Origin of the sequence: Micromonospora sp. C51 (assembly GCF_018070435.1) — a bacterium.
In the GTDB taxonomy this organism is placed as follows: domain Bacteria; phylum Actinomycetota; class Actinomycetes; order Mycobacteriales; family Micromonosporaceae; genus Micromonospora; species Micromonospora sediminimaris.
Genome location: NZ_JAGPXQ010000021.1, coordinates 1 through 57,671 on the forward strand (window position 1 = coordinate 1; position 57,671 = coordinate 57,671).

40 protein-coding genes and 1 tRNA gene (1 of these 41 running past the window's edge) are annotated in these 57,671 nt (G+C 68.3%); 15 read left to right on the plus strand and 26 right to left on the minus strand.

The annotated features are described in order from the left end of the window. The 3 genes from KBX50_RS20160 to KBX50_RS20170 form a co-directional block, all read right to left on the minus strand. Positions 1-2,197 (minus strand): AAA family ATPase (locus KBX50_RS20160; RefSeq protein WP_210938918.1); only part of this gene is annotated, 2,197 nt, incomplete at its 3' end. A 160-nt stretch (positions 2,198-2,357) separates the two neighbouring features. Next, positions 2,358-4,088 carry a tetratricopeptide repeat protein gene (locus KBX50_RS20165; protein WP_210938839.1) on the minus strand — a complete coding sequence of 577 codons (1,731 nt, stop codon included), beginning with the start codon at positions 4,086-4,088 and terminating at the stop codon, positions 2,358-2,360. Between the two features lie 74 nt (positions 4,089-4,162). Then, a complete protein-coding gene (locus KBX50_RS20170; RefSeq protein WP_210938920.1) occupies positions 4,163-4,618 on the minus strand; it encodes a MarR family winged helix-turn-helix transcriptional regulator in 456 nt (151 codons plus the stop codon). A gap of 48 nt (positions 4,619-4,666) precedes the next feature. Between KBX50_RS20170 and KBX50_RS20175 the strand changes: the two genes are divergently transcribed. Further along, positions 4,667-5,188, plus strand: a complete 522-nt coding sequence (locus KBX50_RS20175; protein WP_210938841.1) for a VOC family protein — start codon at positions 4,667-4,669, stop codon at positions 5,186-5,188. 48 nt (positions 5,189-5,236) lie between these two features. Continuing rightward, positions 5,237-6,091, plus strand: coding sequence for a hypothetical protein (locus KBX50_RS20180; RefSeq protein WP_210938843.1), 855 nt, complete (start codon positions 5,237-5,239; stop codon positions 6,089-6,091). 69 nt (positions 6,092-6,160) lie between these two features. On the opposite strand, the gene KBX50_RS20185 is transcribed toward KBX50_RS20180, so the two are convergent. The 3 genes from KBX50_RS20185 to KBX50_RS20195 all read right to left on the minus strand — a co-directional run bounded on the left by KBX50_RS20185 (position 6,161) and on the right by KBX50_RS20195 (position 7,899). After that, a complete protein-coding gene (locus KBX50_RS20185) occupies positions 6,161-6,334 on the minus strand; it encodes a DUF4236 domain-containing protein (protein WP_093402924.1) in 174 nt (57 codons plus the stop codon). Between the two features lie 130 nt (positions 6,335-6,464). Further along, positions 6,465-6,920 carry an Rrf2 family transcriptional regulator gene (locus KBX50_RS20190; protein ID WP_210938844.1) on the minus strand — a complete coding sequence of 152 codons (456 nt, stop codon included), beginning with the start codon at positions 6,918-6,920 and terminating at the stop codon, positions 6,465-6,467. 67 nt (positions 6,921-6,987) lie between these two features. Next, the gene (locus KBX50_RS20195) at positions 6,988-7,899 is read right to left on the minus strand and encodes an AraC family transcriptional regulator (protein ID WP_210938845.1); all 912 of its coding nucleotides are present in this window, start codon (positions 7,897-7,899) and stop codon (positions 6,988-6,990) included. Positions 7,900-8,123: 224 nt separating this feature from the next. Here KBX50_RS20195 and KBX50_RS20200 point away from each other — a divergent pair, with 224 nt between their 5' ends. After that, positions 8,124-8,900 (plus strand): glucose 1-dehydrogenase, encoded by a 777-nt coding sequence (locus KBX50_RS20200; RefSeq protein WP_210938846.1) that lies wholly within the window; start codon positions 8,124-8,126, stop codon positions 8,898-8,900. A 212-nt stretch (positions 8,901-9,112) separates the two neighbouring features. Here the strand turns inward: KBX50_RS20200 and KBX50_RS20205 are convergent, their stop codons facing one another. Further along, the gene (locus KBX50_RS20205; RefSeq protein ID WP_007457244.1) at positions 9,113-9,544 is read right to left on the minus strand and encodes an SsgA family sporulation/cell division regulator; all 432 of its coding nucleotides are present in this window, start codon (positions 9,542-9,544) and stop codon (positions 9,113-9,115) included. A gap of 297 nt (positions 9,545-9,841) precedes the next feature. On the opposite strand from KBX50_RS20205, the gene KBX50_RS20210 reads away from it, so the two are divergent. The 3 genes from KBX50_RS20210 (at position 9,842) to KBX50_RS20220 (ending at position 11,412) form a co-directional block, all read left to right on the plus strand. Beyond that, a complete protein-coding gene (locus KBX50_RS20210) occupies positions 9,842-10,519 on the plus strand; it encodes a TIGR02611 family protein (RefSeq protein WP_210938847.1) in 678 nt (225 codons plus the stop codon). Between the two features lie 50 nt (positions 10,520-10,569). Next, positions 10,570-10,644, plus strand: a tRNA-Val gene (locus KBX50_RS20215). 447 nt (positions 10,645-11,091) lie between these two features. After that, positions 11,092-11,412 carry a hypothetical protein gene (locus KBX50_RS20220; protein WP_210938848.1) on the plus strand — a complete coding sequence of 107 codons (321 nt, stop codon included), beginning with the start codon at positions 11,092-11,094 and terminating at the stop codon, positions 11,410-11,412. Positions 11,413-11,580: 168 nt separating this feature from the next. On the opposite strand, the gene KBX50_RS20225 is transcribed toward KBX50_RS20220, so the two are convergent. The 3 genes from KBX50_RS20225 to KBX50_RS20235 form a co-directional block, all read right to left on the minus strand. Further along, entirely contained in the window at positions 11,581-12,030 is a 450-nt protein-coding gene (locus KBX50_RS20225; protein WP_210938849.1) for a SitI3 family protein, read from the minus strand. Positions 12,031-12,045: 15 nt separating this feature from the next. Further along, complete coding sequence (locus tag KBX50_RS20230) at positions 12,046-12,444, minus strand: hypothetical protein (RefSeq protein ID WP_210938851.1); 399 nt, start codon at positions 12,442-12,444, stop codon at positions 12,046-12,048. Positions 12,445-12,638: 194 nt separating this feature from the next. Next, on the minus strand, positions 12,639-13,166 hold the full coding sequence (locus tag KBX50_RS20235) for a DUF6244 family protein (RefSeq protein WP_210938853.1): 528 nt from the start codon (positions 13,164-13,166) through the stop codon (positions 12,639-12,641). Positions 13,167-13,371: 205 nt separating this feature from the next. On the opposite strand from KBX50_RS20235, the gene gltX reads away from it, so the two are divergent. Further along, entirely contained in the window at positions 13,372-14,775 is a 1,404-nt protein-coding gene (gltX, locus tag KBX50_RS20240) for a glutamate--tRNA ligase (protein ID WP_210938855.1), read from the plus strand. Positions 14,776-14,904: 129 nt separating this feature from the next. Here the strand turns inward: gltX and KBX50_RS20245 are convergent, their stop codons facing one another. Genes KBX50_RS20245 through KBX50_RS20275 form a run of 7 tightly spaced genes read right to left on the minus strand, consistent with a single transcriptional unit; the run spans position 14,905 to position 21,623 of the window. Then, positions 14,905-16,311: a hypothetical protein gene (locus tag KBX50_RS20245; protein ID WP_247674081.1), complete on the minus strand. Its 1,407-nt coding sequence runs from the start codon at positions 16,309-16,311 to the stop codon at positions 14,905-14,907. Then, positions 16,308-16,940, minus strand: coding sequence for an FkbM family methyltransferase (locus KBX50_RS20250; protein WP_281601710.1), 633 nt, complete (start codon positions 16,938-16,940; stop codon positions 16,308-16,310). Before KBX50_RS20250 ends, KBX50_RS20245 begins: the two co-directional genes overlap by 4 nt. Continuing rightward, entirely contained in the window at positions 16,937-17,923 is a 987-nt protein-coding gene (locus KBX50_RS20255) for an NAD-dependent epimerase/dehydratase family protein (RefSeq protein ID WP_210938857.1), read from the minus strand. Before KBX50_RS20255 ends, KBX50_RS20250 begins: the two co-directional genes overlap by 4 nt. Beyond that, entirely contained in the window at positions 17,920-18,675 is a 756-nt protein-coding gene (locus KBX50_RS20260) for a phytanoyl-CoA dioxygenase family protein (protein WP_210938860.1), read from the minus strand. The genes KBX50_RS20255 and KBX50_RS20260 overlap by 4 nt, the downstream gene beginning before the upstream one ends. Then, a complete protein-coding gene (locus KBX50_RS20265) occupies positions 18,672-19,325 on the minus strand; it encodes a class I SAM-dependent methyltransferase (protein ID WP_210938862.1) in 654 nt (217 codons plus the stop codon). The genes KBX50_RS20260 and KBX50_RS20265 overlap by 4 nt, the downstream gene beginning before the upstream one ends. Further along, complete coding sequence (locus tag KBX50_RS20270) at positions 19,322-20,572, minus strand: methionine adenosyltransferase (RefSeq protein WP_210938863.1); 1,251 nt, start codon at positions 20,570-20,572, stop codon at positions 19,322-19,324. The genes KBX50_RS20265 and KBX50_RS20270 overlap by 4 nt, the downstream gene beginning before the upstream one ends. Before the next feature lie 19 nt (positions 20,573-20,591). After that, entirely contained in the window at positions 20,592-21,623 is a 1,032-nt protein-coding gene (locus KBX50_RS20275; RefSeq protein WP_374224677.1) for a radical SAM protein, read from the minus strand. Positions 21,624-21,700: 77 nt separating this feature from the next. Between KBX50_RS20275 and KBX50_RS20280 the strand changes: the two genes are divergently transcribed. Both KBX50_RS20280 and KBX50_RS20285 read left to right on the plus strand, forming a co-directional pair. After that, positions 21,701-23,122, plus strand: coding sequence for a carph-isopro domain-containing protein (locus KBX50_RS20280; protein WP_210938864.1), 1,422 nt, complete (start codon positions 21,701-21,703; stop codon positions 23,120-23,122). Positions 23,123-23,137: 15 nt separating this feature from the next. After that, positions 23,138-24,088, plus strand: a complete 951-nt coding sequence (locus tag KBX50_RS20285) for an FAD-dependent oxidoreductase (protein ID WP_210938865.1) — start codon at positions 23,138-23,140, stop codon at positions 24,086-24,088. A 696-nt stretch (positions 24,089-24,784) separates the two neighbouring features. On the opposite strand, the gene KBX50_RS20290 is transcribed toward KBX50_RS20285, so the two are convergent. The 5 genes from KBX50_RS20290 to KBX50_RS20310 all read right to left on the minus strand — a co-directional run bounded on the left by KBX50_RS20290 (position 24,785) and on the right by KBX50_RS20310 (position 43,549). Further along, complete coding sequence (locus tag KBX50_RS20290) at positions 24,785-26,659, minus strand: magnesium transporter MgtE N-terminal domain-containing protein (RefSeq protein ID WP_210938866.1); 1,875 nt, start codon at positions 26,657-26,659, stop codon at positions 24,785-24,787. 891 nt (positions 26,660-27,550) lie between these two features. Further along, complete coding sequence (locus tag KBX50_RS20295; protein ID WP_210938867.1) at positions 27,551-29,686, minus strand: UvrD-helicase domain-containing protein; 2,136 nt, start codon at positions 29,684-29,686, stop codon at positions 27,551-27,553. Beyond that, positions 29,686-36,012, minus strand: a complete 6,327-nt coding sequence (locus tag KBX50_RS20300; RefSeq protein ID WP_210938868.1) for a DEAD/DEAH box helicase — start codon at positions 36,010-36,012, stop codon at positions 29,686-29,688. Before KBX50_RS20300 ends, KBX50_RS20295 begins: the two co-directional genes overlap by 1 nt. After that, a complete protein-coding gene (locus tag KBX50_RS20305) occupies positions 36,009-40,706 on the minus strand; it encodes a class I SAM-dependent DNA methyltransferase (RefSeq protein ID WP_210938870.1) in 4,698 nt (1,565 codons plus the stop codon). The genes KBX50_RS20300 and KBX50_RS20305 overlap by 4 nt, the downstream gene beginning before the upstream one ends. Beyond that, entirely contained in the window at positions 40,703-43,549 is a 2,847-nt protein-coding gene (locus KBX50_RS20310; RefSeq protein WP_210938926.1) for a helicase-related protein, read from the minus strand. The genes KBX50_RS20305 and KBX50_RS20310 overlap by 4 nt, the downstream gene beginning before the upstream one ends. A 161-nt stretch (positions 43,550-43,710) precedes the next feature. Between KBX50_RS20310 and KBX50_RS20315 the strand changes: the two genes are divergently transcribed. After that, the gene (locus tag KBX50_RS20315; RefSeq protein WP_210938872.1) at positions 43,711-44,190 is read left to right on the plus strand and encodes a very short patch repair endonuclease; all 480 of its coding nucleotides are present in this window, start codon (positions 43,711-43,713) and stop codon (positions 44,188-44,190) included. Here the strand turns inward: KBX50_RS20315 and KBX50_RS20320 are convergent. From KBX50_RS20320 to KBX50_RS20330, 3 genes are read right to left on the minus strand one after another with little or no spacing between them, the layout of a single operon-like run. After that, positions 44,126-45,865: a hypothetical protein gene (locus KBX50_RS20320; protein WP_210938873.1), complete on the minus strand. Its 1,740-nt coding sequence runs from the start codon at positions 45,863-45,865 to the stop codon at positions 44,126-44,128. The two genes, KBX50_RS20315 and KBX50_RS20320, sit on opposite strands and share 65 nt — an antisense overlap. A gap of 11 nt (positions 45,866-45,876) precedes the next feature. Continuing rightward, positions 45,877-48,954, minus strand: coding sequence for a helicase-related protein (locus KBX50_RS20325; protein ID WP_210938874.1), 3,078 nt, complete (start codon positions 48,952-48,954; stop codon positions 45,877-45,879). Continuing rightward, positions 48,951-50,453: an RNA polymerase sigma factor RpoD/SigA gene (locus tag KBX50_RS20330; RefSeq protein WP_210938928.1), complete on the minus strand. Its 1,503-nt coding sequence runs from the start codon at positions 50,451-50,453 to the stop codon at positions 48,951-48,953. The genes KBX50_RS20325 and KBX50_RS20330 overlap by 4 nt, the downstream gene beginning before the upstream one ends. Positions 50,454-50,777: 324 nt before the next feature. Between KBX50_RS20330 and KBX50_RS20335 the strand changes: the two genes are divergently transcribed. Continuing rightward, positions 50,778-51,911 (plus strand): DNA cytosine methyltransferase, encoded by a 1,134-nt coding sequence (locus tag KBX50_RS20335; RefSeq protein ID WP_210938875.1) that lies wholly within the window; start codon positions 50,778-50,780, stop codon positions 51,909-51,911. A 51-nt stretch (positions 51,912-51,962) separates the two neighbouring features. Here KBX50_RS20335 and KBX50_RS20340 read toward each other — a convergent pair whose 3' ends face one another. After that, the gene (locus tag KBX50_RS20340) at positions 51,963-52,943 is read right to left on the minus strand and encodes an HNH endonuclease (RefSeq protein WP_210938876.1); all 981 of its coding nucleotides are present in this window, start codon (positions 52,941-52,943) and stop codon (positions 51,963-51,965) included. 338 nt (positions 52,944-53,281) lie between these two features. Between KBX50_RS20340 and KBX50_RS20345 the strand changes: the two genes are divergently transcribed. The 4 genes from KBX50_RS20345 to KBX50_RS20360 all read left to right on the plus strand — a co-directional run. After that, on the plus strand, positions 53,282-53,812 hold the full coding sequence (locus tag KBX50_RS20345) for a DUF6244 family protein (RefSeq protein ID WP_210938877.1): 531 nt from the start codon (positions 53,282-53,284) through the stop codon (positions 53,810-53,812). Positions 53,813-54,009: 197 nt separating this feature from the next. Further along, the gene (locus KBX50_RS20350; protein ID WP_210938878.1) at positions 54,010-54,390 is read left to right on the plus strand and encodes a hypothetical protein; all 381 of its coding nucleotides are present in this window, start codon (positions 54,010-54,012) and stop codon (positions 54,388-54,390) included. A gap of 13 nt (positions 54,391-54,403) precedes the next feature. Continuing rightward, complete coding sequence (locus tag KBX50_RS20355; RefSeq protein WP_210938879.1) at positions 54,404-54,856, plus strand: SitI3 family protein; 453 nt, start codon at positions 54,404-54,406, stop codon at positions 54,854-54,856. Positions 54,857-55,010: 154 nt separating this feature from the next. Continuing rightward, on the plus strand, positions 55,011-57,671 hold the 5' portion of the coding sequence (locus KBX50_RS20360; protein WP_210938881.1) for a DUF3320 domain-containing protein. It continues 2,808 nt past the right edge of the window; only the first 2,661 of its 5,469 coding nucleotides appear in the window; the start codon lies at positions 55,011-55,013; its stop codon lies beyond the right edge, outside the window.

Sequence of the window (57,671 nt, forward strand, 5' to 3'; positions counted from 1 at the left end):
GGTTTTGGGTGGCTCGGGTTAGGGCTACGTAGAGGTCGCTGGGGCCCCGGGGGGACTCGGCGATGATGCGGTCGGGGTCGGCCACGATGACCGAGTCGAATTCCAGGCCCTTGGCCTCGGCGACGGTCAGCACCACCACCCGGCTCTCCAGCTCCGGTTGCTCGCCGACGGCCGCCTCAGGCAGCGCCGCCGTCAGCGCGGCACCGAGGTCGTCGAGCCGGCCGGCCGGGACGATCACCCCGAGCCGCCCGTCGGTCAGCCCGGCTGCCTCGGCGGTGGCGACCGCCACCAGCTCCGCGCCGAGCGACTCCGCCGGCACCGCCCGCTGCTGCGGCGCGAAGCCGCTGGAGCGTACGGCGCGGGGCGGGCGCAGCGCCGGATCGATCTCGTGCAGTACCTCCGCAGCCACCTCCATGATCTCGGCCGGGGTGCGGTAGCTGACGGTCAGCTCGGTCAGCCGCCACCGGTCCGCCACGTACGGGGCCAACGCCTCCGCCCACGACGGTGTGCCGGCCAGCGCACCGGTCTGCGCCACGTCACCCACGATGGTCATCGAACGGCTCGGGCAGCGGCGCATCAGCAGCCGCCACGCCATCGGCGACAACTCCTGCGCCTCGTCGACGATGACGTGACCGAACGCCCACCCTCGGTCGGCCGCCGCGCGCTGGGCGGTGGTGAGCCGGTCCGCCTCCTCCTGCCGTTCCAGCAGCCGGTCGGCGTCGAGCAGGTCGGTCACGCCGAGGATCTCGCCGCCCTCGGCCTCGTCCTCCACGTCGATCGAGCGGGACCCTCTGGCGATCTCCAGCACACCCTCGGCGTACTCGCGTTGCAGGGCCCGGATCCGGTCCCGGCGGGCAGCGGCGGCCCGGTCGTCCTCGCCGAGCAGCTCCGCCGCTTCGTCCAGCAGGGGCACGTCCGCCGGTGTCCAGCCGCCCGGCTCGCGGTGCAACGCGGCCCGCTCCGCGTCGGTGAGCATGGGCGCGGCGGTGTCGATGCGCTCGGGTGCGACGTACAGGTCGGCGAGCAGGCGTTGTGGCGTGAGCACCGGCCACAGCTCGTCCAAGGCGGCCCGGACCTCCGGCTCCTCGCGCAGCTCCCGGCGGATCTCGGCGCGGTCGGCCTCTTCGAGCAGGTTCTCCCCGCCCAACGGGTCGGCACCGATGCGTTCGGCCACCTGGTCGGCGAGCGCGTGGATGACCTCGATGTCGAAGACCGCGCGGGCCAGGTTGTGCGGCCGACCGCTGCGCCGGGCCCGGTCACGCGCCGCACGCACGGTGGCCGGGTCGAGGACGAGGACCTCCCGCTGCGGCAGCTCGATCTCCACCGGCTCGTCGGGCACCCGCTGCCGATCGCGTACGGCGTTGGCCAGCACCTCGACCATCGCCAGGCGGCCCTTCAAGGCGGCGGTGGTGGCCGGCTCGGCCCGGTGGGCGCTGACGCCCGGGAAAAGGTCGCCCTGGGTACGCAGCAGCACGCCCGTCTCGGCCAGCGCGGGCAGCACCTGCGAGATGTAGCGCAGGAACGTCACGTTCGGGCCGACCAGCAGGACGCCCCTGGTCGACAGTTCCCGCCGGTGGGTGTAGAGCAGGTACGCGGCCCGGTGCAGCGCCACAGCGGTCTTGCCGGTGCCCGGCCCGCCCTGCACCACCAGCACGCCCGGCAGGTCGGCCCGGATGATCCGGTCCTGTTCGGCCTGGATGGTCTCCACGATGTCCCGCATCCGGCCGGTACGGCCGGCGTTCAGCGCCGCCAGCAGCGAGGCCTCGCCGGTCACCTCCTCGTGAGCGGTGGGGGAGGCGGTGGCCAGGTCGAGCACCTCGTCGTTGAGGCCGACCACCTTCCGTTGCCGGGTACGCAGGTGCCGACGTCGCCGGACGCCCTGCGGGTTGGCGGCGGTGGCGAGGTAGAAGGCGCGGGCGGCCGGGGCACGCCAGTCCATCAGCAGCGGCTCGTAGTCACCTTCGGTGTCGAAGATGCCGATTCGGCCGATGTAGTGGCGCTGGTCGCTGTCGGTGTCCAACCGGCCGAAACAGAGGCCATTCTCCACCGCCGAGAACTGCTCGACCTGGTCGGCGTACATGCGTACCGAGCTGTCGCGCTGTGAGCGGGCCTGCAACGTGCCGCCGGTGGACCGCAGTTGCTCGGTCAACCGCGTCGCCGCCTGGTCACGTAGGTCGTCGAGGCGGTGGTAGAGCATCGAGACGTACTCCTGCTCGCGGCCGATCTCGTCGTCGGACGGCGAACCGCCGGAGTGCCTTGACAATCCGTCTCCCGATTAGCTAGAATTCGCATTCAGAACGGCTTTCGAGCCGTTCCTTTTTTATGCCTGAACTGCCAAAGATAGCGCGCTCCGACGGTCAGCGGCGCTCGGTGCAGACCTCGTCGGAGCGGGCCACGGTGTCGGTGGACCAGGCGACCGCGACCGTGAAGCAGTAGTCGAGACTGCGGTTGAGTCCGTAGACCACGAAGCTGTCGCTGCCGGCGGGCAGATCCGCGAAGGGGTTCTGCGGCTGGCCGTTCCGGCCGCCCGAAACGATCACCGGCCCCTCCGCTCCGGCCGGGTAGGTCCACCGCAACGTCACACTGTCCCGGTTGTCCCGCAGCGACAGCCCGCTCGGCGGGGCACCGGGGGAGGCGGGGGGAGCATCGCCGGCCGTGGCGGTGGCTGCCGGGGTTGCCGCGCCGCTCGGGTTACCGCTGGCCGCCGGCGGCGTCGGATCGCCGCCGCCGACCCGGGACACCCCGGCGATGACCGCCGCGGCACCGAGCAGCACCACCACGACCCCGGCCGCGACGATCAGCACCAGCCGGTTCGGCCGGGCCTCCGACGTCGGTACGGCGGTACGGCGTACCGGCACCGGCAGCAGGCGCGACGGCGGCCCGGGGCGTTCCGGCTCGACCCGGCGCAGCCGGTACACCCCGGGCGCCTGCGGCGTACCGGTCAGCCCGACCACGTTCGGCGGTACGGCACCGCCCGCCGGTGGTGGCGGCTCGGGATACGGGTTCGGACCGGGCTGCTCCGCCGCCGGCCCGACCCACCAGTCCTCGGGTGGCCCGGCCGGGCCGTCGACCGGCTGCCGGGGCGTGGGTACGGCGGAGGCGGCGCCGCTCGCCGAAGGATCAGCCGACGGGTACCCGTGGCTGGGGTGGTAGCCCTCCGCCGGGTGCTCCTCCCGGGCGGTGTGGTGCGCCGCCTGCCACGGCTGCTCGTCCTCCTCCGTGGCCCAGGACGGCGCGGCAGCGGTCCCGGCGGGCTGGTCCGGCGGTGGTTCCTCCGATGTCACCGCCCAGGACGGGGGCCAGGTGTCGGTCGGCGCGGGTGGGATGTCGTCGGCCGGCGGGGTACGGGCGGACGGTACGACCGGTTCCTCCACGCTGACCGGTGGGTTGTCGGCGCAGACGTGGTCCGGATTGGCCGCCGCCCGGGCCAGCGTGGCCACCTGGGCGGCCAGCGGGTCGTCGGCGGTCAGATGCTGGCGGGCCAGTTCACGGGCCAGGGCCAGATTGTCCTGCGCCTCGGCGAACTGGCCACAGTCGCGCTGCATCGAGCCGAGCCGGGCCAGCATCTTGATCCCGCTCGGGTGCCCGTCGCCGTAGACCTCGCGGTGCAGCTCCCACGCGTCCTGGAGCCGGTCGCGGGCGACCTGGCACTGACCCCGGGCGTACTCCACGGTGGCCAGATCGGCGTGCGCGGCGAGCACCCGCAGCGACTCCGGTCCGTCCGACGCGGTCAGCTCGATGATCACTTCCTGGTACAGCCGCGCCGCCCGCGACCAGCTGCCCACCCGGTGCAGCACCGCCGCCAGGGTGGCCGCGGCGGCCACCGTACGCGGATCGGAGCGGCCGTAGAGCCGGGAGCTGGCGGCGTACGCGTAGGCGGCCCAACCCCGTGCCGAGTGCGGCTCGCCGAGCGCGATCAGCACCCGCGCGTGCAGGCTGGCCGCCTCGGCCAACTCGGACGTGGCGTTGGCCGGGCGCGGGTCGGCGCCGGTCAGCGCGTCGGCGAGCAGCCGTTGGGCGCCGGCGAGATCGCCGGCGGAGACCAGGTCGTGCGCCTGATCAGTCAGTTCACCGAAGCCGGAGGGCACGCCCCATCGTGCTCATTCAGCGACGTTTAGTACAAGACCCGCGCCGGAGTGGTTCGGTCAGGATCCGGTCACGCTCACCTCAGACGTTCGGCCAGCACCTCGCTGATCCGGCGCAACTGCTCCACCTGCGCCGGGCTGAGAGGGTCGAACAGGTGCCGGCGTACCCCCTCGACGTGGCCGGGCGCGGCGGCGGCCAGCTTCGCGAATCCCTCGTCGGTGAGGTGGGCGATCTGGCCGCGCCGGTCGGTGGGGCAGTCCTCGCGACGCACCCAGCCGGCGGTCTCCAGGCGAGCCACCGCATGCGACAGACGACTGCGCGAGGAGCCGCTGGACTCGGCCAACTCGCTCATCCGCAGCCGCCGTTCGGGTGCCTCGGAGAGCCGTACCAGGATCTCGTAGTAGGCGTGCGGCATCCCGGCGTCGCGTTGCAACTCGCGGTCGAGCGTGTCCATCAGCGCCCGGGAGGCGGTCAGGAACGCCCGCCAGGTGCGCTGTTCGTCCGGGTCCAGCCAGCGGGTCATGACCAGCATCATAGCGTGATAGTTGAACACTCAACTAAAGCGGGCTAGCCTTGGCGCATGGGAATCCATCGCCTCAACCACGCCGTCCTCTACGTCAGCGACCTCGACCGCAGCGTCGCCTTCTACCGCGACGTGCTGGGCTTCCGCCGGGTACCGATGACCCCCGAGGGTTTCCGGGGTGCCGCCTTCCTCCAGGCGCCGGGCTCCACCAACGACCACGACCTCGGCCTGTTCGAGATCGGTGCGGGCGCCGGTCGGTCGACCGCCGGCCGGGCCACCGTCGGCCTCTACCACCTGGCCTGGGAGGTGGACACCCTCGACGAGCTGGCCACCACCGCCCGGCGGCTGACCGAGGCGGGCGCGCTGGTCGGGACCTCCGACCACGGCACCACCAAGAGCCTCTACGGTCAGGACCCGGACGGGCTGGAGTTCGAGGTGGTCTGGCTGGTGCCCGCCGACCAGCTCGACGACGCCGCCCTCGCCGCCCGGACCAGGATCGGACGCCTCAACCTGACCGCCGAGATCCAGCGTTACGGCGGAGACACCCGGGGTGGCGTCGGCATCTCGGTCCCCGTGTGACACGCCGTCGAGGCGGGCCGGCGTGACGGGTTGCGGTAGAACGGCAGGATGCCGACCGAAGCCGTAGGGCACGCGCCGTTCCTCCGACACCTGGACAGGTGGCTCCCGGCCGCGCTGCGCCGCGCCCGGCGAGCCACCATCGCCCTCGGGTACGACGGCAGCGCCCCGGACCTGGCCGAGCAGACCGTACGCCTGGCCGGCGAGCACGCCGCGCGGCTGCGCGGCTGCCGGCTGACCGTCCTCGTGCTCGCCGAGGGCACCGAGGAACTACCCCCCCGACTCGGTGCCGCCGAGGCCGGACTGCCGGCCGAGGTCGCCGTACACCTGATGCCCGGCCCGCCGACCCGGCTGCCGGTGGCGCTGCGGGCAGCCGGCGCTGCGGGCGCGCCGGTGCTGTCCTACCTGGAGGCGGATGATCCGGTGGCGCTGACCGCCGCCGCGACCGGGCGGGGCGCCGAGGCGTTCGTGGTCGCGGGGGCGACGGCCGCCCTGCGGGCGGGGCTGATCGACGCCGGATTCACACTGGCCACCGAGGTCGAGCTGGTCGACGCCGACCGGCGGCTCGGCTTCGGCACCGGCTCGGATCGCAGCCTGGAGGAGTTGAAGGAAGCCCTGTGGGCGAGCGGGTTGCGGTTCCGCGACCCGGACGGTGAGCCGCTGTCGCCGGCACTTCCGGTGGACCCGGCGCCACTGGGCCGTGCCCTGCTGGCCGAGCTGACCCGGCACGGCCCGCGCACGGTCACCGAGCTGCGCCGGTACGCGGTGACGGAGACCGCCTACCGGGCGGTTGACGCGGTGCGGGCGCTGACCGACCTGCTCGACAGCGGCCAAGCGACCCGGACCCCGCCGGACGGCCGGCTCGGCGGCGACGTGCTCATCACACCCGTGCGGTCAGGCGTCTGATTGTCAGCGAGTAGCCGGAGACAGCGCCGGGGCGCCGGGAATGCCGGCGCCCCGCTGAACGTCGGGATATCAGGACTTGTCCTGCTTCCAGTGCAGCGGCCCCGGCAGGTCGACGCGGTGCGCCTTGGCCCGCGAGTTCCAGGACCACCGACCGAGCTTGATGCTCCAGGACGAGAAGCCGTTCTGCGTGAAGTGCAGGATCAGCGGCCCGAACTTCTTGCGCTTACGCAACATCACACCCATTGTGGGGCTCCCTTCGAGACTTCCCGTACGGGCTCGAAGATGCCCGTTGCGTCGATTCGCCAAACCAGGCCGAATCCGCAGTGGAGTCAGTCGCTCGGCTGATCGACGAACAACCGGGTGGGGGTGGGCATCAGCGGGGTTCCCAGGCGTCCGGCTGCGTGGTCAGGCGGCGGACGTGGGGCGGTAGCCGACCGTCGAGCAGGTCGGCCAGGCTCACCTCGTCGACGACCCGGCGCAGTGCCGCGCGGACCGCGACCCAGAACTCGGGCAGGTGCGCTGCCACTCCTTCGTACCGTGTCTCCTCTGGACGCCGGCCGCGTACGCCGGCCAACGGGCCCTCCGCCGCGCGCAACACCGCGCCGACGGTGACCTCGCCGGGCGGTCGGGCCAGGGTGTAGCCGCCTTCCGCGCCGCGCTGGGCCCGGACGATGCCGGCCCGGCGCAGGTCGGCCAGGACCGCCTCCAGGAACTTGCGGGGCATGTCCTGCTCCGCGGCGATGACCTGGGTGGACAGCAACGCCGGGTACGTGGCGGCGAGGCTCAGTGTCGCCCGTACCGCGTAGTCGCCACGCGCGGAGATCTGCACTCCGCCATCATGCCGAATGCGCGGCGGCCGGTGCCGCGCCGAGCCGGCCGGATCGCCCAATGGCGCGTCAGGTGCGCTGTCCTGCCTGGTGGACGTCGATTCGGCCGTCGACGGGTGGGCGGGGGCGCACCATCGGTGCCGGCGCGGGCCGCTCCCGGGCGGCCCGGAACGCGCCCGGGCTCATGCCGACCTCGCGGGTGAAGAACCGGCCGAAGTTTGTCGGTTCGGTGAAGCCGAGCTGCCGGCCGATCCGGGCGATCGGCTCGTCGGTGGCCGCCAGCAACCGGCTGGCCTGGAGCGCGACCCGCTCGTCCACCACCTGTTTCGCGCTGCGCCCGGTGATCGCCAGGCAGGCCCGGGTGAGGGTACGCACCGAGCAGCCCAGCCGGTCGGCGTAGTCCTCGACCCGGCGACTGGCCTGGTAACCCTGCTCCACCTCGCGGCACAGCCGCCGGAAGGTCTCCTCCTCCGGGCGCGACGTCCGCCCCGCTCCGGAGGGCAGCATGCTCAACCGCAGCAACAGCACGCTCAGTTGATGACGCAACAGGCTGCGGGCGGTCCGGGTGTCCCGGTGCCGGCTGGCGTCCACGGTCAACTGGCTGACCTCGTTGATGATCGCGTCCTCGTCCTCACCGGCGAGCTGAAACCAGATCGGCACCTCGTCGGCATCGACGTCGAGCCCGTCCAGTGCCTCCGGATGCCAGCGAACCACCGTGGCGTCCAGCCGGGGCAGGGCGCAGCGCAGCACCTGGCCGGGACGGATCCGCAGCAACGTGCCGGGCCGGCACGGCAGGGCACGAAAATCCACCTCGGCGAGCCCGTGACCACTGGTGGTCAGCACGATCAGCTCGCGGTCCAGCAGCACCGGCCGTCGCCACCCGGAGTCGGGTGCGAGATCACCGAGGGTGATCGTGTCGATCTCGGCCGAGCTGGCGGCAGCATCGGACAGCGCCGTGACTAGGTGACCGGAAGGGACCATCACCTGCGACGTTAGCCCGAGCCCGGCCCGTACGCATCCCTCGCCACCCCGGTATCGCGGAGGCGCGGTGTCGGTGGGCGGACGCCCGGACCCACAGGGTTGTCCCGATCCGGCAGGACGGTTAGGTTACTGATCGGTAGTGATCTGGTCGTCGTGGCGCCCGCGCGGTCCGTGACGGCGGCCCCGACACCGGCTGCCCCAGGCCGGAAACGCAAGGGGATGGCATGAAGGATCTGTTCTCCGTCGAGGGCAAGACCGTCCTGGTCACCGGCGGCTCCCGGGGCATCGGCCTGATGATCGCCCGGGGCTTTGTCGCCGCCGGGGCGCACGTCATCATCTCCTCCCGCAAGGCCGACGTCTGCGAGGCGGTGGCCAAGGAACTGTCCGCGCACGGTCGCTGCGAGGCGATCCCCGCCGACCTGGGCCGCGACGAGGGCGTGCAGCACCTGGCCGCCGCCGTTCAGGATCGGGTCGACAAGCTGGACGTGCTGGTCAACAATGCCGGCGCCACCTGGGGCGCGCCGTTGGAGGACTATCCGGAGAGCGCGTTCGACAAGCTGTGGGCGGTGAATGTCAAGTCCGTCTTCCGGCTGACCACCGCACTGTTGCCGGCCCTGCGCGCGGCGGCAGGCCCCGAAGACCCGGCACGGGTGATCAACATCGGCTCCATCGACGGCATTCGGGTGCCGCTCATGGAGGTGTACGCGTACTCGGCCACCAAGGCGGCGGTGCACATGCTGACCCGCAGCCTGGCCCACCAGCTGGCCGGCGAACAGATCACCGTCAACGCGATCGCCCCGGGACCGTTCGAGAGCAAGATGATGGCGTTCGCGCTCGACGACCCCGGCTCGCGGTCCGCCATCGAGGCCCAGGTCCCGCTCGGCCGTATCGGCCGCCCCGAGGACATGGCCGGCACGGCGATCTACCTCGCCTCCCGGGCCGGCGCCTACCTCACCGGCGCGGTGATCCCGGTAGACGGCGGCCTGACCACCCACGGCTGACCGTTCCCGCCCTCGCCTTCCCGCGTGTTTCGTCGCTCGTATCCCCGCGTGTTTCGTCGATCATGCAGTAGAGGTACTAGCCATAACGGGCAAAGGTGCGGATACCACGTGCCACAACTGCATGATCGACGAGGCGGTGGTGGTAGCGAGACGGAGGATAGGCGGGGGCCGCGCGAACTCGGCAGATTCGCGCGGCCCCGGTTGTCGGTCTGTCAGCGACCGGCGAGCAGTCGGTTCACCGCGGTGTCGACGTCCAGGTGCTCGGCCTCCCGGCCACGCGGAACGACGACGTAGGTCCGCCGCAGGAAGCGCACCAGCACGCTGCGGGGAACCTCGAACAGGGCGTTGCCGTCCGGCGACGACAGCGCCAGCGCGACGAAGTCGCCGCGCGGGGTGGCCCAGGGCCAGACCCGTACGTCCCCGATGCCCGCCGGCTCGTCCAGGCCGGTGACCAGCAGTTCGCGGGCGAAGGACCAACTCACCGCCTCGCCGCCAGCCGATTCGGCATGGAACAGGACATGGACCGCATACGGGTCCGCAGGGTCGTAGCGCAGACTGGCGCGCACCGGCAAGGCGGTGGCGTCAGGTGCGACGAGCCTTAGCGACGTCTCGACCTCTACGGTCGTCGGTCGGATGACACTCATGAACGTTCTCCCCCCGGCACCGCTGCGGAACGCGCGTGTCCCGCTTTTCCCATACTCAGCCGCTACTCCTGGCTACGCTCCGCCATGCGCTGACTTCACCCAGTGGTGGGAAGGGGGTCGGAAGGGCCTCGTGAACGTGAAAGTTCATGTAGGATTTCCGATTCTGCCCAGTGGGTTCATCCTGCCCGGCATCGGGTTTGTTGAGTCGTCGACTTACTCCGGTAACGTCCAGTCGGCGGTTGCAGTGACGGGCCCGCGCCACACTGGGGCGTGAAATGGTCGCGGACGCCATCCTCAGTGGATGCGCCGACCCGGCGAGACCCGTCGAACGTCGCGGTCCGCACAGCCGAACAGCGGGGGTACGGGGTGCCGAAGAAGCGGAGAAGCCGGCACGGTCGGTCAGTGATCGACCGCGGTCGGGTAGGTGAGCGCGGCGCGGCGGCCGTCCGGGTGCGCAACGGACGTGGCTACCCGGGGGGAAGTCGGGATAGATCGACCGGGAAGGGGCATCGTGGGGAGATGACCGGTGGTGCGCAGCGCAAGGGGGGTGGTGTCGCCGTGTCCGAGCGACGCGACCCACCAGCGTGGCGGCAACGGATAACCACCACCCTCGCCCTGATCCGCGCCAACCCCACCGGCCGAATCGCACTGAAGATCATCTTCGGGGTGCTCGGTGCCCTTGTGGTCACCATCGGCATCGCACTCATTCCGCTGCCCGGCCCCGGCTGGCTGCTGGTGATCGCCGGCCTCGGCATCTGGGCCGTGGAGTTCCACTGGGCCAAGCGGCTGCTCGCCTTCACCCGCCGCCACGTCCACGGCTGGACAGCCTGGGTGAAGAGACAATCACTGCCCGTACGCCTGGTGATCGGCTCGGTCGGCCTCGTCTTCGTCGGCGCCGTCGCGCTGATGTCGATCAAGTACAGCCTCGGCATCGACGTGATCGCCCAGGTGCTGCACTACCTCGCGACCCACTGACCCCGGGTTCGCGGTCCACGAGCCGGATCGGGTAGAGTCATCCGCGCTGAGGGCGATTAGCTCAGCGGGAGAGCGCTTCGTTCACACCGAAGAGGTCACTGGTTCGATCCCAGTATCGCCCACCATCGATATGTGCAGGTCAGAAGCTCGTTGCCGGAAGGGTCGGTAACGAGCTTCTTCGCTGTCTCCCCTTAAATTGGGAGCAGTTTGGGAGCAGGCTGGCGATGACGCGGGCCGGGCCTCCCCGCCCGCCATTCCGGCGGCCGACGACCGCGTGGTCGCTGTCGAGATCGTCAGAGCAGGATCGGGAATCTCGAAGCCCGGTCGGGTAGGTTCTTGGGCCGGTGGGCGTCGCGGAGATTCTTCTGCCGGCCATTGACCTGCGGGCACTGGCGACCTTGTCCCACATTGGAGGTCGGGGCGCCACCGCTGAGTGCTCGCAGCGCCTGCCACGCGATGGCAATGCCGGCAACCACCCGAGGTCTTCGAACGGGTCGACGACTTCTCGCCGGTGCGGCCAACGGCCCTTCGTCTTCCTCAACCTCGCCAAGACCGACAAGGCCTGCTCGTGGATGGGGGCCGCACACGAACTCGGACACCTGCTCCTGCATCACGACGCCGATCCCGGCAGCCAGGTCCTGGAACGCGAGGTCGCCGCGCTCGCCGCCGAGTCCTCGCCGCACGCTCCTGGCCGACGAACTGTCACCCTGGCTCGACTTCGAACTCGAACGCCGCTGGGGCATAGTCTCAAAGCCCTCGTCTACCGGGGCGACGCCGCCCGACGCCGTCGCCAGCAAGATCAGCAACCGGCGACGCGGCACCGCGTAAGCGCCACCGCCGAGCAGAGCGGGATGGTCACCGAGTCAGGTTGGCTCGCGATGGCTGCGGCGTGATCCCTCGTCGACTGGCGACCACCGGCCGCATGCGTCGTCGCGTCATCACACCTCGGTCACAGGCGGCGACACCAGCGGCGTCAGCGGTCCGCCGACGCGAATGGTGGGACCGAGTGGGGAGCCGACACGACTCCCAGATGCCACAGACGGCTACTCCGGGACGAACGGCTATGGAAGGAGGCCCCTGACGCCGTAGCTGTTCCACCATTCGGGCTGGTGCGTTGCCAGGGTTCCGGCGGTGCGGGTGAGTAGGAGCCAGTTGCCGTTCAGGACCAGCGCGGCGTCCTCAGGCCGGCCGGCGAGCACCCGGGCCACGGCCGCGACCATGTCAGGTGCCGCCCTGCCGGCGGGGTCGTCCTTGGGCATGTGGAAGACGATGTTGACGTAGGTGCCGGGTTCCCATTCCCATTGGGAGCCGTCGTCGTTCTCGGCGTCGAAGTAGCCGTTACTGCCGCCGTAGACGCTGACTGAGTACCCGGAGGTGTGTGTGAGGTCCGCGCCGAGCAGCCGAGGGTAGCCCGGCAAGGCCGACTCCTCGACGCCTTCCGGGGCGGCGAGTGCGGCCACCTGCTCCAGCGGGATGTCCCCCGCCAGCGTCAATCGGTACTCGATAGCCACGCGTTGCCTGCCTTCTCAGTCTCGCCGGACGATTTGAATGATGTCACCGTTGCGGGTCACCGCCGTGAGTTCCTTGAGGTGGCCGATCGGCCAGTCGTTGAACTGCTTCTGCAGGGCACCGAGGTCACCGCGCCAGTCCTGCAGGTTCAGCACCACCCGTTGGGTCTGCTGACTGGTCACCTTCTCCGACACTTCCGTCCACACGCCTCGCACGGCCTTGGCGGGTGTCGGTGAGTAGCAGTCGAAAACGTGACCCTCGATCAGATAGTCCGGTTCCTTGTCCGGCTTCCCGATGTCGCCGGTGTTCTGACGCGCTGCGGCGATCTCCGGTCTTGTCGGGTTCTGGTGGACCCGGTAGCCCTTGCCGGCGACCGTGTCGGCGCAGGCGTTCTCCAACTCCAGTGCACGCTGCACCCGTGCGTCTTCCCGTGGCGGAATCGGCGTCCGCGGGCCGCTCGGCCTTCCGCCGAGGACACCGGTGGGCTGCCGGCTCCACGGGAGCAGGTTGTGCTCATCGGAATCGCGACCAGCATGCAGGGGAGCAGGGTTGATTGACTCTCCGGCGATAGACGTGTTCGGGCTGGCCGGTTCGTGACCGCCAGCCCCGCTCAGTTTCCCGAGGAACCGAGCTGACGCGCTTCGGCGACCGCGGCTTCAACGTACTGCCGCGCGGTGCCGGTGCGCTGAACCACCAGCACCAAGACCTGCTTGATGCTCTCCAATGCCTGCAACAGCGGCCCAGGCTGCCCACCCTGCAACACCATGGTGACGAGTTGCTGCGCCTCACCGACCTGCTTGATGGTCCCGGCCGCCGCATCACGGGCACTGTCCACCGCGGCCTGAACAGGCGCCAACCCGGAGATCGTTTCCTGCGGAGTGGCTTCGCGCGGAACTGCCGCGGTCGCTTTCGTCGCCTCGCCAATCGCACCGGAAAGGCTACCCAGACCGCCCTGGATCGCGGTGACGGCGCTACGGACCCGGGTCAAACCCGCCGCCACAGCGGCGAAGCCAGCCCCTGCAGCCCGTACGGCCACTTCCTGAGTCTGCCGGTCGGCAGCGGCCGCCAGCCCCTGCGCGCGCTCGACACCCGTCAGCAGGGCACGCAGCTCACCAGTGATCTTGTCAACGTGCGACATCCGACCGCCTATCGATCGAAGCTAGCAAAGGTGCTCGACCGCGAAGGTACAGCGCTGTCCCTCGCGGTCGCCGCGCAGCTTGTCACCTCAGGAACGCCCGCGCCGGGAGGCGTTGTCACGTCTATCCGCTGCCGCGCCCGGCGGCGGGTGCGGACGGGCGGATATCAGCGCTGGTGATCGTCGCCTGGCCGGTAGGCTGTGGGCCGTGAGCAGTTCTGCGGTTCGTGTCCGTTTCGCCCCCTCGCCGACTGGAATGTTCCACGTCGGCAATGCCCGTTCGTTGCTGTTCAACTGGGTGTTGGCCCGACAGTCGGGCGGGACGATGGTTCTGCGGATCGAGGACACGGACGCGGCCCGCAACCGGCCCGAATGGGTGCAGGGCATCATCGACGCGATGGCGTGGCTGGGCGTCGGCCAAGAGGACTACGAAGGCCCGCTGTTCCAGTCCGACTACGTGCAGCATCACCGTGAGGCCATCGACCGGCTCCTCGCCGCCGGGCTCGCCTACTACTGCGACTGCGCCCGGGATCAGGTCGTCGCCCGTACGGGCAGCGAGCACAAGGGCTACGACGGCTACTGCCGCGACCGTGGCCTGCCCACCGGGGACGGTTGCGCTCTGCGTTTCCGTACCCCCGACGAGGGCTCAACTGTGATCGTCGACCTGGTGCGCGGCAAGCCGACGTTCGAGAACGCCCTGATCGAGGACTTCGTCATCGCGCGCGGCGACGGCTCGCCGGTGTTCCTGCTGGCGAACGTGGTCGACGACATGCTCATGGGCATCACCCATGTGATCCGGGCCGAGGAGCACCTGCCCAACGCGCCGAAGCAGCAACTGCTGTGGGAGGCGCTCGGGGCGGAGCCGCCGGTATGGGTGCACGCGCCGATCTTGGTCAACGAGAAGCGGCAGAAGCTGTCCAAGCGCCGCGACCGGGTCGCCCTGGAAGACTTCCGCGCCGAGGGCTACCTAGCCGAGGCGATGCGCAACTACCTGATGCTGCTCGGCTGGGCACCCTCCGGCGACCGCGAGATCCTGCCCTGGGACGACATCGTGGCGGAGTTCCGGCTGGAAGACGTCAACCCCTCACCGGCGTTCTTCGACGTCAAGAAGCTCCGCGCCTTCAACGGCGACTACATCCGCGCGCTGTCGGTCGAGGAGTTCGTCGAAGCGTGCCAGCCATGGTTGACCGGTGAGACCGCGCCGTGGCGACCGGAGGCGTACGACACCAAGGCGTTCGCAGCTGTCGCCGAGTTGGCGCAGACCCGGATCGCAGTGCTCTCCGAGATCGTGCCGATGGTCGACTTCCTCTTCCTCGACGAGCCGGCCACCGATGAGGCCGCGTGGGCGAAGGCCATGAAAGCCGACGCCCCAGCACTGCTGGCCGCCGTGGTCGATGCATACGAGACGTGCGAGTGGCAGGCCGAGGCGCTCAAGTCGACGCTGGAGGCGATCGGCGCCGAGCGAGGGCTCAAGCTCGGCAAAGCGCAGGCACCGGTACGAGTTGCGGTGACCGGTCGCACTGTCGGGCTGCCGCTGTTCGAGTCGATCGAGACCCTCGGACGTGAGCGAACCCTGGCTCGCCTACGGGCCGCACTCGACCGCCTGAGCTGACCCCTATTGCGGCCGGCGGATCGATCCGCCGGTCAACTTGACGTTGGTCACCGGTGCCACCCGGCCGTCCGCTCCTGACTCGGAAGTAGACCCGACAGCTCGGCCTTCGCGGAGCTGAGCGGTCAGCGACTAATGCTCTGCGCTTGCCGTTCCGGGCCGCACAGGACCAAGCCGTGCCCTCAAACCCTGTCCGCAGTCCCTGCCAGCAACGGCGGTAGCGAAATCGAAGGGTGGGGCGAGGTTGCCGAAGTTGGTGCCGAGCACCTCGTCGCTGAGCCGGAACACCTCGGGTGCCCAGGGGCCGATCTGGTTACCACTCGGAAGCCGGTCGGCCGCGAGGGTCGCGGTCAGCAGCCAGCCGCGCGGAGACGGAGCGACAATGAGACTCCCGTCTGCGGCACCGCTCGGGGCGGCAACCAGTCGGTCGCCGCTCCAACGGACTGCCGTCTCACGGAGGCTCGTCCCACCGCCGCGCGTGGCAGCGCCGAAGAGCGTGCAGCTCGCGCCAGCGGTGAAGGTCTTTTCCGCCAACTGCTGGACGGCACTGGTATCGGGCTCGATGCGCTCGCGCGCGAGCAGGTTGACCGTGTGGAGTTGGACGCGAAACTCAGAGGGCGCCGCCTCCATGGCGGAGGTCAGCCGCGCGTTGAAGTCTGTGGGAAGGAATCCGTTGGTGGTGAGGATGCCATCGACGGAGAACCCACCGCGGTAGCCGAGATGCTTGCGTAGGCCAGCCCCCAGGCGGGTGGTCTGGGTGACGAGGTCAGCGTCGTGGCCGAGGGTGGGTACGGCGCCCGCGCAGAGGAAGGTTCCGTGCTCGGGGCGAGGCAGCGTGACGAGTTCCATGGGCGGGAACGGGACCACGGCGCTGCCGAGGGCCATCCCGTGCAGGCGTACCGGGGTGCCTTCGAGCAGGGGCATGAGTCGGATCCGCCACGTTCCGACCTCGGCAGTGGGCATCCGTGCCGGTGGGGTTCCGTCGCGCCACCACCAGATTCCGTCTCCGCCCGCTGTCGGGCCGGTGCCGATAGGTTGATAGGAGCAGACGACACCGGCACCTCGGTCGACCAGTTTCCCGAGTAACCCGATGTCGGCAGGATTGTTGGTGATGACCGAGGGTGCGCGTGGGATGCCGGCGACGTCCCAGAGCGCGTCCACTGTTGTTTTGTCCTCGAACATGCGCCACGCGGGCTGCCGCGTACCGACGCGCCGCCGGTCCCCAGTTCGGGGTGGGTCGAGCGGGTCGGGCAGCAGGAGCGAGGCGCTCTGATCGGGGTCAAAGGCATCGGCCCGAGCCGCGAGCCAACCGGAGCCGTCGAGGCCCGCGATGGCGTCGTGTTGCCAGACGAGCTGGTCAGAAGCACCGCGTATCGGCCGGGTACGCGCCTGAGGCGGAGCATCGTCCAGTGTGAGCGCGAGGCATCTGTGCGAACCGAGTAGTTCTTGCCACGCCTGCGCGTCGTCGGCCCGGCCACAGATCATGATGACGAGGCCGTCGAGCGGCAGTTGACCGGTGAGGTGCGCTCCGTGGCTCATCGGTGGTGCCGCCCGCGAGGGTCGGTGCGGTGTAGGACGAGGTTGGCCGGGGTGACATGGACCAGTTCATAGGTCTCCTGCCCGAGCCGGTCGTGAATCGTACGGCGGTGTCGGTCGGGGTGGCTGTCGTCGTACTCGATGATGACGATTTTGGGTTGGTGTTTGTCGGGGTTGAAGGATTTCCAGACGTCGAGTTCGGTGCCTTCGACGTCGATGCTGAGCAGGTCGATGCCGTTGATGCACCACTGGTCGAGGAGGTCTTCGAGAGTTCGGCAGGTGACGAGAGTTTGCTGGTAGTCGGTGCCGGTGCGGTGCAGGCCTGACCAGGACGGCTTGTGGCGGTACATGCCGAACGGCCACAGGCCTGTGGTGGCGGAGACCGCGCAGGTGTCGACGGCGCAGCAGCGTTGGCGGAGGCGTTGGTGGTTGCGGGGGTCGGCGTCGACGCAGAGGCCGCGCCAGCCGAGGTTCTCGACGTAGAGGGTGTTGCTGCCGCGTACGCCGTCGCCGGCGCCGATGTCGACGAAGACGCCGTGGGTGGGTAGGTGCAGGTTCTCGGCGATCCAGCGGTCCTCGCCCCACTGGGAGTGGTATGGCGCGGGTTGGGTGTAGGGGAGCACGGTTCTCACCCGCGCCACTTCCGCAGGAGGAGCTGTTCGCGGGTGCGGTCGAGCCAGCGTTGGGACCATCGGCGGCGCAGTGCCTGCCAGGTGAGGGCCTCGGCGATGGAGTCGCTGAGCGAGCGGTGGGTCAGGCCAGCCCTGACGGCGCGGTTGGTGTTGACCGACATGAGGGCGAGTTCGGCGCTGGTGGCGGGGAGCCACAGCGGAATCTCGGTCCAGGGGCGGATGCCGTGGGCGAGGGCGAACTCCTCGCCGACGCGGCAGGGTGTGACGGCGCGGCCGGCGTGGGTGAGGACGGTGTCGACCAGGACGCGGGCGGTGGTGGTAGGGCCGGCGACGTTGACGATCCCGGTCATCTGCTGCTCGGCGGCGGTGCGGATGAACCGGGCGACGTCGGTGGCGTCGACGAGTTGGAGGGGCTGGCGGTCGGGCATGGGGACGAGGACGTCGCCGCCGCGCAGGGCGCGTTCGAGCCAGTAGGCGAGGCGTTCGCTGTCGTCGTGCCGGCCGATGACCAGGCCGAGGCGGACGATGAGTAGCGGTATGGCCAGGCGGGCGAGGCGTCGTTCGAGGTAGCGCTCGCAGCGCAGTTTGCGGGTGGCGGAGGCGCGTACCGGGTGGGATGCGTCGGCGGGGATGGTGGGCGAGCGTTCGCTGAGACCGTTGCGGCCGAGGTCGCGGCGGTATACGCCGCAACTGGAAATGAGGACGTACCTGCCGACGTCGGTGAGGAGGGGCAGGACGGGGCGGAGGTCATCGAGATCCTGTGCGCTGGTGTCGATGACGGCGTCCCACGGTTCGGCCAGGACCGTGGCGGCCTCGGCGGTGGGTGCCCGGCGGTCGGTCAGGACGTGCCGGGCGATGCCGCTGAACGGTGAGGGGGATCGGCCCCGGTAGAGCAGGGTGATTTCGTCGTCGCGGGTGATGCACTGCTCGACGATGTGACGGCCGATGAACCGGGTGCCGCCGAGGACGAGGATCTTGCTCATCGTGGCCTGCCGGCTGGTGTGGGGCTGTAGCCGAGCACGAGCAGACGGCGGGGGTGGCCGGAGGTGTTGGATCCGCTGGCGTGGACCAGCGCGGCGTCCCAGATCAGCACGGTCCCGGGCGCGGCGACCAGGGTCACAGCCACGTCGTCGGGGGCATCCTGGTCGGGTACGACCGGTCCCTGGTGCAGGGTAGGGACCATCTCGATGGTGCGCCGGTGGCTGCCGGGCCAGACTCGCAGTGCGCCGGCGGCTTCGGTGCAGGGGTCGAGGCAGACGGCGACGGTGAGCACTCGGGGGTAGCCGTGGGCGGCGTAGTAGGCGGCGTCGGTGTGCTTGCGGACCTCTTCGCCGAGGACCGGTAACGCTGCCCACCCGGCGGCGATGTCGACGGTGCGCTTGTACATGAGTTTGTTGTCCATCAGCGTCGGAGCCGGAGCGCCGAGCAGGTCCGCGACCAGACCGCACAGCCGGGTGTCGTCGGCCACCGCGGTGGCGGTCGGGGACAGGTCGAGCACTGGCTTGACCTTGAGGACGTACGGTGTGCCGTCGGGGAGCCGCCACCACGTCACCCGAGGGTCGGCGCACCTGGTGGCGACCATCTGGGCGAGCCGCTGGTCGAGGAGGTCGTCGGCCTCGACCCGGAGTTCCTGGATGGTGGCTGCGGGCAGCAGGTCGGGTAGGACGAGGTATCCGTGCGTGGCGAAGCGGTCGATCTGCTGTGCGGAGAGGGCTGACGCGAGTGGCGAGGTCATGCGTTGCCGCCTTTCGTGGCGATCGGGATGAGGAAGTCACGGGTGGATTTGGTCCAGTGCGCAGGGGTCTGTGCGGCCGGCATGGTGTAAGGGTGGGCGGTCCAGTCGGCGAAATGCCGGTCGAGGACTTGCCGACGGGCGGGGCTGATCGAGGTGCCGCTGTGGAAGAAGCTGAACCTCCCGCCTGGTCGCAGGCAGGGGATCGCGACCTCGGCGACGAACTGCGCGAAGTCGGCGTCGGCGTGTCCATCCGGCGGCCAGGTGTCGTACATGATCGCGTCGAAAGCCTCGGTTGGCAGGGACACCAACTGCCAGGGTTCGACGTGCACCCGCACGGGTGCGGTGACGTGGTCGAGCACATGGTCACGGGTCATCAGGGCCACGCCGGGGTGCGGCTCGATCGCGGTGTACGAGCCGACCCGGCCTAGTTGGGTGGCGAAGACACCGAGGCCGAGGCCGACCTCCAGCACACGTGGCCGGTCGCACCCCTCGGTGAGCAGGCGCGCGTGTTCGCGCATCAGGTCCGCCTCGGCGAAGAACATCACGTACTGCGCCCCGATGCGCAGCCCTTCGGCATCGACCGTGGCGGGCTGGGCGCGTAGTCGGGTGATGTGCCGTCGATGTACCTCGGAGAGGACGGGCCGGCTCACAGCCGGTCTCCGTCGCGGAACCGGCTCAGTGGATCGATGGTGAGGAACCGATCGGCGAAGGTCGGGGTGGTGGCGATCGTGTGACGGATCGCGTTCTCGATGCGGGTCGTGGTGGCGGCGTCGAGGGGGCGGTCCACGGAGACCAGGACGTGAGCCGGGTCGCCGAGGTCGCCGCCGTTGCGGGCGACGATGGTGACCTCGGCGTACATCGAAAGGTCTGCCAGCACCCGCCGTGCGGCCTCGGCGGCGACGGCGGTGTAGATCTTCCCGCCGTGGTGGACCGGGTTCTTCCCGGCGGGTGCCTCGCCACTGGCTGGCCGCAGCGGTTCGATGACGCCGCTGTACCGGTTGCCCCGGCCGACCGCACCGCAGTCACCTTTGCCCAGCGAGGTGCCGAACGGCGCCAGGTAGCCGCGTCCCGGTACGTCCTTGGTGTTGAGATGCAATGCCAGGCCGGTGACGTTCCGCGCTCGCGGGTCGCGGTCGAGTAGCGCCTTCAACTCGGCCGTGATGACCACCTGCGCCTCGCCGAGCGCGACCCGGTACGCCGCCCAAGAGCCGATCCGCTCCGGGTGCAGCGGCAGCGCTGCGGTGACCTCCAGCGTCGAGCCGACCCGGACCACCATGACCTTCACGTCCGTGCCCGCAGCAGGTACGTCCAGCCGGAACGCGGCACTTGTGAGCCGGCGTTCCAGCTCGACCGCGAGGTCGGCGGCGAGCCCTCGCCGGCTGGTGCCGACGCAGACGACGGTGTCGTTGGCCACCGACTCGACTTCGAGCACTGCGCGGATGTCTCGCGCCGTGTCGGGGCGGTAGAACCTCGGGTCGTGGTCGACCGCGCTGCCTCGGGTGTTGTTGATGTGCAGGCGCAGGTGTTCGAGGATCCGGTCGTCGCCGAGCGCGGCTGGAAGGACGTCTAGGACCACCTCGCGGAAGAGTTCCTCGACCGGCACCGCAATGTCACCGACCCGGTCGGTGATCTTTCCGAAGAGGTAGCAGTCGGCCGGTTTGCGGATGTCGAAGCCACCGAAGCGGACATCGGCGGCGGCACCAACCAAGTTCACCTTGTCGACCCAGTGGTTCGGGATGGCACCGAACTCCCGCAGGCACCACGACGAGTACCGCTGCGAGAAGGCGTCGGCGACCAGGTCGGCCAGGCTGTCCGGATGACCGATGCCCTTTCGCTCGGCTACATCGAAAGGCTGGTCGTCGGGTGCTACGCAGGCATGACGAATCGAGATCTGCATGTGAAGAGGTCCCTCGGGCTCAGAGGTCGTCGGCGTCGGTGTCCGCCTGCACCGGCGGATCGACCAGATAGGACAGGCACTGCGACAGGACCAGCACCCGCCTGGCCGGGCACGCCTCGTTGACGTGGGCGGGCCGGAAGGTGCCGTCGTAGAGGTTCCCGTAGGCGGTCGGCACGGAGGCGCAGCGACGGACATCGCCGGTGACGGTCACCTTGAACGAGGTCACCCCCGCCGTGCACGGCTGGCCGCAGAAGGAGAGCATGCCGTCCATGTACGGCCGGTTGAACACGTACTCGCCGGAGTTGGCCAGGATCAGCGCCTTCTGCTCCTCGGTGTAGCCCTCCGGATAGCGCACGCCCTGGTGAACGCCCTTGAACACCTTCGCCCGCACGTGGTCCACACCCAGCTCCCGCAACCGCGCCAGGTCCCCGCCCAGCCGGTGCAGCAGCGGCGGATACAGCACGTACAGCGCCGTCACATCGAACCCGGCCCGCCGCAGGATCAAATAGTTCCGGGCGTACGCGTCCAACTCCAGCCCGCGCAGCTCCCGCTCCGGCTGGTGGATCGCCGCCACGATCTTCGCCACCCGCTCCGCCGGCACGCTGTCAGCGAAGCGCTGCACGTCCTCCGAGGCGAGGTTGGTGTTGATGCTGACGAAGTGGCCCGTGGTCAGCCCCGCGCACAGCTCGACGAAGCCGGGGTACATGAACGGCTCGCCGCCGGACATGTGCACCAGGCAGACCTTGCCCAACTCGTCGAACCGCCTCACCACCAACTCGGGTGCCGGCTCGTCGAGATGCTTCCGGTTGAGCACGTACCGGATCTGCGGATGGCAGTACTCGCAGAAGAAGTTGCAGCGGTTCGTCAGGTGCCAGTCGAACTCCCACTCCCACGGCGGCTTCGCCTGGGTCATCGCTGAGGTGCGCATCGGTCCTCCGCTCGCCGGTCGGATCACCCGCCGACGCAGCCATTGATGGCGGTACGCCGGCGGGGCCACGTCCAGCAGACCCCGGACCAGCCCACCCCAGGCAGGGGATAGAACCGTCAACACCGTCAATTCATTGACCGACAGCACCAACACGATCCGGTACGTTCGCGATACTGTCGGTCGACCCTGCGGAGGAGCCGATGGCCGCGCGACCCGACCGCACCAACCACACCCTCGCCACACACATGGCCGACGCCGGCCTTACCCCGCGTACCCTCGCCCGAGAGATCAACCGGCTCTTCGGTGCCGGCACCCTCGCCGAGACCGCGCCCTACCACTGGCGTGATGCCGGCGGAGTACCCCGTCCACCACTGCCGGCACTGACCGCGTACGTGCTCTCCCGCCGGCTCGGCCGCGTCGTGACCGCCGGGGACCTTTGGCACGGGCGACCCGACGCCGTAGATGGCACCCTGGTGATGACGGCCAGCACCGGCATGGACGGACCGTGGACCCGCGCGAGTACCATGCTGGTCGCCGAGGACTGGCTGCTGGGAGGACTGGTGGACCGGAGGATGTTCCTCTCCGTATCCGGGGCCGCCCTCGCCCAGGCGGTGAACATCTACCTGGACACCCAGCTACCCGCCGGCACCGCACCCCCGGCCGCCGCGCCCGACGACCCACTCGTCGAACAGATCGAAGCCAGTGTGCCGCGCCTTCAACTGCTCGACGACGAACAAGGAGGCGCCGCCGGCCTCGGCTACGTCGGTGCCCAGGTCCGCGCGGTCCTGCTCGTCCTGCGCGACGGTGGCCACACCGACGCTACCGCCCGTCGCCTCCTGGTCGCCCTCGCCGACCTCGCCCAACTCGCCGGCTGGAAGGCCTTCGACGCCGAGCAGCATGGCCTGGCCCAGCGCTACTTCTTCACCGGCCTCCGCGCCGCCCACGACGCCGGTTACCGCTCCATGGAGGCACACATCCTGGCCGACCTGTCCTTTCAGGCCGCCTCACTCGGCGACGCCGACGACGGCCTACGCCTCGGCGTCGCCGCCAGCCGGGTGGCCGACCGGTCCGCCGCGAGCGTCCAGGCGTCCGTGCTGTCCCGCCTCGCGTACGCCTACGCCGCCGCCGGCCGCGTCGACCAGTGCGAGCGCACCTGGGTAGAGTCCCACGACCAGCTCGCGAAGCGACATCACGATCGTGACCCGGAGTGGATGTACTACCTGACCCCTAACCACCTCGACTGCCAGGCCGGATACGCGATGATTCTCGCCGGCCGGCAAACCGTCGCCACCGGCCGAGGGGGCGACGGACGCGCCCTGCTCCGCAAGGGCGAAGCACTCCTGCGCACCGGTGCATATGCTCGCCGACCAGACGCGCCCTACCAGCGGCGCGCCCTCTACGAAGGCGCCTGGCTCGCTCTCGGCTACACCGCCCACGGCAAACTCGACGACGCCTGCGCGGTTACCCGGATGGCGCTACCCCGCCTCGGTCAGGTCCGCTCACCCCGCAGCACCGCCCTGCTCAACAGCCTCGCCCAGGAGCTACGCCGCCGCCAACGCAACCACGCCGTCGCCGACCTCCTGCCCAACCTGGAGAACGCCCTCGCGCGCCAGCCGACCTGACACTACGGTCGAGCAATGAGCCGCCGCGACATCGACGCCCTCGTCATCGGCGCTGGCGTATCCGGCCTCACCACCGCCATCTGCCTCGCCGAAGCCGGCCTCCGCGTCACCATCTGGACAGCCGAGCCACCACACCAGACCACCTCGTATGCGGCAGGCGCGATGTGGGGTCCGTACCTCGCCGAACCCATCGACCGGGTACGTGTCTGGAGCGCCCGTACCCTGGCTGTTCTGCGGCAACTCGCCACCGACCCGCAGACCGGAGTACGCCTCGTCCCTGGCATCGAAGCCTCCCGCAAGCCGGTCGACCCGCCCGAGTGGGGCAACCAACTCGACGGATTCCGGCTGTGCGAGGCGGACGAGATGCCGGACGGCTTCGCCACCGGGTGGCGCTATACCGCGCCGATCGTCGACATGCCCATCTACCTCGGCTACCTCGAACGGCGGTTCGCTGTGGGCGGCGGCCGAATTGAGATTCGGCGGATCCACTCGCTCGACCAAGCTGTGGGCGTCGCGCCTGTTGTCGTCAACTGTGCCGGCATGGGCGCGCGTGCCCTCGTACCGGATCCTGAACTGACCCCGATCCGCGGACAACTCGTCGTCGTCGAGAACCCCGGCATCACCGAGTTCTTCACCGAAGACACAGGGCCGTCTCCTGACCTGCTGCACTTCTACCCGCAAGGCGAGACCGTCGTCCTCGGTGGCACTGCCCAGCCTGGCGACTGGAGTCGGGAGCCTGACCCGAACACGACTGCAGCGATCATCGATCGGTGCAGCGAGGTCGAACCACGTCTTCGTGGCACACGAGTGCTTGGGCAGCGGATTGGGTTACGCCCTACCCGTACGCGCGTCCGAGTGGAAGGACAACGCCTCGATAGCGCCACGCTGATCCACAACTATGGCCATGGCGGCGCCGGCATCACGCTCTCTTGGGGCTGCGCCGCCGAGGTCGTAGCCAGACTCTGACAGGAGGGATTGGCTGCTTCGGCTTCTGCAACCTGGCGTCAAGCCCCGCCATCGACCAAGATGCGATCCGGCCACCGCCACATCGGCTCTGCCCAGGTCTGCGAACGGCACCAGGTCGCCCTGCGCAATGGGCTGACTTCTGCGCCCCTACCGGCAACCCTGCCGACAACATCCCCGGCGTACGCGGCATCGGCGTCAAGACGGCCGCCACCCTGTTTGCCGGCGGACTCGCCCTCGGCTGCCTGCCCGCCTCGCCGGCTCGACACCGGCCGAGGACGAACTATCCGCGTACAGTGCGACAGACCTGGCCGTCGAGTGGCGCGACATGATCGTCTCGACCGTAATCTGGGAGTACCGCTGACCCCTCACAGGCCAAGCCAGCGCACGCACCACTGCCGTGTCCGGCCGACGTCATCGACGCCCGCGGCCCCTGGCGAACGGCCCCACGTTGCTGACGGTGATGGCCCACCCCGACGACGCCGAGCTGTGGGCCAGCGGCACCATCGCCACCCGACCAGAACGGTCTCCGTCCCGCACCTCCGGTTTGGACAGCCCTGTCCGGCAAGCCCAGCCGGATGTAGCAGCCGCTGTCAGCCCGCCGGTACGTCGCGAGCCGCTCCGCCTAATAAGCCGTGATTGGTGGCGGGGAGTCTCACCCGACCACAAGACCCATGCCACGAGTGACAGACGGGTTAGTTAACGCTCTAGTTTGTATCCATGATCGGCGGCCACTTGGAAAAGGGGCTCGAAGTCGCGTAGCTCCCGTGGTCCGACAAGCTGTAGGGCCAGGTCGTGCTTCGCCTCCAGCAACCAGACAGCCGGAGCGCCGGTCTTTTTCAACCGATACGTGAAGTACTCCCCGCCGTGATTTTCTGGTCCTGTCCAGGTCCGCGGTGGCGAGACCTGCACGGTGTCCTCGGAGAACGCCGGACTTCCTGACTCACTCGTTCCCGGTGGGTACTGAAGGACCCACCGGTCGATGCCGATGCCCGTGCTCGGATCTGCGAGAAGGCAGTAAATTCGCAGCTTTCCCCCGCGTATCTCTGGCGTCGATGGCGGACATCTGGCGCGCCACTGGTTGTCGAGTTGCATCAGTGCCTCGATGCGCTCAAGCTCCGAGGAGCCCACTGATGGCACCGGCGCGAGCGAGATGGCCGTACCAGGCGAGGACGCTGTAGGCATGGCCGAGTCCTGTGCGGGGTGTCCGTTCTCGTCCTTGCCGATTCCTGGGAGACTGCTCGGCTTCACCAAGACCGCCAGCAGTCCGAGCGCGACGAGCAGGCCGACAGCGCTGGCAACGCGACGTGCCGATTTGTTAGAAGCGAATCTTGTGACAGCCAGAGCACCCTCGGTTTGTGTCGGACCACGGCTCGCGCCAGTGATGTTGGGTGAGGCAGAGCGCCGAACAATCGACCAGAGGAGGCCGAGGTCAGTCCACTCCGTTCGCAAGCTGGTCCGTGGACCGGTTCCAAATTGATGGCGGAAGATCCGGTGGATCGCCCGTATTGCGGCGCCAGCTACGACATGGACGGCCTCGACCCGTGACCCGTCGAGCGGCTCGGCAGCTGGTACCTGTTCCATGCGGCCACGCATCGGTTCTCCGTGCCGCTCCAGCGCCGTCACCAACGTGGCAGCGAACCGGTGGGCGCTCATCGTGGCCAGTGCAACGGGTCGAGGGTCCCGGTCATCCGGCTTCAAGGCTGTACCAAGCTCCTGGAGAAGAGCCAGGCACCGGGAAGGCGTTACATCCAGCAGATGCCGCGCTAGGTAGCCGCCGTCGAGGTTGGCCAACGCGGCGGCCGCGCGGGTTACAGGCAACTCGACCAGCAAAGCTGCAGCATCCGCAAGCGGCATGGAGCGCAGGAGCTCCGCGATCCGTTGGCCGGGAAGTGGGCTTAGATGGTCGATGACTTCGGGGCGGCTGAGTAGGTTGAGGAGCTTGTCGGCTGCTCTCGGGTCCAGGAGCTGAAGCAGCGGAGAAGAGCTCTTGGCACCGAGGTGTCTGAGCACGTCTCGTAGGGTCGTTGGATGACGGGCGGCCAGACGGTCGAGCAGGTAGCGGCACCGGTCTTCTGGCTGGTGCAGGAGCGCCGTCGCCAGCTCCTGCGCTGGAAGGCAGCTCAGAAGCATGACCGTACCCGCAGACGCTGGCAGGGCACCGAGTAGCTCGGTGCGGCGGGCTTCGAGAGCGTCCTGATGAAGTAGCGCAACGGTACGGTTCGGGCCACCGCAGGGACGGCCGTCATCCGGCTCGGCTGCAATTCCAGCTAATAGGTGGGCCACCAGATCGAGTTCGTGGGGCAGCAGCGCGGCGAGATCGTCACCAGCATGGTCGAGTACCATCCAACTGAGCACCTGCACGGCAGCGGACCGTGGCAGGCCACGCAGGATCATGGACACACCTGCCGTTTGCATGCCCGACACGACCCTGCCACACTGCCGGGGTGCGTCCTCGGCCTGTAGCCCTACGAAGGCGATGGCCAGGTTCTCGGGCAGTTCGGTGAGCAGGGTCCGCTGGAGCTGCTCGTCGAGTTCGCGGAAGATCTCGTCGTAACCGACCTTCGGCTTCATGCTGCAAAGCGTGGCAACCCGGTCGTTGACCGACGCCGAGCGGCCGATGTGTATGTCCCCATGGTTTTGGCCGATGCCCAAGCTTTGGCCGGTTGCAGAGACGGCGAACTGGCTGGTTGTGGACCCTGCGGCTTGTCGTCCTTCAGAATCGCTGGGGAGTACCGAAGACTCAGTCACGCCGGGCTCGTCTTTCGGCGTTGAACACGATCGACCCGCTGTTCTGGCCGATGGCAATGCTGCTGTCCGTTGCGGACACTTGGTAGGTAGCTCGATCCTCAGGTGCGGCGGAAGAGGGCGGGACTGGTTTCGCGGTCGTGGCTGCGGTCGCGGCGGCGGTGGCGACCGCCGACGCGAGTCCAATCACAACGGACCAGACAGTAGAGCTGAGGGTGCTGCCCGGCCAGAAGGCCGAAAGAGCCACTTTCGAGATCAACAGAGTCACCAGGAACGCAAGGGGAATGGCAATGAGATGACGCAGTCTTCGCACTCGGTACTCCCAACAGACCTTGGAGAGCTACACGGCGCACGCAGCACCTAGAAACTGACGGACAGTATAGGTCCATGCGCCGCCTGTGATCTTGGCGGGATGGGTGTGTCGGCAGTTTCCCTACCGCATCAGCGTCCGACCAGGCGGGGTGACAACTCGGGTGGTACCTCTGCTGGGAGCTGGAGAGGCTCCCGTCGACTGGTGAAATGCAATCCGAGTTTGGGTGGAGATCTGGGAGCCGGGGCCATGTCGCGGTCATGTCCGAGGTGCCTTGGCGCGACGAACTGCTGCGGCACCGGCCGGAACGCGGATGATGTGGTGGCGCGGTCTCCACGGTAGCCCTCGTCCCGACAGCCTCCGCGAGCATCTCCGGAACTGCGGGCACTTCACTGCAGGTCATCGCATCAGATGCGTTTCACTACGACGAGTTGGTCGCGGGCCCGGGTGGCCGCGACGTATCTCAGTGAACGACCCCGAAGTTCGGCGTCTGCTCGCTCGGCGGGATCCAGCCCGGCGAGGCGTTCGAGTTCGGCTAGCGCTGGTTTGCCGGCGGCCAGTACGACCTTGGAGAACTCGGTGCCCTTGGCCCGGTGCATCGTCAGGACCGGCACTCGGCCGGTCGGTGGGCGGTCGCGGTCGACGGCGCGGGCGTCCACTCCCTGTTCGGTGAGGGCGGTGACGACGCGGTCGCGGTGGAACCGATCCTGTACCAGGACCGCCACGGTCTCCGGGGCGTCTCCGGCGTCGAGCCACGAGCGGACGTGGCGAACGATGGCGTGGAGTTCCTCCGAGAGCGAGTCGACGACCACTTCGATGGGCGCGGGACCGCTTCGGGCGGATCGGTAGCCCGTGCTTTCCGGCTCGTCCTGCAGGTCGACGTACTGGCTGCCGTCCAGCATCGCCATGGCGTAGCGCAGGTTCTGTGCGGTGGTGCGGTAGTTGAGTGTCAACCGCTGGGAGCGCCCGACGATGGCGATGCCGTAGCGCCCGAGCACGACGCGGCTGCCGTAGATGCGCTGGTGTGAGTCCTCGGCGATGAACAGGTCGTCGGGGCGTTCCTCGACGGCGGCCCGGAGCAGGAGCCACTGGGTGGGGGAGAGGTCTTGCCCTTCGTCTACCAGCACATGATCGGCCGGGCGATCCCCGCCTGCGGTCAGGTGTGCCGCGGCGACAGCGGCGGCCTCGGTGAAGTCGAGGCTGCCGTCGATCCGGCAGCGTTCCCGGTAGGAGTCGATCAGCGCCCAGACGGCTCGGCGTCTGGCGCGGTCCAGGGCGACGCCTCGTCCTGGCCGGCGCACCCGCAGGTAGCCGGTCTCGTCGTGCACCTTGTTCGGAAGGACGACGTGCGCGTACTCGGTGGCCAGGAACGTCTCGTTGGCGATCTCTGGCGGAAGCGACGTGCCGGTCGATTCGACGACCTCACGCCACAGGTTCGGTGCGGTGCGCGACAGCGGCGCCGCGCGCTCCTCGCCGAGGACGTCGCGCATGGCCGGCGCTAGACCGATTCCTGCGGTCCGCAACACGGCGGCGGCGAGCGCGTCCACGCCGGTCACGTACACGCCCGGTTGTCCGAGCGTCTTGGTCTGGGGCACTCGTGGGTCGAGCTGGGTGAGGCTGTCGCCGAGTGCGTCGGCGAGGTTGGTGGTGAAGGTGGTGAGGACGATTCGGGCCGCTGGGTCGCGTTGGGCGAGGGCACGCCCCCGGTGGACGAGGACGACGGTCTTGCCGGTGCCGGCGCCGCCAGCGAGCCGGAACGGCCCGTTGTACGGCCGGTCGATGTAGCGGCGCTGCTCGGGGTGCAGGAAGATGCGCCAGGCGCCGAAGTCTCCGCCTTCGATGACGCGGCGGAGTTCTTCCTGGCCGTCGATGAATGCGTATTGCAGGGCAGCCGCCGGCCGTTTGAGGGACTGCAGCACGTCGGCGTCGTCGTCGGACGAGGAGGTCTTCTCCAACTGCATCCGCTGGACGATCGCGTCGATGTCGTCGCCGGCCGCCAAGTCGACCAGGATGGTGCCGATCCAACCGTCGTGACGTTCGGCGAGCGCGAGTATGACGTCCTCGTCTGCGGCTGCCGCTGCCTGGGTGGCGACGTCCTCGGGCAGACCGAGTTTGTCCATCAGGTCGGCGTGTGCGTGACCGAGGCGAGCGAACAACGGCTTCGCCGACTCCGGGTCTGTGGTCGCGGAGGGCGGCGGTACGGGGACGAACGCCGGCTCGATCTCCTCCACCTGGGGCAAACCGTTGATCGGGTTGACCTTCAGGCGTACACGCTGCGCGGTGGCAATGGCGTCGTCGTGCGGCCAGATGCCGTGGATGACGTAATGGGTGTCGCCGTCACCGTCGAGCCGGAACATGACGGCCCGCCAGAACTCGTCGACCCGTCCGGTGCGAACCCGCGGGTCGGCGCTGTGCTGGATGGGTTCGATGTGCAGGCCGGGGGTGGTGTCGTCGGCCCCGAGTTTCTGCAGGAAGCTCATCGCCTTGCCACGGACCGATCCATCGATCTTGCTGGCGAGTTTTCCCATGATGATGGTCGGCATCAGTCTCCTTCGTCCGTCTCGGCGGCGGCGCGAGTCAGGACGGTGACGACCTTGGCGGGGTCGGGTTCCACCAGGTGCCAGCCGTGCTGGGCCAGGTCGCTCCGGTCCTGTTGCGACATGTGGGCGAAGGCGACGGCCACCCGGAGAGCGGGCCAGCAGACGTCGAGCGGGATGCCGTCGGGCCCTTCCGCGCCGATGGTGGGCGGTGCGACGTTCTCGCCGGCCAGCGCGCTGATCAGTTCCTTCTCGTTCTCGGTCAACGCCGCGTCGTAGGCGTCGGCCCAGGCTCCGACCGGTCGGCCCGGTCCGGCCTGGTCCGGCTGCGCGGTCACCGGCTCGACCAGACTGGTCGTTGTCACAGTCGTCGGCCAGTCGCGCAGGCCGAGCGCGTTAGCGAGCCGCAGCCAGGACCGCCAGGAATCGGCGTGGTTGTCGCCGAGCATCTCGCTGCGGTCGTCGAGCACCACGGCGACCTCGACACCGCCGCCTGTCATCTCGATGACCGCCGCGAGGGATCCGAAGCGGCGCAGGTGGACCCGGCGTTCACCGGCGGGTAGGTCCTCCCCGAGCAGCGCTGCTCGACCAATCTGCGGAAGGGCGACCGTGGTGTAGGTCTGGATCGGTTGGGCCCCGGCCGACAGGAACATGGGCACGGCTCGGGCGGCGGCCTGCACCGCAGCCGGGTTGGGATCGCGAACCCAGCCGACGAGCCAGTCGACCATGCCGTGTCCCAGGGCCTTGTAGGTTTCCGGCGGGGCCTGGAAGCCGGGGACGTTCATCAGGCTGCCGGCCAGGGCCGGATTCCACCATGGCGGTGCGACGTTCGTGGCGGTCTCGGCGGCGGCGACGTCGGCGCTGGTCAGTGCGATGACCAGGATGCCCAGCTCGCGCAGGTGGGCCCGCTTGACGGCGTCGTCGGCGAGGCGGTTGACCGCGGCGGTCGCGTGGTAGGCCCGCCCGTCCGTGAAGATCGCGATGTCGGGCACGTTCATGTCGCCGGTCTTCAGCAGGTAGTCCGGCCGGGAGTCCGCGACGTTGACCTGCGGGCTGAGGGTCCATTGCCGGTGTGTGCCGGGCAGGGTGAACCGGGCTGTGTTGCCTACCGGCGACGGGGTCTCGGTGACGGCGGCGCCGATGCGTCGTAGCCGACCGAGGAACACGCGGTGGAAGGAGCGTTCCAGATGTGACTCGGGTTCTTCGCGTGGAGCCAGCTTGGTCACCGTCCAGGTCGTGTCCTCGGCCGTCTGAACGTCGGCAGGCAACCCGAGCAGGGTACGGAGGTGACGCTCGGCCGATGCCCGCGAAACTCGCCGGGTCACTCCCGGTGCGGTGAACGGTAGCAGGCAGCGATGGCAGGCGAGACGCTCCTCGTGGCGGCAGGGGCAGTCCCGGACCCGGTCCCAGGCAAGGACCAGCAGCTCGCGCAGGTGGTCCGGCTCGGCGATGCCGGCCAGGTAACCGGTGCCACCGGGCACGGTGTCGTGCAGCAGGATCGCGTCGTGGTTGTCGTTGCCGTCGGACAGCGTCGGGTCGACGACCTGCTCGACCCGGATGTGGTCGGGGTGACCGCCCATTTGTTCCCGTAGTCCGAGCAGCAGCGCCGCGGACAGGCTCGGGACTGCGAAGTCGTCGCCGAGGCTGACCGTGTGCGGCAGCCGGATCAACAGCCCCTGGGTACGCAGGGTCCGGGACAACGCGACGGTGCTGGTCACCTCGTTCGGGGCGGTCCGGTGCGGACACCATGGACGGTGCTCGTGGGCGCGGTTGCGGCCGCTCTCGGTGTCGCGCTTTCCACAGCCGGAGCAGACTCGGAAGAGGGTTCCCTGCCGCTCGGCACCGGCGATGGTTCGGGTCGTGCCGTGACCGGCCGGTCCGAGGTTGAGCCATCGGATGTCGACCGACCGCAGGTGGACCCAGCCCAGCCCGGTTCCTTCGACGAACCGTCGGTCGTCCATGTGCTCGGGGGAGACATCCGCGGCGGTCACGATCTGGAATGCGACGCGACCGCGTTCGTCGTGGCGGTCGGAGATGGCGACCTCGTCTCGGCGTACCTCGGCCGAGACTCGGGTGAGTTCGACGACGTCGAGGCGCTGCCCGGTGTCGTGAATGCCCCGGCTGCCGCAGCGCGGGCAGGCGACGGGAACACTCTCGCGGCCGGTCGCGGCGATGTCGCAGCCGTGACCGCAGGCGGGGCAGAGCGCCCAGGTGCGGATCGACGCACCGTCCAGGCCGAGGTCCACCGCATCGATCTCGATTTCCCAACCACGCGCGTAGAAGGTGGCCCCGGGGGCGAACTCCCGCAGGGCCTGGGCCGAACCTCGTTGGAACTGGGCGCTGTCGTAGCGGTACTTGCCGTCGTCGGGGTCGATCCAGGACAGGCCGACGTCCAGGGTGACGCTGTCGTCGAGCAGGGTGTAGTTGGGCAGCAGCCCGTACTCTTCCAGGACTCCGATCCAGTAGCTGCTCCGTAGATGAGCGAGCTGCCCTCTGGTCAACTGTCGGGTCGCCTGTGCCGACCGCAGCGCCTGCTTGTCGTCGTCGGTCGCCGCCGGCGACTGCACCCGGGCCTCCAACTCGGGCAGCAGTTCCGTGATCGCCGCCTGCCGCTCTTCGAGCAGTGCCACGGTCTGTCGCCACCGGTCACTGGCGTCGCGAACGCGGCGGGCGAAGCCGCTGCTGCCCGGACCCGCGACCGGTTTCAGCCAGTCGCGAAGCCGGTCCACCACCTCGACGGGTAGCTCGTCGAACATGGCGGCGAACCGGTCCAGATCCGTCTCCCACGACTGCTCGGCGTGCGACACCAGGTCGCCGAGGAAAGTGCCCGGTGCGTACGAACCGATTGCCCCGCTGGCCTTGCGCGGACGACGGCGCCCGGGTTCCCGCGCGAACGCGTCGATCAGATACGCCGTGTACTGCCGGCGCAGAATCTCCTCGGCGGCAAGGTAGGTGGCCGGCGGTCGCACCTCGCCGTCGATCACCGACAACGGGTCGCCGATCTTCGGTAGGTGTTCGCCACGACCAGTGACGAAGGCCAGGTCAAAGGCGTTGCCGGTGAGTCGGCCCGCCCGCCCGACCCGCTGCAGGTAGGAGGCGACGGTACGGGGCAGCGAGGCGAGGATGACCGCCGACAGGTCGCCGATGTCGATGCCCATTTCCAGGGTGGGCGTGGCGACCAGGACGTTCGGCGACTGAGGACTGGTCGCCGCGTCCCGGAAACCGTCCTCGTACGCCAGCCGGGTCGTGTCGTCGAGCAGGCTGGTGTGTTCCCGGGCGACGACCCGGCGCATGTCCGGCGACGCGTACAGACTTCGGTAGAAGTTCTTCGGCGACATCGGTTGCTGGCGCAGCCGTCCGCGACAACGCACGTTCAGACAGGGTGCGTCCGTCAGCTGGTCGACGGTGACGAGGCTGCCCGGGGTGCCGGCCCGACAGGTGTCGCAGACCAGCAGGTGCCGCCCGGCGACGAGGTCGTCCTCGTGCGTGGGAGCCACCACCACCCCGGACACCGGCAGGGCGTAGACGGTCGCGCCGGACTGGCTGGTCGTCGTGGTGAGCACACCGTCGCGGGCGAGGCGGTCGAACAACGCCCGGGCGAGCCGACCACCGTCGAGCGGGGAGATGTCGAGCAGCCGCGAGGTCCAGCGGGCGTACCAGGACTGTGCCGAGGTCACCGGGTCGAGACCGCCGGAATCGGTGGAACCGCCGACCTTCGGGTAAGCGGGGGCGGGGCGGTCGCGGGGAAACGCCGGCATGCCCTCGCTCCGGTCCCGGCCACCCCAGATCGACCAGCGGCGACCGTCCTCCGCCCGGTAGCGGTTGAACCACGGGTGGTCGATTGCACCCTGGACCCGCATCCGGTCCAGGACACCGCGTACCCACTGCACCAGCGCGGCGTCGCCGACGCCCGCCTCGCCCAGACGTTCCTGCCACGAGGTGCCGCTCAACGCGGCTCGGGCCAGGCCGGCGACGCGCGCCGGCAGCCCAGCCTCCACCTCGACGGTGACGGATCCGGTCAGTTCCAGGGTGCGGCCGGTACGCGAGTTCAAGCCGAACTCGAGGGCCGCGTCGAGGGCCAACCGTTTACGCACCCGCGACTGCACCGACGGTTTGACCGCCCGCTGCCTCGACTCCTGCCAGAACGGGGTGAAGGATTCTCGGTCGGCGCATTCCGGGGCCAGCAGCCGGTACCGTCGGACCGGATCGTCGCCGGCCTGGGCCAGCACCTCCTCGACCAGCCGGTCGAGAGTCAGCGCGCCGTCCACGACGGCTTCGCGCAGCACCGAACGTAGCGTCAAGATGTGCGACCGAGCCTGCACGAACCCTGCCCGGTGCGCCGCGTCCTGCACCGAGTCGGTGAAGACCAGGGCTTTCTTCTCCTCGGGTGCCAGCTTCGGCGCCCCGAACAGGGTCGACAGCGACACCGACAGCAGCGTGGCGATGGCGCTGCCGAGGAACCGGATGCCGTCCTCCTGCCCGCACGACGGGCAGGTGTCCTTGCGGCTGAGTTCGTCGGCGGCGGCACCCACGTTGGTGAGCACCGGCAGGACCCAGCCGTCACGAAGATCAGGATCGTCTTCGGCGACCCGGTGCAGCAACTCCCGGCTGCGAATCGCGAACCACACCAGTCCATCGGGCGGCTTCTCGCCGTCGGACGGGACGATTGCCTCAGCGGGCGCGTACAGCAGGGGCCGGAACCGTCCCTCCCGGGTGGCGTGCTGCCGGCGAATGCCCTCGTCGTCCGGGGCGAGGCTGTCGCCCACCGGCGCGAGACCGACACCCCAGCCGGAGCGCCCGCAATGCCGACAGTAGATCGCGGGAAAGGACGGCCGGGCCTCCTCGGCCTCGTCCGCAGCGACCGGCGGACCGTCGTCGCTCCACCGGAACGCCGCCCTCGCCGTCGCGGACCGGTCGATGCGGGTCAGCTCCCGCACCCACAGGTGCGCCTCGACCGAGAGCGCATCCCGGCCGACGACCTTGCGTACGTGCCCCAGCATCGCCAACACCTGCGACAGCAGCGCCTCGGCCGGCTCCGGCTCGTCTTGCGGGCCGAACACCCGCAGGGTGAGATCGCTGAGGGCGACAGCCTGACCGGCCGTGCGGGCCAGCTCGACCACGAGCGGATGCGCCCGGCACAACGCCGACAGCAGCTCAGGTGTCGCGCCGGCCAGCTTGTCGCTGGTCACCCCATAGAGCAGTCCGAGTACGGCGTACGCGGCCTCCTCGCCGGAGGAGTCCGGGCTCACCTCCGGCAGTCGCCGGAGCCCGGCGGCGCGTAGCTCGCCCACGGCGACCGGGGCGAACCCGGCTGCCGCCACCGCCTGGGCCGCGCCGTCGGTCCACTCCGCCAGGCTGAGCCGGGTCTCCGTGACCACCGACGTCGAGTCGAACCGTTCCCCGAAGACGGTGCCGGCGAACCCACGCATGACCGACGGGTCGCCCTTGTCACCGAGTGTCGCGGACGTGGCGACCGGCGTCATCAGACCCAGCGGACGGCTGCGGGCCGCCTCGTCGATCAACGGATCGTCGTCGCGCCAGTGACTCTGTAAAGCCAGACCGAGCCGGCGCAGCAACATCGCCACGTCGGTGCCCTGCGCACCGTCGTAGGTGTGGAACTCGTCCAGCACCAGGTAGCGCAGACTGGTCGCGGACTGCCGCCACAGCTCCTGATCCTCGGCGCGCAACAGCAACTGGTCGAGCATCTTGTAGTTGGTGAGCAGCAAGTCCGGCGCGATCTCCCGGATGACCGCACGATCGTTGATGAGCCCATCGGGGGTGACCGCCATGCGGGTAGCGGTCGCCTGCCCGGTGTAGAGCGCCGCCGTCACCCCGGCCAACGCCGGCTCGGTGGTGAGCAGCTTGGTCAGCCGCGCCGCCTGGTCGTTGGCGAGCGCATTCATCGGATACAGGATCAGCGCCTTGGTGCCGGTCACCCCGGCACGCCGGGACCGCAGCACATGGTCGAGAATCGGATGCAGGAACGCCTCGGTCTTACCGGAACCGGTGCCGGTGGTCACCAGCGTCGGCAACGGCCGGCGCGGCTGACCGTCCACCGCCGACGCCAACCGGGCGAACGCCGCCGCCTGATGCCCGTACGGCGGGAACCCCTCGTACCACTCCAGGCTGGCCCGCCACCCCTCGTCGGCCGGGCGAAACGGCAGCCGCAACCGCACGTACGGGCCCTTGAACATGCCCGTGTCCGGGTCGGAGAGAAACCGGTCCAGGCCGTCCCGGGCGTCCCCGTCGGTCAGCCCGAACGTCGTGGTCAGGTAGTCGACCAGCGCATGCTGGATCCTGGCTGCCTGGAAGGTGGGCAGTAATTCGGTCACTGCCGCTCCCGCAGCCGCTGCTCGAAGACCGCGTACGCCTGCCGCATGTCCGCCTCCCGGTCCAGGGTGACGAACGGCAGCTCGTAGGTGTAGGTGTAGCCGGCCTGGTTCGTCGCGGTCCGCTCCTCCGCAGTGATCCGATCGCCCTTCTTCCGCCACACGGTGAGCACCGAGTTCGGCACCAGCCGGCCGTTGGTGTCGTAGTAGTAGACGTTCCGGTCGTAGCCGTAGAGAACCCCGAATTGAGTTCGGTAAAGGGAGCATAGTTCGTCCGCCGAAATGCCCGCAATAACCGCAACAAGAGCGTCGACTTCGGCCATCGCTTGTCGCCGATCGGATGCCATCCTCAGTGGGACGGTTTTGTCCCAGGTTGGGCCAATGGAGCCCAGTGGGCGGCGGTCCTCGTAGTCAATCCCCCCTACCCATCGACACTCTCTGAACGACTCTTCATATACGGTCTCCCAGATCTCCGCGTAGGCATCGGTGAGCGCACTAAGTCGCAGAACCCGAACCCGGAGATCACTCGCTAGTTCAGGGTTCGGAACATACGGAAGGCGATTTATGATGCTTCTGGGAACACTTGACTTGGGTGCTGCTCGGACTAGGAAATCGCACAAGAGAGACGAGAGCCAGCCTGCAACATCTGACAAGACGCGCAAATCTCCGACAGGAAGTCCCGCAGAGTAGACGCTTTGGGTTAGATGGGTAGGCCCGGGAGGGATTATCGACGCAATGAGCGTCCTCTCATTTCCGGGACGCGCCATGCTCCGCCATGCCACGCGATAGTGGTCGGATGCCAAAACTGATTGCCCATCAACTCGCCATCGGATATACGCTTTGCGGAAATCTTCCCGCTCCACTGCGCGTGTATAGTTCGATGGAGGGACGAAGTCGGCCGGAATTTCCTCCAAGTCGACATAGCCCCAATCGCGGTTGCTGCGCATCGTGCTGTTGGGCGTTTTCGATAGCGGCGTAGCGACGTAGAAGTGAGGACCCTGCAAGATGACATCCTCCCAGGTTGAACGATGTCCCCACGTCTTTGTGATACGTCCACGCCGCTCCTCGGCGGTTTCGTCCCATCCGAGGGAATGGTATAGATTAGTAGCATCTAGTCGTGAGAGGGAATTTACCTTTGCTAGGACGGATTCAACCGATCCGTTTACCAGATATACCATCCGCGCAGATTCGGCACTTTCGCCCTCCAGTAAATCGTTCCATGCTTCGAGAACCTGCATGTCTATGGTGCTTACCCGTGAAGCATGGGGCCGGAGGTCCCAATTTCCGTCCTCGTCCTTGAGTCCTGGCTCATCTCCTGAGCCGTCGTGAACCAGCGAACGCTCGATTGTGGTTGGATGATACAGTGAGGTGGCGTGCAGAAAGCTTGGGCCTGACTCCTCGGCGCCATATACATGAATGCCGTAAATGACCTGATTTCCTACCTCAAACAACTTCAGCTCGTTCTTGAACTGCCAATGTCGGCGAAGTCGTCGATAGGCAGCTCGGCGAATCGTGTTCGCTTTCTCGTCGGTGAAGTGTGTTTCAGGATGTATCAGTGCAGAAACGCCGCCATGAGAGGTGGCGCTCCAGCAATGCTCGATAAAGCATCTGTAAAGGTCTGTTCGCAACCCTGCAAGGTGCGGAAACAGCAATGGATCCGATAGAAGGGCGCGACCGGCCACCATTGCGACTAGCTCGTCAAAGTAGTCGGCACTTTCGGCTTCTTCGAGGTCGTGAAGAGTTCGGAGCGGAGATACTACACGCGAAGCTGCTGACTCGTTGACGAGGATCCAGCGTGGTTCGTACTCAGCAAGAGCCAGCTCTGGCTTCCAGTCGGGTCGCACCCACGGCGGGTTGCCGACTTGTAGGTCGAAGCCGCCTCGGGCGAAGACCGTGACGAAGTCGAGGTTCCAGTGGAGGAAGCCCTGCCGTCGGGCAATCCGCTCGCAGACCACCAGCCAGGGATGCTTCTGTAGCACCTCGTCGATGGACCCGGCGCTGGCGAAGCCCAGGTCCAGTTGTTCGGCCTTGCCGAGCTCGTCCCAGTCCATGTCGGCGCCGAACCGCAGTTCGACCGGCTTGCGCTTGTGTATGTCCGGGTTGCGCCCCAGCAGCGCCTGCAAACCGGCGATCCATTCGGTGACCGTCGGTGGTTCAATCACCTGACCGTTCACAGTGGTAGAGGTGTCGGTGAGGGGCCAGAACCAGAGCGCGGTCCAGGCGTCCATCGCTCGGCGCAGCCGCCGGTAGGCGCCCTCTTCGTCGGCAAGGGCTCGTTCGATCTGTTCTCGCTGGACGTTCCCGCCGGCCGGTAGCTCGTTTACGCCCCAGACCGGGATCGATCGGCGGATCTCCTGCTCGGCGATCGTCAGTCGGCGGTAGGCGATCTGCCACAGCGTCTCGACTCGGTGTGCCAGCTCGGCGTACGCATCGACCTGGGTTTTGCTGGGTTTGGTCTTGGTGCGGCCGCGCCATTTCTTGAGGCGGGTCGCGGCGTCCGGAGCCAGGGCGGCGGCCTCTTTCGCGTCGGCGGCCGAACCCCAGCCGTCGGCGGGTAGCAGGAAGTGGTGGACGCCGTCGGCGGCGACCTTGCCGGCGTCGATATCCTCTGCCAGCCGGGTCAGCGGCACCTTCTGCGGCACCGCGCCCAGCCACGATTTGTCGGTGACCTGGCTGCGGCGGTAGACGGCGCGGCGGGCGCCGATCAGTGAGTTGCCGCGGCGCAGGTGCAGGCCGAACCACGGTGCGGACAGGCCCTCGACCATGGTGTCCAGCCAGAGGGAGATCTCGGCGAGTTCGACTGCGGTTTCGTTGAGATCGACGCCGTAGACGTTGTGCAGCGCCAGGTACGCCTTGACCTCCTGTAAGCGCTTCGGATACTCGTCCGGGTCGATACGTTGCTCAAGCTCCTTTTGGCGGCGCTTGAGGTATTCGTCGGCGAGTTGCCGGACCGCTTCGATGGCGAATGCTCCCGAGCCGAGTGCCGGCTCGCAGATCGTCGTTGTGAGGATCTGCTCGGCGGGGGTGTCGTCGGTGAGTAGCTCTTCCAGGGCTTGTCCGACGGTGAAGCGGGTCAGCACCTCGGGGGTGTAGTAGGAGGCCGACTGCTGGCGTTCCCGGCCGGCCAGGCGGAACACGAACGTTCCTTGGTGGTGTAGCACCGGCCGCCGCTCGCCGGTCCCCGAGTCGATGGTCGTGACGAAGTCGGTGGCGGCGATGCCGTCGGCTCGTTCCACCGGCACCACCCAGGAGCCCTTCGACCCGTCCCCGTTCTTCGCGACCTCGTAGAGGTCGGTGTCGGCGAAGAAGCCGGTGTACGACATCAGGCCCTCGTAGACCGCGCCGAGCTGGTTGATGCCCAGTTCGGCGTACGAGATGAAGCCTCGATCCCTGCCGCGTTGTTCCTTGCTGAGCAGCAGATGCGCCAGCACCTGCTGGACGGCGGCGTTGCCCAGCCCCACCTCGTCGATGTGGGCGGTGGCTTCGGGGCGGAACAGGTCGGCGCGCAGCGGGTTGAAGACCAGCCCGGCAGCGAGCGTGGCGCTCTCCTCGGTCACGGCCGGGGTGTGGCCCTTGTCGACCAGGCGGAACAGTACGCCGAGCGACTCGTAGAGGTGGGTGCCGGCGCGGGCCCGGGGTGTGGCCAGCTCGACCTGCACCAGCTCACGCAGCCGGTCGAGGCTGTATCCCTGGTCGTACTCGGGTGCGCCGACCGGGAGAACGCCCAACTCCGGCGACGCCTCGGCGTAGAGCAGGAACAGGATCCGGTAGAGGAAGCGCAGCGACTGCCGGGCCAACGGTTGCGCCTCGGATTTCGGCAGCGGCGGCAGGCCTTTGGCGCGGCGGCGAGCGACGACCTCGTTGGCGACGATCTCGATGGAGAGGCGTACGCCGTCGCGAAGGTCCTGGGAGACGCCGACGGTGTGTTTGACCGACGCCTCCAGCACGCCGTGCCACCACAGCTTGCCGTCCGCGTCCGGGGCGATCGACTCGGCGCAGAGGCAGGCCAGCGCCCGGTCGATTTCTCCGCCTTTCCTGGTGTCGTTGCGTTCGCAGACCGATTGCAGGTCGACGGCGAGGTAGCGGCCTTCGGCCCAGCGTTCGCGTTCGGCGAGCAGCGCCCACCGGCCGGCCAGAACCAGCGCCAACTCGGGTGCGTTGTCGGCGACGAAGAGCGCGGAGAGCAGCCGGGCCGCGCTCTTGATCTCCTCGCCGTCTTCGGTGAGCTGAACCGCCTCTCCGAGGGTGACCGCGTCGCGGGCGAGCAGTTCCTCGATCGCAGCCACCGGAAGGGCGGCGAGCACGACCAGCGGTGCCGAACCCGATGCGCCGGCTGAGGAAACCCGGCTGAGCGGCCCGGATTCGGAGACGATCAGGCCCGGCGTGTCGAGACCGAGGATGTCGCGCACCGCGCGGAGCGCCTGTCCTGGCACCTCGTGTGCGGTTCGGCTTCCGGCCTGCTCGGTGGCCGCCGCCGGGTCGAACAGTTCGGAGAGGGTGGCCAGGTCGACCTCCAATTTCCGGCGGGCCGCCAGGAATCGGGATCGCGGTGTCGACCGTCCGGCGTTTTCCTCAGCGTCCCATCCGGCGCGGCGTTCCAGGATCTTCGCCCGGAACGACTCCTTGGTGGCGTCGGTGGTGAAGTAGTGCTCGGAGATCCAGCCTTCGCCGACGAGGATCGCGTCCGACCTGCTCACTGGAGTTCCCCCTCGGTGTCGGGCACGACCACCAGCAGCGGACGTACCAGTTGCCGGGCCGGTGCCATCGACTCGGTCAGTTTCCGTTCCTCCGCGATGCGTTCCCGACTTGCCGCCGCGTCGCTACTCCGGATCAGAACCGCCGTCTCTCCGTCCCACGCGTCGAGCTTGCGGCGCCACGCGTCGACCCGTTCCTGGGCGTCCCGGCTGGCCGCCTCGAAGACGGTCTTCTCCAGGTAGGCGGCAGCCTCATGGACCGCCGGCCGAATCAGGGGCTGAAGGTGATCCACCGTGGCGATGGCACCCGGATTGGCCCGGGGCGTGGTCCAGCCGAGCACCTGCAGCGCGTCGCGGATGGAGTCGTGCGGGGTCACCAGTGCGAACGACGGGTCGTCGGGAATGGGGAACTGAGCGGTCAGCCACGCGGTGGAGACCACCTGCCCGCGCTTGTTGGTCAGGGTGCCGAGCAGCAGCACCGTCGGCGCGTCCACCTCACCGCGGACAGCGAACACCTCGTTGCGGCCGAGCGCCGCCAACGCCCGGTCGGCGGCCCAGTCGAGCACCGGATGAAGCGGGCTCAGGTAGTGCGCGTCCGGCCAGCTCGTGCCCTTGTCGTCGCGCAGCGCGGCGGCCAACCTGTCCTTGCCCCGGGCGGCGGTGGTGGCGAGCACCAGACGCTCGGTCACCTTGCGGTCGGCGAGATAGCTCTGCGGCAGCACCTCCAGCCGTTGCATCAAATCGGGCGGCGGAGTCAGCTCGACGGTGCCGAACGCCTCGTCCCGGCGCCACCCGACTCCGCCGCGAGCCGGTGTCGCCGTCGGGTCGATGAAGGCTTCCCGCAGCGCCTCTTCAAGGTAGGAGACTTCGTCGTCGTAAAGGCCGGCTCCGTCGTCCGGTACGACCTGCGGGGCGGCAGCCGGCTCGTCGCTCTGCCCTGGCGCGTCGAAGAGTTGGGTGAAGAGCGCGGCGAGGTCGGTGCCGGCGGCGACCTTGGCGACCGGCCGGACGACGTCGTCGAGCTGTTTGGTGCCGGCGAGCACCGCCCGGATCTCGTCCTCTTCGCCCTTGACGTCGTAGCGGCCCATCAGCGACGCGACGTCGCCGAGGGCGGTGTGCGCCTCGTCCTCTTTCTCGATCAGCTTTGCCAACACCCGAACGTCGCCGGCGAATCGTTCGCTGGCCGGGTCGAGCAGCAGGGCGGTGATCTGCGGCGGGTGTTTCTGGCCGTAGCGGTCGATGCGGCCGTTGCGCTGTTCGATGCGGATCAGGCTCCACGGGATGTCGTAGTGGATCAGCTCGTGGCACTGGGCGTGCAGGTTGACACCCTCGGAGGCCACGTCACCGGTGACCAGCACGCGTACCGCCGACTGCTCCTGCTTGAAGCGTTCGACGAGTTCCTGCTGCTCGGGGTCGGTGAGGCCGCCGTGCATCAGCTCGACCGCGTCTTTCGGGAGGCCGAGGTCGCCCGGCAGGCTGCGATGCAGCCAGCGCAGCGTCTCCAGGCGCTCGGCGAAGACCACCGCCCGGGTGGCGGAGCCCGCCCCGACGCCGATCTCCTTCAGGTACGCCACCAGCCGGGTGTACTTGGCCGACGGCGTACGCATGGTGCGCTCGTTGAGGTCGGCGAGGTGGCGAAGCGCCCGCAGCTCGACCTCGGCCCGATCGGCAGGCAGCTTGGTGTCCTTGGTGACCCGTTCGATGCGTCCGTCGATCGTCTCCTGCAACGCCGCCGGTGACGACAGGAACGCCTTCGCCAAGGTCCAGGGGAAGAACGTCCCGCGTGCACCCGAGTACGGACTCCCGCCGGTGCCCGGCCACAGCCAGGTGTGCTCGAGTTCGCTGGCGACCGCGTTCTCTTCCGGGGTGGCTGGTATCAGGACGTTGTTCGGTTCGCGTCGTTCGGCCCAGTCGGCGCCGACCGCGCTGGCGACCTCCGGGCTGTGCCGGTGGCGTCGCACGACGAGCCGCCGGATCTCGTCCCGGTTCAGTTCACCGCTCGGCGGAACGGCGACCGGGTCGAGCATACGGATCAACTCGGCGAAGGAGTCGGCCTTGCCGTTGTGCGGGGTGGCGGAGGCCAGGATCAGCGCTTCCGTGGTGCGGGCCAGCAGCCGCGCGAGGCGGTTGTTGAGCGTCTCGGCGTTCGACAGGTTGTGCGACTCGTCGATGACGACCGCGTCCCAGCGCTGTTTGCGCAGGCTGGCCACGTAGCGATCCGACTTCAGGGTGTCGATGGAGATGATCGCCCGGCGGTAGTAGGTGAACGGGTTGCGGGTGGCCGGCAGTTTCTGCCGGACCCGCTGGATACCGGCGGTGTCCAGGCGTACGAACGGCAGGGCGAACCGCGTCCACAGCTCCTGCTGCATCTGCTCCAGTACGTGGCGCGGGGTCACCACGAGAATGCGGTCACCTCGCCCACGGCGAACCAGCTCGGACAGGATCATGCCGATTTCCAGGGTCTTGCCGAGGCCGACCGCGTCGGCGAGCAGAACGCGCGGTCGCAGGCTCGCCGGATCCAGGGCCTTGCGGACCGCCGCCTGCTGATAGCCGAGCGCATCGGCGAGGCCGCGAGTGGCCACCGACAGCGACTGATCGGCGAGCGGAACGGCGGTCTTGCGGAGGGTGGACTCCAGCCAGAGTCGGGCGGTGCGGTATCGGGGACTGGCGTCCGCGACGACCCGGGCCTCAGCCGGGTCCAGTGGAGTGACGTCGTCGAGGGTGTCGTAGAACGTCGCCGTCGTGTCACGTACCAGCTCACCGAGACCTTGCACATGCACCGCGACACCGTCGGCGGTGTCCTCGGTCGCTCGGACCAGCCACTCCTCGTCACGGATCACCACCATTGCACCGGGGGCGAGCCAACGGCGGACGTCAGGCTTGGATGCCGTCACAGACCTGATCTCCAATATTTGACAAAAGGAACACCAAGCAATAAGTCGGTTGTCCGGTCCGGGCAGCCTAACCTCTGGACCGCGGCGCCGATCTCCCCAGATAGGTTGGAGAGATGGGCCGAAAGTCCACCATGCCGACACCGCTGGACACCGCCACCTCGGCCCGCCTGAGTCGGCAGGCACGCGCCTCGACCAAACCGGAGCTGGCGTTGCGCCGCGAGTTGCATCGGCGCGGGCTACGGTATCGGATCAACCACCCGGGGCTTCCTGGACGCCCGGACATCGCGCTCACCAAGGCGAAGGTGGCGGTGTTCGTGGATGGCTGTTTCTGGCACCGCTGTCCTGAACACGGCACGACGCCCCGCAACAACCGAGACTGGTGGGTCGCCAAGCTCGATCGCAACGTCGCCCGAGACCGGGCCAAGGACGCCGCGCTGGCCGAACTGGGGTGGATCGCCGTCCACGTCTGGGAACACGAGACGGTGACCGACGCGGCCGAACGCGTGGAATCGATTTGGCAACAGCGGATCATGTCGAGATCCGCAGGTAGCCGTTCCGCCCGAACAACACGCCACGATCCAGGAACCGATTGAAGAATCGGCACGACGGCTCACCCAGATGCACGCAGGCCGCACAAGCCCCACTGCCGATCCCGCAACCCGGATCCAAGGGACAACGATGCTCCGCGTCGACGAACGCGGTCAACAGGTCGTCGAGGTTCGACTCGAACACCGCCTGCATTCCGCCGAGCACGAAATCACCCCGAGCGGCTGCGTACAGGAAGAAGCCGAGATGGTGGGGTACGAGGTACTCGCTGAGTGCGTCGCGTTCGATGCCGGAGAAGACGGCGGTCTGCCGGATGAGCCGGTGTGCGTAGGTGTGAATCAGCTTGAGCAGGTCGGCGCCGGCCGACTCCATCTGCGGGTCGTCGCGTTTGCCGGGAACCTGGGCCGCCTCCAGAATGGCGACCCGCGCCACGACCGGGTCAGTGCACTCTGGCGTCCATCCCGGTAGTCGATGTCCACGTCCGGCCAGCCACGTCGCGACGCGGATCGGGTCGAGCCGGATCAGGAACGCCTCGGTCTCGGCGAGGTTGCCGTAGAGCCGATAGCCGCCCCGCTTGCGCCGGAACGGCACCAGCCGGCACTTCGACGGATCGTCCTCGCCCCGGGTGTAGCCGTACATGGCGTTGAGGATCGGAAACCTGTCGACCAGGTCGAGCCCGTCGATGCCGGCCCTCCGCAGGGCCGGCGGGTACTTCTCCCGATAGCGTTTCTCCAGCGGGTCGTCGGGATCCGGGAGGCGCAGCGCCGTCGTCGGTGTCCGACTCTCCGCCAGGGCCATCGCGATGTCGGCGGCCTCCCGTTCGGCCACCTCACGCCGGGCCGCAGGGAGCCGGTCGGCCGGATGATCGCCGGCCTTGGCCAATTGGCCGGCCTGCTCGGCGAGCGTCGCCATCTGCTCCGCAATGTCCGGCGCCATCTTGCTGGCGACCAGTTGATCGACCAGTTCCTTGCGGGTCTGCTTCGCCGTCACATCGGCGGGCCTGGCCACCGTCAATCCCTCGATCACCCAGATCAGTGCTTTGCGCGGACCGCCGGCGAGTTTCAGATTCTCCCGGTGTTCGGGCCGTGGCGGGTTGATCAGCACCATGCCGCGCGGCACGTAGACCATGCGGGCCTTGTGAACGTTCCACCGCACGGCGCCGTCACCGCACACGCACTTCTTGTTGAAACCCAACCCCGCCGGCATGGTCGCCGTGTCACAGACCGGGCACACGAAACGAATGTCCGCGGCCTTGGCGCTCTTCGGCACGACCACCCGTACGTCGTCGTGCTGCGGGCAACGCCGAATCCACGGCTCGGTGATCGCACCGCACTCGTGCACACCGACGAAATGGAGCTGACCCCAGGCACGCTTGCCGCACTTGCAGCGGGAATCCTCGGACTTGCCGATGCGCTTGCAGACCCGACACAGCCAGACACGGGGGTATCGCTCCACCGTCACGCCACGGCGGTCGTCGAGTTCGACGACCTCCACCGGCACCTTGCGCAGCAGATCGCCGGCCATCCCGCCGTCCTTGTCGTTGGCGGTCCACGCACCGATCTCGGTCAACAGACTCCACCGCACTACGTCGGAGTCGATCTCGATCGGGCTCGGGGCCGACCACTCGTCGACCCGGTAGATGTCACCACGCAGGTCGACCGTCTGCTCCGGCAGAAAGGTACGCAGGATCTGGCTGCCGCTGCGAGAACCCAACTTCGTCATCTCGTCCGCCTTCAGTCGTGAATCGGAGCTTGGGCCTCGACATCGCGGAGGCTTCTCATGGGGGAGGGGTGGCCGATCTGGCTGATGAACTGGGCCTTGGTGGCCGGGTCCTCAAGATCGGCGAACCAGTCGCGGACCCACTCGACGATCTGCTGCCGGTGCAGGGTGTCCTCCGGTCCGACGAGGCCGAGAATCTCCGCCACCGCCGCCGCCTCGTCATCGGGCGTCAGTTTCGCGTCGCGGACGTACTGGCGCAGCTTGGCCGGTGTGCTCAATCGCTGCTTGCTGGCCGGTTCGTGCACCATCAGAGTGCGGGCCGCGACCATCCCGGGGAGCGTGAGGGCGAGAACCCGCCGGCTGCGGCGCGTGATCGGGATGGCGTCGACGAACCGGTCGCCCTGGCTCACGTATTTGTCGAAGTGCCGGAACGTCTGGGCGTCGCGTTCCCGGCCGATCTTGTGCAGGACGTACACCAGTCCCGGGTGTCGACGGCCGACGCGTGCGGTGGTCTGGATGAACTCGGCCGTGGTCAACGGCAGGCCCAGCATGACCATCGTGTTGAGCCGGTCGATGTCCACCCCGTGCGACAACATCGAGCTCGCCGCGATCACATGAATACGATCCTCGAACTTCTCCTCGGGCTTCTCCAACCGCTCCAGGATGTCGCGCACCTCGTCGAAGTCGGTCTGCCCGGTGAGCTGCTCCACGTTGATCCCGTCGACGGTGTTGTTGCTGCCCAGGCTTCGACCGGCGGCCTCGACGTCGTACAGGGTGGAGCCATAAACCACGTTCGTGCCATATAGGCTCAGCAGCTCGTCGACATGCCTCGGATCGATGCCGGCTTCCGTGCAGACAGCCGACGGCTCATCGATCAGCCTACGAACGCAGCGCTGCAAGGCATCCAGGGTCCGGTCACTGACATGCTCCAACGTCACCCCGCGCGGCGCGACCGCCACGAAGCGCCGCAGCTTCTCTGCCTTGCGCACCGTCCAAAAGGACTCGCCGGAGCGGGGGCCCTGCTGTGGGAAAACCCGGCCTTCGCGCTGGTAGAGAACCTTGACCTGGTGGGAGTAGCCGGTCAGAGTCGCGCTGCTGGCAACGATCTTGGCGTGGCTACCGGTCAACTCATGCTGCAGGTAGTCGAGCAAACTCTCGTAGTGCGAGTCGACGGCACCCAGGCTGTCGCGGAGCAGGTGCAACTCGTCCTGCAACCGCAGCGACGGCGCGAACCGCTCCGCCGGCATCGGCAGCGGGTTGAGCGTGCCCTGGCAGTCGGGCACCAGGCAGCCGTTGGGCGTCTTCGACCTGGTCGCGTAGGTGAAACCGTGCCACTCGACCGAGCAGAGCTTCTGCGGCGGCCCGACCAGCCCGCGCATCGCCTGCTGCAGGCCGATCGACGCGGCCTTGTCCAGCGTCCCCACCACCACGGTCGGTAGGAAGCGGAAGATCTCCTGGTCGACGATGTACACCGGCAGCGCACCCCGCTTCCAGGGGCAATGCGTGTTGGTGCAGTGATGCTCCAGCTTCCACCGCTGCCGGTCGAACCTCATCCGCAGGTTCTCATTCCGGCAGAATGGACAGTGCAGCAGCACCCGGTACTTGTCAGGTATCCCCGGGCTGTCCGGACCGATCTCGTCGTTTTCCGGCTTGGGTACGATCTTGTTGGGCGTACCTGCCTGGCCGACCAGGAACCCGAGGCTGAACGGGGCACCTTTGACATCGGCCTCCTGGCGTGACACCGCCTCCTGGCGTACCAGCTCGGCGCCGGCGAGCGCATCGGCGAAACGCTGCGTCTGCTGCAAGCTCAGCAGCCGGAGGGGAAACCGGGACCACGCCGTCACGCCGGTACGCTTGCCGGTGAGCCGATCGAAGAAGGCCGTCGTCAACAACAGCCCCAGGTAGGTCTCGGTCTTGCCACCACCGGTGGCGAACCAGACGGTGTCGACGATCTTCGCGTCATCGGCGGGTTCGGCGAGGAAGCGGATGGCCGACAGCAGGAACCCAACCTGGAACGGCCGCCAGGAGTCGTAGCCGCGTCCCTTCGCGCTTAGCCCGATCGCCCGGTTCATCAGCTGGAACGACAGGCGGATCTCCCGGTTGGTCTGCAGAAGCTCCAGCCCGGTCCGCAGCCGGCCGAGTTCAGCGAACACCTCGGCTGCCGCCTTGTCCGCCTCGGCACGCATTCCCGGTGTCCAGCCCTCGGCTACCTCCCTGGCCGTTAACGCCGGCTCCGACCAGTGGGTGTGGTCGTACTCTTCGAGCGCCTCGACCAGCGCGGTGAGTTCCGGAATCGGGTCGGCGGCGAGCCGCTCGAACGACAGCGTCGGCTCCGGCCGGCTGCTGTTCCAATATCCCGGGCGAACGGTCTGCACCGTGATGGTGTCACAGCTGCGGAACACCCCAGGCGCTGGCACCTCGACACCCACATTGATGCCGTACGCCGGCACCTCGCGGTCGTAGCGGAAGCTGTCCGGCAGGGCCTCCAACTGAAACGGAATGGTGGCGAGCCCCGAGACCTCCAGCTGCGTTTCGTAGAGGTGCGAGTCGGTCACACCGCCGCGCGACCTCTCCGGGCTGGTGTTGACCAACTGCACGACAAGCTCGGTGTCCCGATGCCAGTCCTCCACGTCGACTCGGACTTCAGCGGTCAGGCCCGGCGCGCCGACCGCGGCGAAGGCATCTCGTAGCTGCTTCGCGCCGAAGATGCCACCGTCGGCGCCGACCACGACGGAGATCTTCTCCTCGACAGGACCGGTACGCCACCAGCGCCGGTCCGGGTCCGGACCATCCTTGGGGTCCTTGACCCAGGCGCGGGCCCGCACCGTCACCGTCATCGACCACGGCAGGGCCTCGGCCGGACGGAACCGAATTCCGATCGCACACGGGTCGAGCCGCTCCGATCGGTCGTCGCCGGTGCCCTTGCGTACCTCGTCCTCGCAGGCGAGCCGCCCCAGCCAGAAGGTCCCCGACGGATCCACTTCCAGCCGATCCAGGCCGTCGCCTCGACCCGCCGCGACTACTCGCCTATCGAGCCAGGCGACGAAGGCATCGCACGCTTCCTCCAGCGACTGGGCCGCTTTGCCGCTCATCGAATCGTCCCCTCCGCTGAAGCGCCGCAACTCGGTTCGTCGACCAAGTACGAGCGTAGGCCCGCAATCTCCGTCGACATCTTGAGCTTCTTCATGGCATTCCCCTGGATCTGGCGGATCCGTTCGCGGGTGATGCCGTAGTCCGCACCGATCTCGTCCAGGGTCTCTTCCTCGCCGGTGCCGAGACCGAACCTGCGACGGATCACGTTGGCGGCTCGCTCGGGCAGCACCCGGCGGAGAATGCGATCGATCTCGCCGCGCAGCGTCGCGTGTTCGACGATCGACGCCGGGTCGGTGCGCCCATCGCGCTCCTCGTCGTGAACGAGGACATCCGAGAGGCGAAGGTCGTCATCCTCACCGAGGAGATGGTCGATGCTGCGCACCGGTTGGTCGAGATCCAGCAGCGCCTGCACCTTGGCCGGCGCCATGCCAGTGGCGTCAACCAGCTCGTCGAGCGTCGGCTCACCGTCCAGCCGGTCGGCGAGCTTCCGGGCTGCTTTCCGAACCTTCCGCACCTGCTCGTGGACATGGACGGGTATGCGGATCGTCCGGCCGTGGTTGGCGATACCCCGTTCGATACTCTGCTTGATCCACCAGGTCGCGTAGGTGGAGAACTTGTAGCCCATGGAGCCGTCGAAGCGATGGGCGGCGTGCATGAGGCCCATATTGCCGTCCTGGATGCGGTCGGCGAACGCGACGCCGCTCTGCTGGTAGCGCCCGGCCTTGGCGATCGCCACCACGAGACGCAGATTGGCGCACACCAACGCCGCGTGAGCGCGAGCCCCCTCCCTCGCGCGGTCCCGCAGCGACCGGCGGTCCGCTGCTGACAGGTCCGCTCCACCAGCGTCGAGTACGGCCTGTGCCGCTGCGCCCTGCTGCATCAACGACCAGAGCTCCACCTCACGAGCGGCGTCGATCAGCGGGTATCGGCCGATCTCGCGGAGATACTGGCGAACCGTGTCCTCGTGCAGTTCGTAGCCCTTTGTCGCGGATTTGACCGGTCCCGCGTTGGTCGAGGCTGGGAGTTCGACACCGGCATCCGCCAAGAGAGCGAGCAACTCGCCGTTCTGTGCTGCGGTGAGACTTCGCCGGGTTGCGAGCAGTGCGACGTCAGCACGGGTGAGTTTTCCCCCCGTCCGGGTCCAGTCGCCAAGCAGATCCTCGAACGCCTGGCCGACGACATCGTCTGCCGCATTGAGAACGGGAGGCGCAGGATCGTCATCGAACATCCATCCGACGTCACCGTGTGGTGCGTCCTCGTTCAACTCTGGCTGGTCGGACGCGGCATTGCTCACGTCTGTCACGGTGGGCCGGGCATCGGGGGCCGGGGCGGAGTCGGGCGGATGCGTGAGGTCGCTTCTGGCGGTTGGCTGGGCCAGAGCTACCACGAGCGCGTCGATGTCGCTGCGGGTGAGGCGGTGCCGGACCACGAACTCCGCAATCGCCGACTGCGCTTGGTGTACGTCTCGGTTGCCGATGGTCGCTCGTAGCTCATCCACGAGTACGGCAGACGCGCTTGTGGACCGCAGCATCGACGTGGTGACGGCAGTAGTCATGCTTCCTCCCCTGGCGGTGGCGCTCAGCGTAGGGAGCGGGTGCGACAAAGAACACGAATCGAACAAATGTTCCATCGCCTTCGGCGTCGCGTCGCCCTTAGGCTTGAGGAGAGCCGAGGGTCATGGCCCAGCGCTAGCGGGAAGGCTACCGATCGCGATATCGCCGACACATCCTGCCATCAGGGTGTCGAAACGAGAGGATCGTACGATCTCGTGTGCCCGCACGCCGGACCACGTCGGGGTGGACCGACCTACTAAGGTCCCAGCATGGCTCCACGACGACCCACCACTATTTCCGCTGTTGATCTCTTCTGCGGGGTGGGTGGTTTGTCCTATGGCCTGCAGGAGGCCGGTCTCGACGTCGTTGCTGGGGTCGACCTTGACGGAAGCTGTGACTACCCCTTCCGGGCCAACATCCGCGCACCCTTCCACAAGAAGGACGTGTGCGACCTGAAAGTCGACGAGCTTGTCGCGATGTGGCCGAAGGGCAGCGTGCGAGTCCTCGGCGGCTGCGCGCCCTGCCAGCCCTTCTCCTCGTACCGGCGGGGGGTAGACACGTCCCGAGAAGCGCAATGGCCCCTCGTCGACGAGATGCGCCGCCTGGTCGAAGGCGCCAAGCCCGAGGTGGTCACGATGGAGAACGTTCCCCGGATCATCAGCACGTCGATCTTCAAAAGCTTCGTCGACTGTCTCAAGGAACTTGGCTACTTCGTAGACTTCAAGTCCTGCCACTGCCCGACCTACGGCATCCCCCAGCATCGGCGCAGGCTGGTTCTCGTAGCCTCACTCCTCGGTGAGATCCGAGTGCCCAAAGGCACGGTCGGGCCAGAGGGCTATACCACCGTCGAGCAGTCCATCCGAAAGCTCGCACCCATCGGCCACGGCCAGGTCGACCCAACGGACCGTCTACACAAGAGCCGAACGCTGACCGAAGTCAACCAGAAGCGAATCAGGGCCTCGAAGCCCGGCGGCACGTGGGAAGAATGGGACGAGGACCTCCGCGCGCCGTGTCACCGGAAGTCGTCGGGCTCCACCTTCCGGAACGTCTACGCCCGCATGGTGTGGGACGAACCCTCGCCGACGATCACGACCCTGTCGTACAACTACGGCGCCGGGCGGTTCGGGCACCCCGAACAGGACCGGGCCATCTCGCTGCGCGAAGCAGCCATCCTGCAGAGCTTCCCGCCCGGCTACGAGTTCGTCGCACCGGAAGACCCCGTGCAGTTCGCGCCCCTGGGGCGGCTCATCGGCAATGCCGTGCCACCGAAGCTCGCCGAAGCGGTCGGTGAGGCGATCGTTGAGCACGTCGAGGCCGTCAAGGGACGGGTCAGGAGAGTTCCGCGGCGTACGACGGTGCCTCCTTCGTCGACGGGTACGCCGCATCCCGCATCGGGAAGGTGAACCGCCCAGATCCGACTGGGCCGATGCACGTGCGGTTGCAGAGCAACTCGCTCAAGTCGTTGGTGTCTCGCGGTACACGTGGGTTCGGTGCCAGTCGAGGTAGGCGCGCTGGGGTGGCAGGGCGTCAGCGGGCAAGAGGAGGCGTTCGGCCAAGGGTGGCCGGCCGAACGCGGCATGTAGGGCTGGGTCGTTGTCGACCTTGCGGTGCAGGTCGGTGTGGATGTGGATGCGCAGTCCGCCGTTGACGGTGAGCAGACCGGTGTCGAACGCGACGTCGTGTGTCGGGCAGGCAGTGAGGCCGTTGGCGACGTCGAGGCGTTCACGCGGGCCGCTGTCCCGCCACGGCTTGATGTGAGAGGCGACGAGCATCCGCGGGGCCCGTCGGTCGTCGACGGTCACCGACAGGCCGCAGAACACGCAGCGGTGTGCGTGATTGCGTAGTACGTCGCGGGCGAAGCGATGTTGCCCGACACGCGCTGCGGCGATCAGGAGCAGTTCGGTCACCTGGTCGGTGACCCCAGGGTGCTCCGTCTGGACGGCGTCGACGATGTCGCTGGTACTCACCTCGTCCTGGCCGAGCAGGATCAGCGGCGCGTCGTCGTGCTCCAGGTACAGAAAGTCGGGCAGGTTCTCGGCCGTGACGCCGACGTCGCGGGCCGCTCGCACGATGATCCGATACACGGATGCCAGCTCGTCCTGACCACCGAGCAGGCGGGCGGCGACCTCCACCTCGTGTCGGGCACCGTTGCGGCGGCTGCCATCGAGATTGGCCATCTTCGCCAGGATGCTGCTGTTGGGACGTTTGAACAGCTGGGCCAGGCTGGGGACCGGCTCCTCGGCACGGTGCGCCGTCGACCCGCCGTAGCGGCGATGGTCGACCAGCAGGCTCGCGGCCAAGCACAGCAGCGTCTCCACCGGGGTGAAGGCGACTTGCCGACGGCCCTCGACCGCCCATGGGCGTACGACGATCGAGCGCCATTGGGCACGGGCCGGGGACGGGGTGATCGCGAGATAGTCCGCCGCCGTAGGCATTCACCCTCCCGCAAGCCCGAGTCATCAGCCCTCAGCGTAGATCGCCGGGCGTGCGAATCGGATGTCCACTTTGGCTGCGCCCTCGGGAAAACGGACCGTGTGTGGTGCTCCGATGGCGCGAGCGGACCGGCCCCGGTGAGCTGGATCAACATGTAGCCCCAAGCCGACCTTCACTGTCGGCATCCCGGTGCTGGAAGTTCGTACTGGCTCGGCCAGTGCGAGCGGGAAGAGGCGGCATGGCTGCGGCGGGTAGTTCGATGGCGGTGTATCGCTGCGAGTGGTGTTGCCGGGTAGGTTGCTGGGTTCGGAGTCGGTTCTCGGTTGGGGGTGGTTGATTCGTGTCGAGCGTTGAGGAGATCGCTGGCGAGTTGCGGGCGGTGACTGCGGGTCTGGAGCGGGCGCAGAGTCTCACCGCGGCGGCTAATCATCAGGTTCAGCAGGTCGCTGCCCGGGCTGTGGGGGCGGGGTTCGCGGCGGTCGCGGCGGGGATGACGCGGGTTCGTGCCTCGATTTCCGCTGTTCAGGCGGGGCTGGGTGGGGCCGCTGGGACGGTGGGTGAGGCGGCTACCGCTGCCGCGAGTGTGCCTCGGGAGGCTGCCACTCCGCAGGAGACAATCTCCGGGTTGGCGCAGGTGCAGCAGGCGATCGCCGGTGCCCGTGAGGCCACAACGGCGACGATCGGTCATGTCGATCAGGCCCGGCAACTCGTCGGTACGGTGCTGCGGGGCGGGCAGCCGGGCCCGCTTCTGCAGTCTCTTGACGGCGTCAAGCAGGTCCTGGTGCTGGTGGTGCAGCGTTGTGGCGCGGTGCAGCAGGCTGCGGAAGCGGCGATCGGGCAGGCGCGGGGGCTGGGTTCGTCGGGAAACTGATCGGGGCTGGTCCTCCCACACCGGCCAGCCCCGCGCCCAAGACCCGCGGCGACACGCCTCGCGTCGCGTCCGAGCAGCAACAGGACGACCTTCCGGCGTGGGGGAGAACAGCCACGGGGGTCGAGAACGGCACGCCGACGGGTCCGCGTACCCGAGTCGGCGCCAGGACCGACGACAACACCCGACGAGCTCTTGAGTTGGAGAACGAGTGCGCCGACACCGTCGCCGGCAAGGGTTACCGGGTGCATCAGAATCCCACAGGACAGCAGGTCGGCGACGCCCGTGACCGCACCGGCGACCGTGGTAACCCGGACAAGGACCCGGACTATCTGATCGAAGGGCACGTCTTCGACTGCTACTCGCCGCAGGCCCGAACATCGGTGCGCAACGTGTGGAGCCAGGTCCGGGAGAAGATCGACGACGAGCAGACCCAACGGGTGGTGCTCAACCTCAAGGACTGGGAAGGTGACGTGGTGGCGTTACGCCGTCAGTTCGACCACTGGCCGATCGGCGGGTTGAAGGAACTGGCGGTGGTCACCCGCGACGGTACGATCCGTCAGATCGTCCGGCGAGACTGAGAGGGCGCCCCTGATGGCCGTGGAGTTCCGCCTGGTCCTGGCCGGTGACCCGCCCGTCGCCGAGGTAGCTGCCCTGACCGCTGCCGACCCCCGCGAAGCCCCACGCCCCACATCGAACCCTGCCCTGCTCTCCGCCCGCCTGTACGTCCAACGCGGCTACGCCATCACCGTCCGCGCCGGAACGAACGGCTACTGGGAGGCCGAAACCGACGGCGAGGCCCGCTGGGCATGGGAACCCGCGACGTACGTGTCCGTCACCTTCTCCATGCGCGCCGACGACATCGCCGAAAAGGGGATCCCCAACATGGTGGCGGCGGTCAAGCGGGTCCTCGCCGGCCGTCACGAAGACGCGGCGCTGGTGCAGGACGGCAACTACCTCCTCCTGACCCGCACCGACGGCGTCATCCGCACCCACCGCCCGGACTGGTGGCACCACTACCACCTCGACGGATCCATCGCCGGCTGATCCTCGTCGCTTCGGGCAAAACAGGTGGGTGTCGTCTCAGATCCCCCCGTGATCCGCCCCGGGCGGGATAGAGCTCACGGAACGCCCGGTGGAACGAGGCGGCGAGTGATGTAGCCCAAGGAGCGGATACGAGCTGTCGACGTACTCTGCGACGATGCCTCACGTGGGGATCAACAAGGGCATGTTCGCCGGTGACACGCATCGCAACGACATCGTTAACGCATTGAAGGTCTGGCGCGACAGCCTCGTCAACCTCACCGGCGTCAACCGCTTGATCAACTTTAAGCATTCGAAAACCGGCACCGTCCAGATCGTCGGCCCGCGTGAACAGGAGATTCTTGACGGCCTGCGCTCACGCCGCCTCTGGTCGTTTCAAGGAGTTCGCGACGCTGACCAGCCGCTCGATGCGGACGAGGACGAATCGCTCGCCCTGCCCTCCGGGAGTGTCCTGCACAGTCCGAAGGCGGACAAGGACCTGGCGCCGGTGCTGCGTAGCCTCATGCGCAAAGCCAGGCAGGAATACCTCGACCGGGGACTGTCCGTTCTCTACCTGGCCTTCGGCACGCTCAACTGGCGGGACACCGACGACACCGTCCTGGCCAGCCCGCTACTGCTCATTCCGGTCGAGCTGACAACGACCGGCCCACGAGACCGGCCTCGCCTGCGAATCGGCGACGGCGATCCCGTTTTCAACCCGGCACTCGCACTGCGCATGCAGGACTTCGGGATCACGCTGCCCACCATCGACGACCTGGCCGATCTGAGCATCGATGTCATGTTCTCCCAGGTCCGGCACGTGGTTCGTGGCCGCGACGGGTGGAAGGTCACCGACGCCACGGTGCTGGCCTGCTTCTCCTTCCACAAGGAGGCGATGTACCGCGACCTGCTCGACAACGAGGAGCAAGTAATCAGCCATCCGGTCGTGCGTGCGCTGGCCAGCCAGAGCGTCGCCGACCAGACCAGGAATTTCCTCTTCGACGAGATCAAGCCGCAGGACATCGACCAGCAGGCTCCGCCAGAGGACACTCCACTCGTCCTCGATGCCGACTCCTCGCAGCGAGCCTGCATCGCCGCCGCAGTAGCCGGCCGCAGTTTCGTCATGGACGGCCCACCCGGCACGGGCAAATCCCAGACCATCGCCAACATGATCGGCGCGCTTCTGCACGCCGGCAAAACCGTCCTGTTCGTCTCCGAGAAAGCCGCTGCGCTCGAAGTGGTACGCAACCGCCTCGCCGAAGCCGGACTAGACAACTATCTCCTGGAACTGCACAGCCACAAGGCCAGCCGCAAAGAAGTAGCGACAGCCCTGGCACAGGCCCTCGACAACGTCCCGGTGCCACCGCCAGGCATGGACACCATCAGCCGTAAGGTACTCGTCGAGCGACGCGAACAACTCAACGCCTACGCGGACGCGATGAACAAGATCCGCGAACCCCTCGGATACAGCCTGCACGACGTCCTCGGCTTGATCGCAAATCTCGATCACGTCCCCGCCGCGCCAACCCCTGACCTGCCCCCGGTCAGCCTGACCCCCGAGGGCCTCAACGCCATCCGAGACGCCGCCCACCGGGCCGCCCGGGCCTGGCGGCCCGCATCGCAAGGCAACAGCTTCCTGTGGCGTGACGTCACCGACAAAGCGTCACTGGACACCCGCCTCTATCAGGCGAAGATGGCGCTGGAAGAACTCGCGGGAATCACCCGGTTCAACCATCGTCTCGCCGACGCATTCGCGATCACTCGACCAAGCGACACACCCGCGCTGCTCACACTGCTCGCACAGAACGCCAACCGCCCCCACGAGGCACTCGACGCCTGGCTGACCACGCCAGACTTCGCCGCGCTCACCGAGATGGCCAGCTACCTCACCCTCGACCTGGCAGCCATCCGCGACACCGCCCAGGCCGCACGCACGCACTGCGGCGTGGAGTGGATGTCACTACCCGACCCGGCACCGCTACCACCATCCCCGACCGTCGCGGACATCGCACCCGCACCGTTGAATCTCGCCGGACTCGACGAAGAGACCGCACAGCGCCTGGCCGACCAGTTCACCGCAGACGCTCAGCGTCTGGAAGCCCGACTGCGGTCACTCACCGGGCTTACCGAGTTGATGCATTTGCCTCCGGCACGAACGATCCAGGACGCCACCAACGTCCTCACCCTCGCCGACCTGGCATACGCCCGCCACCGCCCCGAGCGGTCCTGGCTCGCCGCGAACGGCCCCCAGGCCGTCACCGTCGCCGCGTCCGCCCTTCGACAGTGCATCGCTGCCTTGGATGCAGCAGAGTCAGCCGCCCGCGCCTACTTCACCGACGCGGCGCTCGACGCCCCACTGCCCGAACTGCACGACAGGTTCACCAACCTGCACAAGGGCCTGCGCAAACTCCGCAGCCAATACCGGCGGGACAAAAAGAATCTGACCAAGTTCACCACAACCGGCGTGCCCACAGACGCCGCGATCAGGCAGCTGAAACTCGCAGTCGCCTGGCAGCAAGCCCACGCCGCCCTGGACACCGCCGCCACCGTCCACGCACAGACCCTCGGCTCCTACTGGAAACAGCGACTCACCGATTTCTCCGCAATCGATGAGGCCGTTGGACACGCCGAACAGATCCTGCGATCGACCCCTGCCGGCGCGCTCCCGGCAGTCACCGAACACATCTGTGCTCCCGACCCATCCGCTGAGCTACGTGACCTGATCGGGCACGTCCGTGCCGACCTGGACCAGTGGCGCACCACGCTTGCGCCCGCACCGGCGCCCGCCGCCCGCCCGGAACTCCTCCTCGAGCCGCTCACTGCAGTGATCGCCTGGCTA

Coding starts and splice junctions, on each gene's coding strand:
- KBX50_RS20175 (WP_210938841.1), top strand. CDS start 4,667: ATGGGAATCCATCGCCTCAACCACGCCGTCCTCTACGTCAGCGACCTC.
- KBX50_RS20295 (WP_210938867.1), bottom strand. CDS start 29,686: ATGCCGACCATCATCATGGGAAAACTCGCCAGCAAGATCGATGGATCG.
- KBX50_RS20290 (WP_210938866.1), bottom strand. CDS start 26,659: ATGAAGCCGAAGGTCGGTTACGACGAGATCTTCCGCGAACTCGACGAG.
- KBX50_RS20200 (WP_210938846.1), top strand. CDS start 8,124: ATGAAGGATCTGTTCTCCGTCGAGGGCAAGACCGTCCTGGTCACCGGC.
- KBX50_RS20180 (WP_210938843.1), top strand. CDS start 5,237: ATGCCGACCGAAGCCGTAGGGCACGCGCCGTTCCTCCGACACCTGGAC.
- KBX50_RS20335 (WP_210938875.1), top strand. CDS start 50,778: ATGGCTCCACGACGACCCACCACTATTTCCGCTGTTGATCTCTTCTGC.
- KBX50_RS20325 (WP_210938874.1), bottom strand. CDS start 48,954: ATGAGCGGCAAAGCGGCCCAGTCGCTGGAGGAAGCGTGCGATGCCTTC.
- KBX50_RS20185 (WP_093402924.1), bottom strand. CDS start 6,334: ATGGGTGTGATGTTGCGTAAGCGCAAGAAGTTCGGGCCGCTGATCCTG.
- KBX50_RS20235 (WP_210938853.1), bottom strand. CDS start 13,166: ATGTCGCACGTTGACAAGATCACTGGTGAGCTGCGTGCCCTGCTGACG.
- KBX50_RS20340 (WP_210938876.1), bottom strand. CDS start 52,943: ATGCCTACGGCGGCGGACTATCTCGCGATCACCCCGTCCCCGGCCCGT.
- KBX50_RS20315 (WP_210938872.1), top strand. CDS start 43,711: ATGGGCCGAAAGTCCACCATGCCGACACCGCTGGACACCGCCACCTCG.
- KBX50_RS20170 (WP_210938920.1), bottom strand. CDS start 4,618: ATGCTGGTCATGACCCGCTGGCTGGACCCGGACGAACAGCGCACCTGG.
- KBX50_RS20245 (WP_247674081.1), bottom strand. CDS start 16,311: ATGAGCCACGGAGCGCACCTCACCGGTCAACTGCCGCTCGACGGCCTC.
- KBX50_RS20280 (WP_210938864.1), top strand. CDS start 21,701: ATGGCCGCGCGACCCGACCGCACCAACCACACCCTCGCCACACACATG.
- KBX50_RS20220 (WP_210938848.1), top strand. CDS start 11,092: ATGGGGGCCGCACACGAACTCGGACACCTGCTCCTGCATCACGACGCC.
- KBX50_RS20285 (WP_210938865.1), top strand. CDS start 23,138: ATGAGCCGCCGCGACATCGACGCCCTCGTCATCGGCGCTGGCGTATCC.
- KBX50_RS20355 (WP_210938879.1), top strand. CDS start 54,404: ATGGCCGTGGAGTTCCGCCTGGTCCTGGCCGGTGACCCGCCCGTCGCC.
- KBX50_RS20320 (WP_210938873.1), bottom strand. CDS start 45,865: ATGACGAAGTTGGGTTCTCGCAGCGGCAGCCAGATCCTGCGTACCTTT.
- KBX50_RS20260 (WP_210938860.1), bottom strand. CDS start 18,675: ATGACCTCGCCACTCGCGTCAGCCCTCTCCGCACAGCAGATCGACCGC.
- KBX50_RS20310 (WP_210938926.1), bottom strand. CDS start 43,549: ATGGTGGTGATCCGTGACGAGGAGTGGCTGGTCCGAGCGACCGAGGAC.
- KBX50_RS20270 (WP_210938863.1), bottom strand. CDS start 20,572: ATGCAGATCTCGATTCGTCATGCCTGCGTAGCACCCGACGACCAGCCT.
- KBX50_RS20255 (WP_210938857.1), bottom strand. CDS start 17,923: ATGAGCAAGATCCTCGTCCTCGGCGGCACCCGGTTCATCGGCCGTCAC.
- KBX50_RS20195 (WP_210938845.1), bottom strand. CDS start 7,899: ATGGTCCCTTCCGGTCACCTAGTCACGGCGCTGTCCGATGCTGCCGCC.
- KBX50_RS20205 (WP_007457244.1), bottom strand. CDS start 9,544: ATGAGTGTCATCCGACCGACGACCGTAGAGGTCGAGACGTCGCTAAGG.